At 63.2% G+C, this 56,691-nt stretch carries 52 protein-coding genes (2 of these 52 only partly in view); 30 read left to right on the plus strand and 22 right to left on the minus strand.

Going from position 1 to position 56,691, the window contains the following annotated elements; translation table 11 throughout:
* A protein-coding gene (gene speB / locus DJ563_RS00975) for an agmatinase (RefSeq protein WP_027593127.1) crosses the window boundary here: on the minus strand, positions 1–57 show its beginning. Its footprint begins 894 nt before the window's first position; only the first 57 of its 951 coding nucleotides appear in the window; its start codon is at positions 55–57; its stop codon lies beyond the left edge, outside the window.
* Positions 58–281: 224 nt separating this feature from the next.
* Between speB and DJ563_RS00980 the strand changes: the two genes are divergently transcribed.
* The 3 genes from DJ563_RS00980 (at position 282) to DJ563_RS00990 (ending at position 3,529) form a co-directional block, all read left to right on the plus strand.
* Positions 282–1,175, plus strand: coding sequence for a LysR family transcriptional regulator (locus DJ563_RS00980; RefSeq protein WP_033699632.1), 894 nt, complete (start codon positions 282–284; stop codon positions 1,173–1,175).
* 135 nt (positions 1,176–1,310) lie between these two features.
* A complete protein-coding gene (locus DJ563_RS00985) occupies positions 1,311–2,876 on the plus strand; it encodes a methyl-accepting chemotaxis protein (RefSeq protein WP_274098741.1) in 1,566 nt (521 codons plus the stop codon).
* A gap of 53 nt (positions 2,877–2,929) precedes the next feature.
* Complete coding sequence (locus DJ563_RS00990) at positions 2,930–3,529, plus strand: tRNA-uridine aminocarboxypropyltransferase (RefSeq protein WP_434518672.1); 600 nt, start codon at positions 2,930–2,932, stop codon at positions 3,527–3,529.
* An 18-nt stretch (positions 3,530–3,547) separates the two neighbouring features.
* On the opposite strand, the gene DJ563_RS00995 is transcribed toward DJ563_RS00990, so the two are convergent.
* The 3 genes from DJ563_RS00995 to DJ563_RS01005 all read right to left on the minus strand — a co-directional run bounded on the left by DJ563_RS00995 (position 3,548) and on the right by DJ563_RS01005 (position 6,258).
* Entirely contained in the window at positions 3,548–4,921 is a 1,374-nt protein-coding gene (locus DJ563_RS00995) for a TolC family outer membrane protein (protein ID WP_033699626.1), read from the minus strand.
* A gap of 376 nt (positions 4,922–5,297) precedes the next feature.
* The gene (locus tag DJ563_RS01000; RefSeq protein ID WP_033699624.1) at positions 5,298–5,663 is read right to left on the minus strand and encodes a YbaN family protein; all 366 of its coding nucleotides are present in this window, start codon (positions 5,661–5,663) and stop codon (positions 5,298–5,300) included.
* A 7-nt stretch (positions 5,664–5,670) separates the two neighbouring features.
* A complete protein-coding gene (locus tag DJ563_RS01005) occupies positions 5,671–6,258 on the minus strand; it encodes a YecA family protein (RefSeq protein WP_033699623.1) in 588 nt (195 codons plus the stop codon).
* Positions 6,259–6,504: 246 nt separating this feature from the next.
* On the opposite strand from DJ563_RS01005, the gene recQ reads away from it, so the two are divergent.
* A complete protein-coding gene (gene recQ / locus DJ563_RS01010) occupies positions 6,505–8,649 on the plus strand; it encodes a DNA helicase RecQ (protein ID WP_033699621.1) in 2,145 nt (714 codons plus the stop codon).
* A 150-nt stretch (positions 8,650–8,799) separates the two neighbouring features.
* The gene (locus DJ563_RS01015) at positions 8,800–9,237 is read left to right on the plus strand and encodes a MarR family transcriptional regulator (protein ID WP_033699619.1); all 438 of its coding nucleotides are present in this window, start codon (positions 8,800–8,802) and stop codon (positions 9,235–9,237) included.
* 30 nt (positions 9,238–9,267) lie between these two features.
* Here DJ563_RS01015 and DJ563_RS01020 read toward each other — a convergent pair whose 3' ends face one another.
* Entirely contained in the window at positions 9,268–11,454 is a 2,187-nt protein-coding gene (locus DJ563_RS01020) for a patatin-like phospholipase family protein (protein WP_274098742.1), read from the minus strand.
* A 67-nt stretch (positions 11,455–11,521) separates the two neighbouring features.
* Between DJ563_RS01020 and DJ563_RS01025 the strand changes: the two genes are divergently transcribed.
* Positions 11,522–11,803 carry a SelT/SelW/SelH family protein gene (locus DJ563_RS01025; protein ID WP_156310953.1) on the plus strand — a complete coding sequence of 94 codons (282 nt, stop codon included), beginning with the start codon at positions 11,522–11,524 and terminating at the stop codon, positions 11,801–11,803.
* Here the strand turns inward: DJ563_RS01025 and DJ563_RS01030 are convergent, their stop codons facing one another.
* Positions 11,804–12,694 (minus strand): DMT family transporter, encoded by an 891-nt coding sequence (locus DJ563_RS01030; protein ID WP_434518673.1) that lies wholly within the window; start codon positions 12,692–12,694, stop codon positions 11,804–11,806.
* 96 nt (positions 12,695–12,790) lie between these two features.
* Positions 12,791–13,564: an AraC family transcriptional regulator gene (locus DJ563_RS01035; RefSeq protein WP_434518674.1), complete on the minus strand. Its 774-nt coding sequence runs from the start codon at positions 13,562–13,564 to the stop codon at positions 12,791–12,793.
* Positions 13,565–13,691: 127 nt separating this feature from the next.
* On the opposite strand from DJ563_RS01035, the gene DJ563_RS01040 reads away from it, so the two are divergent.
* The gene (locus DJ563_RS01040) at positions 13,692–14,504 is read left to right on the plus strand and encodes a UDP-2,3-diacylglucosamine diphosphatase (protein ID WP_274098745.1); all 813 of its coding nucleotides are present in this window, start codon (positions 13,692–13,694) and stop codon (positions 14,502–14,504) included.
* Between the two features lie 40 nt (positions 14,505–14,544).
* Here DJ563_RS01040 and DJ563_RS01045 read toward each other — a convergent pair whose 3' ends face one another.
* Complete coding sequence (locus tag DJ563_RS01045) at positions 14,545–14,856, minus strand: DUF962 domain-containing protein (RefSeq protein ID WP_033699608.1); 312 nt, start codon at positions 14,854–14,856, stop codon at positions 14,545–14,547.
* A 153-nt stretch (positions 14,857–15,009) separates the two neighbouring features.
* On the opposite strand from DJ563_RS01045, the gene DJ563_RS01050 reads away from it, so the two are divergent.
* A complete protein-coding gene (locus tag DJ563_RS01050) occupies positions 15,010–16,071 on the plus strand; it encodes an AraC family transcriptional regulator (protein WP_434518675.1) in 1,062 nt (353 codons plus the stop codon).
* Here DJ563_RS01050 and DJ563_RS01055 read toward each other — a convergent pair.
* Positions 16,028–17,482, minus strand: a complete 1,455-nt coding sequence (locus tag DJ563_RS01055) for a TrkH family potassium uptake protein (RefSeq protein WP_274098747.1) — start codon at positions 17,480–17,482, stop codon at positions 16,028–16,030. The genes DJ563_RS01050 and DJ563_RS01055 overlap by 44 nt on opposite strands.
* A gap of 102 nt (positions 17,483–17,584) precedes the next feature.
* On the opposite strand from DJ563_RS01055, the gene DJ563_RS01060 reads away from it, so the two are divergent.
* Positions 17,585–18,142 (plus strand): NAD(P)H nitroreductase, encoded by a 558-nt coding sequence (locus DJ563_RS01060; RefSeq protein WP_274098748.1) that lies wholly within the window; start codon positions 17,585–17,587, stop codon positions 18,140–18,142.
* A gap of 39 nt (positions 18,143–18,181) precedes the next feature.
* Here DJ563_RS01060 and DJ563_RS01065 read toward each other — a convergent pair whose 3' ends face one another.
* The 5 genes from DJ563_RS01065 to DJ563_RS01085 form a co-directional block, all read right to left on the minus strand.
* Positions 18,182–19,519 (minus strand): sensor histidine kinase, encoded by a 1,338-nt coding sequence (locus DJ563_RS01065; protein ID WP_274098749.1) that lies wholly within the window; start codon positions 19,517–19,519, stop codon positions 18,182–18,184.
* Between the two features lie 60 nt (positions 19,520–19,579).
* Entirely contained in the window at positions 19,580–19,996 is a 417-nt protein-coding gene (locus DJ563_RS01070) for a Spy/CpxP family protein refolding chaperone (protein WP_033699600.1), read from the minus strand.
* Positions 19,997–20,137: 141 nt separating this feature from the next.
* A complete protein-coding gene (locus DJ563_RS01075) occupies positions 20,138–20,815 on the minus strand; it encodes a response regulator transcription factor (RefSeq protein ID WP_274098750.1) in 678 nt (225 codons plus the stop codon).
* A 145-nt stretch (positions 20,816–20,960) separates the two neighbouring features.
* Positions 20,961–21,260 carry a YciI family protein gene (locus DJ563_RS01080; protein ID WP_033699597.1) on the minus strand — a complete coding sequence of 100 codons (300 nt, stop codon included), beginning with the start codon at positions 21,258–21,260 and terminating at the stop codon, positions 20,961–20,963.
* A gap of 1 nt (position 21,261) precedes the next feature.
* A complete protein-coding gene (locus DJ563_RS01085; protein ID WP_434518676.1) occupies positions 21,262–21,855 on the minus strand; it encodes a septation protein A in 594 nt (197 codons plus the stop codon).
* A gap of 67 nt (positions 21,856–21,922) precedes the next feature.
* Here DJ563_RS01085 and DJ563_RS01090 point away from each other — a divergent pair, with 67 nt between their 5' ends.
* The 6 genes from DJ563_RS01090 to DJ563_RS01115 all read left to right on the plus strand — a co-directional run bounded on the left by DJ563_RS01090 (position 21,923) and on the right by DJ563_RS01115 (position 28,410).
* Positions 21,923–22,783, plus strand: a complete 861-nt coding sequence (locus DJ563_RS01090) for a PHP domain-containing protein (protein WP_033699594.1) — start codon at positions 21,923–21,925, stop codon at positions 22,781–22,783.
* Positions 22,784–22,796: 13 nt separating this feature from the next.
* Positions 22,797–23,426: an L-threonylcarbamoyladenylate synthase gene (locus DJ563_RS01095; RefSeq protein ID WP_186658025.1), complete on the plus strand. Its 630-nt coding sequence runs from the start codon at positions 22,797–22,799 to the stop codon at positions 23,424–23,426.
* 92 nt (positions 23,427–23,518) lie between these two features.
* Positions 23,519–24,277: a segregation and condensation protein A gene (locus DJ563_RS01100; RefSeq protein WP_434519683.1), complete on the plus strand. Its 759-nt coding sequence runs from the start codon at positions 23,519–23,521 to the stop codon at positions 24,275–24,277.
* Complete coding sequence (gene scpB, locus DJ563_RS01105; RefSeq protein WP_434518677.1) at positions 24,264–25,049, plus strand: SMC-Scp complex subunit ScpB; 786 nt, start codon at positions 24,264–24,266, stop codon at positions 25,047–25,049. Before DJ563_RS01100 ends, scpB begins: the two co-directional genes overlap by 14 nt.
* 165 nt (positions 25,050–25,214) lie before the next feature.
* Positions 25,215–26,345, plus strand: coding sequence for a 23S rRNA pseudouridine(2605) synthase RluB (rluB, locus tag DJ563_RS01110; RefSeq protein WP_434518678.1), 1,131 nt, complete (start codon positions 25,215–25,217; stop codon positions 26,343–26,345).
* 643 nt (positions 26,346–26,988) lie between these two features.
* Positions 26,989–28,410, plus strand: a complete 1,422-nt coding sequence (locus tag DJ563_RS01115) for an amino acid permease (RefSeq protein WP_274098754.1) — start codon at positions 26,989–26,991, stop codon at positions 28,408–28,410.
* A gap of 78 nt (positions 28,411–28,488) precedes the next feature.
* Here the strand turns inward: DJ563_RS01115 and DJ563_RS01120 are convergent, their stop codons facing one another.
* Positions 28,489–29,373 (minus strand): LysR substrate-binding domain-containing protein, encoded by an 885-nt coding sequence (locus DJ563_RS01120; protein WP_186658002.1) that lies wholly within the window; start codon positions 29,371–29,373, stop codon positions 28,489–28,491.
* Between the two features lie 151 nt (positions 29,374–29,524).
* Here DJ563_RS01120 and ydiJ point away from each other — a divergent pair, with 151 nt between their 5' ends.
* Positions 29,525–32,545 (plus strand): D-2-hydroxyglutarate dehydrogenase YdiJ, encoded by a 3,021-nt coding sequence (ydiJ, locus tag DJ563_RS01125; protein ID WP_434518679.1) that lies wholly within the window; start codon positions 29,525–29,527, stop codon positions 32,543–32,545.
* A gap of 58 nt (positions 32,546–32,603) precedes the next feature.
* On the opposite strand, the gene DJ563_RS01130 is transcribed toward ydiJ, so the two are convergent.
* The 5 genes from DJ563_RS01130 to phhA all read right to left on the minus strand — a co-directional run bounded on the left by DJ563_RS01130 (position 32,604) and on the right by phhA (position 39,803).
* Entirely contained in the window at positions 32,604–33,806 is a 1,203-nt protein-coding gene (locus DJ563_RS01130) for an MFS transporter (protein WP_047583456.1), read from the minus strand.
* A 103-nt stretch (positions 33,807–33,909) separates the two neighbouring features.
* Positions 33,910–38,109 carry a deaminase domain-containing protein gene (locus DJ563_RS01135; RefSeq protein WP_434518680.1) on the minus strand — a complete coding sequence of 1,400 codons (4,200 nt, stop codon included), beginning with the start codon at positions 38,107–38,109 and terminating at the stop codon, positions 33,910–33,912.
* Positions 38,110–38,260: 151 nt separating this feature from the next.
* Entirely contained in the window at positions 38,261–38,389 is a 129-nt protein-coding gene (locus tag DJ563_RS01140) for a hypothetical protein (protein WP_077068497.1), read from the minus strand.
* Positions 38,390–38,620: 231 nt separating this feature from the next.
* On the minus strand, positions 38,621–38,977 hold the full coding sequence (locus DJ563_RS01145) for a 4a-hydroxytetrahydrobiopterin dehydratase (RefSeq protein ID WP_274098790.1): 357 nt from the start codon (positions 38,975–38,977) through the stop codon (positions 38,621–38,623).
* A 37-nt stretch (positions 38,978–39,014) separates the two neighbouring features.
* Entirely contained in the window at positions 39,015–39,803 is a 789-nt protein-coding gene (gene phhA / locus DJ563_RS01150) for a phenylalanine 4-monooxygenase (protein WP_274098791.1), read from the minus strand.
* 251 nt (positions 39,804–40,054) lie between these two features.
* Between phhA and DJ563_RS01155 the strand changes: the two genes are divergently transcribed.
* A complete protein-coding gene (locus DJ563_RS01155; RefSeq protein WP_033699577.1) occupies positions 40,055–41,614 on the plus strand; it encodes a sigma-54-dependent phenylalanine hydroxylase transcriptional regulator PhhR in 1,560 nt (519 codons plus the stop codon).
* An 80-nt stretch (positions 41,615–41,694) separates the two neighbouring features.
* Here the strand turns inward: DJ563_RS01155 and DJ563_RS01160 are convergent, their stop codons facing one another.
* Positions 41,695–41,949, minus strand: a complete 255-nt coding sequence (locus DJ563_RS01160; protein WP_033699576.1) for a DUF2790 domain-containing protein — start codon at positions 41,947–41,949, stop codon at positions 41,695–41,697.
* 116 nt (positions 41,950–42,065) lie between these two features.
* On the minus strand, positions 42,066–42,323 hold the full coding sequence (locus DJ563_RS01165) for a hypothetical protein (RefSeq protein WP_434518681.1): 258 nt from the start codon (positions 42,321–42,323) through the stop codon (positions 42,066–42,068).
* A 32-nt stretch (positions 42,324–42,355) separates the two neighbouring features.
* On the opposite strand from DJ563_RS01165, the gene acs reads away from it, so the two are divergent.
* The 13 genes from acs to astE form a co-directional block, all read left to right on the plus strand.
* Complete coding sequence (gene acs / locus DJ563_RS01170; RefSeq protein ID WP_033699574.1) at positions 42,356–44,317, plus strand: acetate--CoA ligase; 1,962 nt, start codon at positions 42,356–42,358, stop codon at positions 44,315–44,317.
* 498 nt (positions 44,318–44,815) lie between these two features.
* Positions 44,816–45,601 (plus strand): ABC transporter substrate-binding protein, encoded by a 786-nt coding sequence (locus DJ563_RS01175; RefSeq protein ID WP_274098792.1) that lies wholly within the window; start codon positions 44,816–44,818, stop codon positions 45,599–45,601.
* Between the two features lie 88 nt (positions 45,602–45,689).
* Entirely contained in the window at positions 45,690–46,379 is a 690-nt protein-coding gene (locus DJ563_RS01180) for an ABC transporter permease (RefSeq protein WP_033699572.1), read from the plus strand.
* Entirely contained in the window at positions 46,376–47,074 is a 699-nt protein-coding gene (locus DJ563_RS01185; RefSeq protein WP_274098793.1) for an ABC transporter permease, read from the plus strand. Before DJ563_RS01180 ends, DJ563_RS01185 begins: the two co-directional genes overlap by 4 nt.
* A 22-nt stretch (positions 47,075–47,096) precedes the next feature.
* Positions 47,097–47,861 (plus strand): arginine/ornithine transport ATP-binding protein AotP, encoded by a 765-nt coding sequence (gene aotP / locus DJ563_RS01190; protein WP_186657974.1) that lies wholly within the window; start codon positions 47,097–47,099, stop codon positions 47,859–47,861.
* Between the two features lie 102 nt (positions 47,862–47,963).
* A complete protein-coding gene (gene argR / locus DJ563_RS01195; protein WP_274098794.1) occupies positions 47,964–48,944 on the plus strand; it encodes a transcriptional regulator ArgR in 981 nt (326 codons plus the stop codon).
* A gap of 264 nt (positions 48,945–49,208) precedes the next feature.
* The gene (locus tag DJ563_RS01200; protein ID WP_274098795.1) at positions 49,209–50,429 is read left to right on the plus strand and encodes an acetylornithine transaminase; all 1,221 of its coding nucleotides are present in this window, start codon (positions 49,209–49,211) and stop codon (positions 50,427–50,429) included.
* A gap of 142 nt (positions 50,430–50,571) precedes the next feature.
* Complete coding sequence (gene aruF / locus DJ563_RS01205) at positions 50,572–51,591, plus strand: arginine/ornithine succinyltransferase subunit alpha (RefSeq protein WP_434518682.1); 1,020 nt, start codon at positions 50,572–50,574, stop codon at positions 51,589–51,591.
* A gap of 86 nt (positions 51,592–51,677) precedes the next feature.
* Positions 51,678–52,706 carry an arginine N-succinyltransferase gene (astA, locus tag DJ563_RS01210; protein WP_033699564.1) on the plus strand — a complete coding sequence of 343 codons (1,029 nt, stop codon included), beginning with the start codon at positions 51,678–51,680 and terminating at the stop codon, positions 52,704–52,706.
* The gene (astD, locus tag DJ563_RS01215) at positions 52,707–54,170 is read left to right on the plus strand and encodes a succinylglutamate-semialdehyde dehydrogenase (protein ID WP_434518683.1); all 1,464 of its coding nucleotides are present in this window, start codon (positions 52,707–52,709) and stop codon (positions 54,168–54,170) included.
* Positions 54,171–54,193: 23 nt separating this feature from the next.
* Positions 54,194–55,543, plus strand: coding sequence for an N-succinylarginine dihydrolase (gene astB / locus DJ563_RS01220; protein WP_434518684.1), 1,350 nt, complete (start codon positions 54,194–54,196; stop codon positions 55,541–55,543).
* A 14-nt stretch (positions 55,544–55,557) separates the two neighbouring features.
* Entirely contained in the window at positions 55,558–55,848 is a 291-nt protein-coding gene (locus DJ563_RS01225) for a topoisomerase II (protein ID WP_033699561.1), read from the plus strand.
* Between the two features lie 10 nt (positions 55,849–55,858).
* Positions 55,859–56,691: the 5' portion of a succinylglutamate desuccinylase gene (gene astE, locus DJ563_RS01230; RefSeq protein ID WP_274098798.1), read on the plus strand. It continues 175 nt past the right edge of the window; only the first 833 of its 1,008 coding nucleotides appear in the window; it begins with the start codon at positions 55,859–55,861; its stop codon lies beyond the right edge, outside the window.

The raw sequence follows: 56,691 nt of genomic DNA on the forward strand, positions 1-56,691 counted from the left end.
GCCGCCGAAACGCGGCATTTCGTTGCCGCCCAGTGGTTGGTGGAGAGTCTTGTCCACGGTGGGCCTCATCAGTCGGTCGATTGTTGTGTTTGTTCGAACCTGTGCCGCGGCGCGCCTGTTTGCTTTGGTTGTGCCGGCGGGCAGGACATTTCGGCCGAGTTTGCGCAAGGTAGTGCCCGGGAAGAATCGCTACCGGCAAATACTTACTTCAGGAATTTCTGAACTAATGCCAGCGCAACCGGTTAGACTTCCCGCCATTAACTTTGCGGAACCGTTGCACCATGGCCTCGACCCTGCCCGATCTGAAACTGCTGCGCATCTTCGTCAGCGTGGTGCGCCACCAGGGCTTCGCCAACGCCCAGCGCGAGCTGAACCTGTCGACGTCGGCCATCAGCACCTACATGAGCCAGCTGGAGGGCGGGCTGGGGATTGTCCTGTGTCACCGTGGGCGCGGCGGTTTCAGCCTGACCAGCAAAGGTGAACTGTTCCACCAGGAGAGCCTGCGCCTGCTGGCCGAGCTGGATGGCTTCGAGCAATATGCCGCGGCGCTCAAGGGCGAGCTGCGGGGCACGCTCAACCTGGGGGTGATCGACTCGACCGTGGGTGACCGCGCGCTGCCGCTGGCCGAAGCCATCGGTGCCTATAGCCAGGAGCACCCGGGGGTTCACCTGCACCTGTCGGTGTCCAGCCCCTACGAGCTGCAATTGGGGGTGCAGGACAACCGCCTCGACCTGGCCATCGGGGCGTTTTCGTCGCGCATGAGTGGCCTGGTCTATCAGCCCCTGTACCGTGAGCAGCACTGGCTGTACTGCAGCAGCCGCCACCCGTTGTTCGCCGAGCGGCGCATCCCCGAGCAGGTGGTGACCCAGCAGCGCATGGTCGGGCGCGGCTACTGGAGCCAGGCAGAACTGGCCCGGCACGGCTTCAAGCACAGCGCGGCGACCGTGGAGAGCATGGAGGCGCAGCTGATTCTGATCCTGTCGGGTGCCTACATCGGCTACCTGCCAGAGCACTACGCCCAGGCATGGGTGGACAAGGGCGACCTGCGCGTCTTGTCGCCGTCTACCTTCGGCTATCAGGCGCCATTTTCGCTGATCGTTCGCCGCGGCCGTAGCCGCGAACCGTTGATTCAGACCTTCCGCGACCTGCTTAAAAGCCAACTCAACGTCGGCTGATGCACAGTGTGTTCATGCATTCCGTCGGGACGGGCTCAATTCCTACAAAACTGGACCGCTAACCTGATAGCGCTCTGCTAAATATCAACTTGCGCTGATGATTTCCCCCTCTTCATCCTGCAAGGATCGCCCGAGATGCGCATGAATTTGCCCGTCACTGAGCACGAAAGAACCTTCTCCAGCGATCAACGCCTGATCTCCACGACGGATCTCAACAGTCGCATCACCTACTGCAATGACGCCTTCGTGGCGATCAGCGGGTTCACCTACGACGAACTGGTCGGCCAGCCCCACAACCTGGTGCGTCACCCCGACATGCCCCCGGCCGTCTTCGGCCACATGTGGGACACCATCAAGCAAGGCAAACCCTGGATGGGCGTGGTCAAGAACCGCGCCAAAAACGGCGATTACTACTGGGTCAGCGCCTACGTCACCCCGGTGTATGAGCAAGGGCGGGTCAGCGGCTACGAGTCGGTACGCTCGGTGCCGACGCGCGAGCAGATTCGCCGTGCCGAAGCGCTTTACGCGCGCCTGCGTGCCGGCCGCTCAGCGGTACCCTGGGCCGCGCGGCTAGGGCATCAGCTGGGCCACGGCTGGCCGCTGATTGGCGCAGGCCTGCTGTCGGCCGCAGGTTATCTGTGGTTGCCGCCGTATGCGGCGCTGGGGGTATTGATGGCCAGCCTGCTGCTGGCCTGGTACCTGATCGAGCACCGGCAGAACCAGGCCATCCGGCGCACCCTGGACGAGCACCCGAAAGCCTTCACCAGCCCGTTGGTGGCGTTGACCTACAGCGACAACCCGGGGCTGCAAGGCCAGCTGGACCTGGCCATCATCAGTGAAGAGGCGCGCTTGCAAACCGCCTTGACCCGCCTGGTGGATGCCGGAGTCGGGGTCAAGTCACGTGCGGCGCAGTCGGCCGACCTGTCAGACGCCCAGGCGCAGATGCTTGACCGCCAGCGCAGCGAAACCGACCAGTCCGCCACGGCGATCGCGCAGATGGCGGCGACCATCCAGGAGGTCACCCACAACGTGCAAAGCACCGCCCATGCCGCAGGCGATGCCGACCAGTTGGCCCAGCATGGCAGCGAGTTGGCCCAGCAGAGCCTGAAGGCGATGGGGAGCATGAGCGATGCGGTGAATGATATCGGCCAGGCAGTCAATGCGCTGGCCGAGCAGACCCAGTCGATTGGCAGCGTGGTCGACACGATCACTTCGATTGCCGACCAGACCAACCTGCTGGCGCTCAATGCCGCCATCGAGGCCGCGCGGGCCGGTGAGCAGGGGCGCGGGTTTGCCGTGGTGGCTGATGAGGTGCGTTCGTTGGCCCAGCGCACCCGTGCCTCGACCGAAGAGATTCATCAGATCATCGCCTCGTTGCGGGTGGGGGCAGAGCGGGCAGTGAGTACCGCCACCCGCGGCGAGCAGATTTCGCGCGACAGCGTGCACAGTGTCGAGGCGGTGCAAGTGGCGTTGGCCGGTATCGCCCAGGCGGTCAGCCGCATTACCGGCATGAGCCAGCAGATGGCGACGGCTTCGGAGCAGCAAAGTCATGTTGCCGAGGATATCAACCAGCAGATCGTGAGGATTGCACACCTGTGTGATCAGAGCGCGGGGCAGGCCAGGCAGGGTGCGCAAATCAGCCAGGACCTGGAGCGTATGGCCGAATACCTGCACAGCCTGGCTGAGCGCTTCAACCGCTGAGGCAGGGGATTTCGAACAAGCTGTGGCACACTGCGCCCGGTAAGGAGAGCCCTATGCCCAGACCCCGCTGCGAGCGCTGCCAGCGCCCGCTTGACCACTGCCTATGCCCACTGATCCCCTCGCTCGCCAGCCGCACCCGTATCGTCCTGCTGCAGCACCCCAGTGAAACCGCCCATGCCCTGAATACCGCGCGCCTGGCGGCCCTGGGGCTGAATAATGCCGAGCTGCGGCTCGGGGAGGTGTTCGATGGCCTGGATGAGCTGCTTGCCACGCCCGGTTACCGTGCCGCGTTGCTGTTCCCGGGCGATCAAGCCCAGGTGCTGACGGCTTATACCGAAGTGGATGACCAGCCGTTGCTGTTGATCGTACCCGACGGTACCTGGCGCAAGGCCCGCAAGCTGCTGTACCTGAACCCAATGCTTGCGGCATTGCCGCGGGTGACGCTGGGCGCGGTTGCGCCTTCGCGCTACCGGCTGCGCAAGGCGCCGGAGGCGGGGGCGTTGTCGACCCTGGAGGCGGTGGTCGAGGCGCTGAACGTGCTGGAGCAGCCAGTCAGCTTTGACGCGCTGCTCAAACCGTTCGACGCGCTGATCGAGGGGCAGATAAAGGCCATGGGCGCCGAGACCTTCCAGCGCAATCACGGCCCTTCATAGGCGCTCTGAGGCTTGCGCTCAGCGCATGTCAGGCAGCCTGGCTTCGGTCTTCACCTCATTGCTGGCAATGGCTTCCGGCGGCAGCGAGATACGTTGCTTGCTCAGCAGCTCACCCATGGTTGCCAGTACCCGGTACATCGAAAACTCCTCGGTGTAGCGCACTTCGGTGTAACGGCGGTCGGCGTTGTACAGCTCGTTCTCACTGTCGAGCACGTCGAGCAGGGTACGCTGGCCAAGGCCGAACTGGTCCTGGTAGGCAGCACGTACACGTTTGGTGGTCTCGGCGTATTCACGCGCGGTCGGGGTCTGCTTGCGCGCGTTGTTCATGGCGTTCCAGGCCAGGCTCAGGTTCTCGGTCAGCTCGCGCAGGGCGTTGTTGCGAATGTCCAGTGCCTGGTTGATCTTGTGGGCATCGGACTGCAGGCGGGCCTTGTCGCTGCCGCCGCGGAACACGTTGTAGTTGAGCTCGACACCGGCCTGCCAGTCGTTGTTGCTGTGGCCTTTCTCGCCGCCGAGGTTGTTGTTGGCGCCGGTGGCCAGTATTGCGTCCAGGCGTGGGTAGAAGGTCGACTTGGCCACTTCGTACTGCTGCTCGGCAGCATTGACGTCGGCCTGGGCAGACTTGATGTACGGGTTGTTCTGGCGCATGCCTTCACGGGCATCGTCGAGGGTGCCGGGGATCTCCACCTTGATCGATTGCGGCCCCTCCAGTTCATCGGGCTGTCGGCCGATGACGCTGAAGAAGTTGGCCTCGGCATCGGCCAGGTCGACTTCGGCGGTGTCCAGGTTGTTTTCTGCCAGTGCACGACGGGCGCGGGACTGATCGAGGTCGGCGGTGCTGCCGACGCCGCGCTCGGTGCGCAGGCCGATCTGATCGTTGACCCGCAGGTGCGCTTGCAGGTTGTTCTTGGCCAGCGTCACCAGCTCACGGCGCTTGAGTACTTCCAGGTACACCTCTACCGCGCGCAGGGCAACATCCTGGGCGACAGCCTGGGTGTAGTAGGCGCGCGAGGTGGCGACCGCCTCGGTGCGGCCTACTTCGTTCGAAGTGTTGAAGCCGTCGAACAGCATCTGGCGCAGGCGCAGTTCCGACTGGGTGTAGCTGAGGGTGGCCTTGTCGTGGCTGCGCGTACCGTCGGCATTGGTGCCGCGGGTGTTGAGGTTGTCCGAACGCTGACGACCATAACCTGCAACCAGGTCCACGGAAGGGTAGTAGCCGCCACGCGCGAATTTCACGTCTTCATCAGCGGACAGCTTGCTGTTGCGGTTGGAGCTGATCTGCGGATGGTAATCCACGGCGCTCTGGACAGCCTCGGTAATCGACATCGCCTGTACGTTGGCACACGCCATGGCCAACAGTAATGCACTGGTGATGGGGTTCAAAACGCGCATGGGTACCTCTCCCTGATCCTAAAATAAGTCCTGCTTGTCGCCAAAAAAATGACGATATAGTTATCCTGCAAATCGTGTCAGGTTTTTAACAACAGAGCTAAGAACATTCAATCAAAGTCGTAAGAAGATTTTCTCATAACCATTACTGTTATTTGACTTATATGGTCTAAGAGGGGCTGGGCGCTGATCCACAGCAGCGAAATTGAAAGCTGCTGAAAGTCTCGTTTTTCAAGGTTTACAGAGAGTTCCAGAACTTTTGTAGCTAAAAAAAAGCCTGGATAGGCGAAATAGATATTTGGCGACAAAAAATTGACTATCTGTGCTTTTCGACAGCCACGGCACGCCCTGCGAGGGTGCCTTTACTGGCGCGCCGCGTTCAGCGTGGTCTGTGCAGGGTCTTCTGCTTGAGGATATACAGGCTCACCAGTACCGCACTGGTGAGCATGAAGGCGCGTGCCCAGAACAGCGGTACCAGGTAGCACGACAGGCCGATGCTGGCCCACATCAGGCCGATGGCGTATACCTTGCCTTTGAGGGGGATGCCTTCGCCACTGAGGTAATCGCGGATCCACGGCCCGAGCTTCGGGTGATGGACCAGCCAGTGATGAAAGCGCGGCGAGCTGCGGGCAAAGCAGGCTGCCGCCAGTAGCAGAAAAGGGGTGGTGGGCAACACCGGCAGGAATATCCCCAGCACCCCCAGCGCGACGCTGAGCCAGCCGATGGCCAGCAGCAGGTAGCGCACAGCCGACTCAGTGGTGGCGTGGCTTGAGCAGCGCCGGCTTCTCGTCAGGGGCGTGCAGCAGCAGGAACAGCGCGCTCAGTGCCTCTGGGATCTGCACGATCATGTCGTCCTGCAGGTTGGCATTGCTGGCGATGTCGGCAAACTCTGGCTGTTCGTCGAACAGGCCCGAACCGACCATGATCGGCAGCAGCATCTCGCTGACTTCTTCCTCGGCGCTCTCGAACCAGGCCTCTTCACGCAGGAACACGCCCTCCATGAAACCGATGCACCAGCCGCGCAGGTCGGAATCGTCCGGCTCGTCGGTCAGGTCCAGGTCGCATGGCAGGTCGAACTCTTCGTCGCTGGCCAGTTGGCGGGCGATGTGAGCTTTGAGCGCCACCAGGGTCGCTTCGATCTCGGTGCGCTGGGCATCGCTGGCGTAGTGCGGCTCTTCGGCGAACAGGGCGTCGATCCACTCGCGCTCGGGAACGTCCTCGGCATTGATTGAAAGTGCCGTGAGGTAGCCGTGGGCGGCGACGTAGTCCAGCGCTTCTTCGTGCAGCTCGTCGGCGTCGAGGAAGGCTTGCAGGCGGGTGAGTTGCTCGGCGAAGGACATTACAGGGCTACCTTGGGGAATAAACGATAACGAATTCTAGCATCTTGCGGCGAAAGCAGGGCAAAGGGAACGTCTGTCACCACAGCCTCCTGCGGGGGTTGGCACTGGGGTATAATCCGCGATTTTTCATCCAGGGGCGGGCTGTTGCGGCCGTCTGGCAAAAACCGCTTACGCATTCGGCGTGTGCGGGGCGGGTTTTTCGTCCAGCCTGTATCCAGGATGGTACGGCGATTTGTGGAGTTGCACATGCTCGAACAGGCTCAGCGCGTTCTCAAGGATATCTTCGGCTACGACAGTTTCCGTGGGCGCCAGGCAGCAATCATCGAATGCGTGGCCAACGGCGGCGATGCGCTGGTACTGATGCCCACCGGCGGCGGCAAGTCGCTGTGTTTCCAGGTGCCTGGGCTGTTGCGCCCCGGCCTCACGGTGGTGGTTTCGCCGCTGATCGCGCTGATGGACGACCAGGTCGCCACGCTCGATGAGCTTGGGGTGGCTGCGGCCGCGCTGAACTCCACCCTGAACGCCGAGCAGCAACGTGAGCTGGCCGGGCGCATGCGCCGCGGTGAGCTGAAGATGCTGTACCTGGCGCCCGAGCGCCTGGTGCAGCCGCGCATGCTCGATTTCTTGCGCGAGCTGGACGTCTCGCTGTTCGCCATCGACGAGGCCCACTGCGTGTCGCAATGGGGCCATGACTTCCGCCCGGAATACCTGCAGCTGGGCCAGTTGGCCGAGCTGTTCCCGCATGTGCCGCGCATCGCCCTGACCGCCACCGCCGACATGCGCACCCGCGAAGAGATCGTCCAGCGCCTGCACCTGCAGGGCGCCGAGCGTTTCCTTTCCAGTTTCGACCGGCCGAACATCTTCTACCGCATCGTGCCCAAGGAAGCGCCGCGCAAGCAGCTGATGGCCTTCCTCGGCGAGCGTCGTGGCAACGCAGGCATCGTCTACTGCCTGTCGCGCAAGAAGGTCGACGAGACCGCTGCTTTTCTCTGCGATCAAGGCTTCCCGGCGCTGCCTTACCACGCCGGCCTGGCGGCCGAGACGCGGTCTGCCAACCAGCACCGCTTCCTCAACGAGGAAGGGCTGATCATGGTCGCCACCATCGCCTTCGGCATGGGCATCGACAAGCCCAACGTGCGCTTTGTCGCCCACCTCGACCTGCCCAAGTCGCTCGAGGCCTACTACCAGGAAACTGGCCGTGCGGGCCGTGACGGCTTGCCGTCCGATGCCTGGATGGCCTACGGCCTGCAGGACATGGTGATGCTCAAGCAGATGTTGCAAAACTCTGAAGGCGACGAGCGCCACAAGCGCATCGAGCAGCACAAGCTCGATGCCATGCTGGCCTTGTGTGAAGAAACCCGCTGCCGGCGCCAGTCGCTGCTGGCCTACTTCGACGAAACCCTGGAGCAGCCCTGCGGGCATTGCGACAACTGCATCGACCAGGTACAGACCTGGGACGCTACGGAGCCGGCTCGCCAGGCGCTGTCGGCGGTGTTTCGTACCGGCCAGCGCTATGGGGTCGGGCACCTGGTCGATGTGTTGCTGGGCAAGGACACCGAGAAGGTGCGCAATTTCGGCCACGAGAAGCTTTCGGTGTTCGGTGTCGGCAAGTCGCTGGCCGAAGCCGAGTGGCGCTCGTTGTTCCGCCAGTTGGTCGCGCGCGGCCTGGTGGATATCGACCTGGAAGGCTACGGCGGCTTGCGCCTCTCCGACAGCTGCCGGCCGCTGCTGCGCGGCGAGGTGAACCTGCAGCTGCGCCGTGACCTCAAGCCGCAGACCGTGGCCAAGAGCGCCTCTGGCGGCGGCAGCCCGGCCAGCCAGTTGGTGCGTGCCGAAGAGCGCGAGCTGTGGGAAGCACTGCGTACCCTGCGGCGCAAGCTGGCCGAGGAGCACAGTGTGCCGCCTTACGTCATCTTCCCTGATTCGACGCTGCTCGAGATGCTGCGCAGCCAACCGGCCAGCCTCAGCGACATGGCCCAGGTCAGCGGTGTGGGCGCGCGCAAGCTTGAGCGCTATGGCCAGGCGTTCCTTGAGGTGCTCAATAACAGTGGTGGCACTGACGAGGCACCGAAAGTGGTGCTGGACCTGCGTCACGAGCTGGTCAGCCTGGCACGCGCGGGGATGACCCCGGCGCAGATCGCCGGGCAACTCAATTGCAGTGAAAAGAACGTCTACAGCCTGCTGGCCGAGGCGCTCGGCCGCCAGGAGCTGAGCCTTGATCAAGCCATCGACCTGCCAGAAGACTTGCTGGCGGAGGTGCAGGACGCCTTCCTTGACGGGGAGGGCGAACTGCCGCCGGTATCGACCATCGCGCCGCTGTTCGGGTCGCGCATACCTGAAGGTGTGCTGTATTGCGTGCGCGCGGCGTTGGCGGCGGAGTTCGAGCTCTGAGCGCGACAAGGTTCGAGGCCAGACCCGCCAACTGCTGACCTTTGTCATGTTTTTTGACGATTATCGGACACTGGCAAGTGCCCGAGCCTTGCCACGTGGTCCGGGTCATGGTTAGCTGCCTAATAATTAGATCTATCCAATGAGTTGCTTATGCCCCTGACCGACAACCAACACCGCTTCGGCATGCAGCTGGCCCAGATGTCCCGGGGTTGGCGTGCCGAGCTGGATCGCCGCCTGGCCGGGCTCAACCTGTCCCAGGCGCGCTGGCTGGTGTTGCTGCACCTGGCCCGTTTCGAGGAGGCCCCCACTCAGCGTGAATTGGCCCAGAGCGTTGGGGTCGAAGGCCCGACCTTGGCACGCTTGCTCGACAGCCTCGAGGCGCAGGGCCTGGTGCGGCGCCAAGCGGTGCTTGAAGATCGGCGGGCGAAGAAAATCCTGCTGTGCCCACCGGCCAAGCCGCTGATCGAACAGATCGAGACCATTGCCAATGCATTGCGGCTTGAGCTGTTCACCGGCGTGGATGAAGCGGACCTGGAGGTGTGCATGCGCGTGCATGCGAAAATCCTCGGCAACCTCGAAAAGCCCTGATTCCTGGGGGCCGCACAGCGGCCCCACGTTTCAGAACGTATGCCCCAGGTTCAGGTACACCGCCTGCTCATGTGCGCTGTTGGCCCCGTAGCTCAGGTTCAGCGGCCCCAGCGGCGTCTCCATCCCCAGGAAGATGCTAGCGGCATTGATATAGCCACTGTCAAATTCGTTGTCGTTGTTCCACGCCCGGCCACGCTCCAGCGACCCGCCGATATACAGCGGGAAGTCCAGTGGCACGTAGGCCCGTGGGGTCAGGCGGCGGTAATAGACCATGCGCAGCAAGCTGACGTTCTGCCCCGACACCGAGTCCTGGCGGAACCCTGACAGCTCCCGTGCGCCGCCCATCACGAAGCTCGACGTCACCACCTCCGTTTCATCCAGCGTGCGCCCGTAGCGCCCGCCCAGCACCCAGGTGTTCGGGCCACTGCTGATGGCCTTGTCCAGGCTGAACAGCCACTGGCGATAGTCCTCGTCGGAATCGAGCGATTTGTCGTACTTGCGCAAGGTCAGGCCGATGTCTTCGCCACTGTGCGGGAAGTACACGTTGTCGAGGGTGTCGAACGAGTACTTGAGCTCGTAGAAGCCTTCATTGAAGCTGACCTTGGGCAGGTCCTGGTCGCCGATGCGTACTTCGGCTTCGCCCCAGGCCTTGCCCGCACCCAGTCGCACCTCGCCGTAGGTGCCGATCTGCCGGCCCACATTCAGGCCGAAACCGTAGCGCTCCAGGCGGTACTCTGCGACCGGGTCGTTGTCCAGGGTCGCCTCGATGTTGCGCGAGCCCACGTCCAGGTAGGGGGCTATGAAGAAGCGCGAGCCTACGTCCAGTGGTTGGTAGAACTCGCTGTAGAGCTCCTGCTGGTCGCCGATCTGCGCGCGGGTCAACCATTCGGCGCCCAGGCTGTTGATGCCGTTGACCCGGTAGCTGGCGCCGAGGTTGAAGGCACTGTCGCCGCGCAGGTCGTCCGACAGGTTAAGCCCCAGGCGCAGGTAGTCGGTGCCGCCGCGTCTGCCACGGGCATTGATCACCAGCGTGTTGTCGGCGCCCTTGTGCACCACGCGGTATTGCACCCGGTCAAAGTAGTCCAGGCCATACAGCGTGCCCATGTCGGTCTGCAGGCGGTCCAGCTCCAGCGGCGCATTGATCGGCTGGCGGATATAGGAGCGGATCACGTCGTCGCTGACCTTGGAGTCGTTCTCTACCCTGATGGCGGTAATCACCGGGGTGCGTTGGTGCGGCGAGCGGGCAATGGCCAGGCTGCTGTCACCTTCGGGCTGGCGCAACGCCGCCAGACGCGGGTCGAGCAAGCGCGTGGCACGGTAGCCGGCTTCGATCATGTCGTGGGCCCGGCCGAAGTCGGTCACGCCAAACGCGGCCAGCGGTGGTTGGACCAGGATGTCATCACGGTGCAGGCTGGCCAGCTGCTCTTCGGAGTTGCGCCGGGTCATCAGGGTGATCGACTGGTTCAGCACATCGACCACCGTGGCCAGTTGCTTGCGGTCACGCAGTGGCGTGCCGATGTCGACCACGATGGCCAGGTCCACCCCCATGTCGCGGGCCACGTCCAGCGGAATGTTGTCGACCATGCCGCCATCCACCAACAGCCGGCCATCCAGCTCGACCGGGGCGAACACGGCAGGGATCGACATGCTGGCGCGGATTACCTGGGGCAGGTGGCCGCGGCGGAACACCACCTTTTCGCCACTGGCGATGTCGGTGGCCACCGCACGGAAAGGGATCGGCAGCTTGTCGAAGTCGCGGGTGTCGGCGGTGTGGGCCAATTTGCTTTCAAGCAGCAGTGACAGGTTCTGGCCCTGAATCACGCCCAGGGGCAAGCCCAGGCTGCCGTCGTCGCGAAAGCTCAGCTTCTGCTTGACCAGAAAGTCGCGGTCGTCCTGCTTACGGCGGAAGGGGATGTCCTTGCGCGGGGGCGCGTCGGACAGCGCTTGCTGCCAATCCAGGGTGGTGGCCAGCTTTTCCAGTTCTTCGACACTGTAGCCGGAGGCGTACAGCCCGCCGATCACCGCGCCCATGCTGGTGCCGGCGATGGCGTCGATGCGCACGCCCTGTTCCTCCAGGGCCTTGAGCACGCCGATATGGGCCAGGCCACGGGCCGCGCCGCCAGACAGCACCAAGCCGACCTTGGGCCGAGCCTGTTCGGCGGCATGTGCCGTGACAGCAACGAATATCGACAACAAACAGAACAGCAAACGGCGCATCGTGAGTCTCAAACCGTGGGCGAAAGACCGCTAGTATAAGCGGCCCCTTACCTGGAGATGCTTCACCATGGCCATCAGCAAGCCGGAAATCGTCATCATTTATTGCACCCAGTGCCAGTGGTTGCTGCGCGCCGCCTGGTTGGCTCAGGAGCTGCTCAGTACCTTTGCCGACGACCTCGGCCGGGTGGCGTTGGAGCCTGGCACCGGTGGCATCTTCCGCATCACCTGCAATGGCGTGCAGATCTGGGAGCGCAAGGCCGACGGTGGGTTCCCGGAGGCCAAGGTGCTCAAACAGCGGGTACGCGACCAGATCGACCCGCAGCGCGACCTGGGCCACAACGACCGCTGACTACGTACCCTCTGCCAAAGGCCGGGGCTTGGCGGGTTGTTCGGCAGCCAGGCGGCTGGACAGCACGATGGCGAAAATGATCAGCGCGCCCCCCAGCAGCATGCGCACGGTAGGGGTCTCGGCGAACACCGCCCAGGCCACGGCGATGCCATACACCGGCTCCATACCGAACACCACGGCGGCGGTACGCGCCTTGATCACGGCCAGGCTGGCGACGAACAAGCTGTGGGCCACGCCGGTGCAGAAGATGCCGAGCAGGGCGATCCACACCCAGTCCATCGGCGTCACCGCTGCCAGCCCCGACGCCGCGAACGGCAACAGGCAGAGGCTGACCACCAGGTTTTGCCACAGCGCGGCCTGCACCGCTGGCAAGCGCCCGGAGCCGGCGCGGTTGGTCAGCGACAGCAGCGAGAACAACAGCCCCGACAGCAGCGCCCAGAGCAGGCCCCCAGTAGCTTGGCTGGCCAGGTCGAATGCCGGGGTGACCAGCACCAGGCCGATGCACACCAGCACGACCAGCACGGCTTCGTTGCGGCGGATGCGTTCGCGGAACAGCACCCCTTCGAGGATCACGGTAAAGGCCGGGAAGCTGGCAAAGCCCAGGGTGGCGATGGCCACACCGCCGACCTTGACGGCAATGAAGAAGCTGACCCAGTGACCCGCCAGCAGTACCCCGCCCAGCAGCAAGCGGCGCACATCCGGGCCCGTCAGCCGGTGCCAGCCCTTGCTGGCAAACTGGGCGAACAGCGCCAGGGCGATGACGGCGAAGGCCGCGCGGCCGAAGACGATGATCGCCGGGCTGGCGCTGGCGGCGAGTTTGCCAAACACCCCGGTGAGGCCGAAAAACAGCGCGCCGATGTGCAGGGCGCCTAGGGCAGTGCGGTGGTTCATGGTGGGTCCTTGAGCAAGAGCATGTCAGCACTGGCCCTTCGCGGGGCAAGTGCAGGCACAGTGTAAGTCCTCAGGCCAATACGATCTGTCGCGCGCCTAGCGTCCGTTGTCGCCAGACGCTCGCCGCAAGGCCAACGGTGTACAGCCAAACGCCCGCAGCATCGCCGCCGAAAACGCACTCTGCGAGCTGTACCCCACCTGCGCCGCAATCTCGCCCAACGGCAGCAAGGTCCGCTCCACCAGCTGCCGCGCCTTGAGCAGGCGCCGCTGGCGAATGTAGTCCATCGGCGTCATCGCGCATTCGGCGATAAAACGTGCATGCAGCCGCGCAGTGGACAAGCCGGCCAGGCGCGCCAGGTCGGCCACCTGCAAGGGGTGGGCGGCATGTTGCTCGATATGCGCATCGAAGGCGGCATAAGGCAGGCGCTGGCTGGGCCGGATGCTTGCAGCTGCCGAAGGGTTGAGGCTGGCCAACAGCAGCGCCGCGCCTTGCCGAGCAATCAGCGGGTCGTCGATGGGGCTGGTCGCCAGCCAGTCGACCAGCTGCTGCTGGCGGCTATCCAGGCCCAAGGCAGCGGGGCGATCGAGCAGGCGACGGCTGGCATCGGCATGCTCGCCCAGCTGTTCACGCAACCAGTGCTCGCCGGGCACATCCAGCACCAGGCAGTCGCTGCCAGCATCGCTGGCGCAGGTGTGATGTGCGCCTGCCGGCACCACCATCAGGCCCTGGCGATCAACCCGTGCCCCGTGGCCCTGGACCTCGAAGTGCAAGCGTCCAGCCAAGCCGAACACCAGTTGCGGATGTTCGTGGCTGTGGGTAATCAGGCTGTTCCGGTAATGGCGCAGCGAGAGAATCGGGCCGGTGGTCATGGGGGCGTCCTCGCAGGGCAGGTGCGCATTGTGCCTCATTCAAGGCAGGCCATCACGGGTAACCGTTTTGCCACCGCACTGTCATCTGCACCTGCCAGTCTCCAGCAAACTGCGCCGGAGCCCGCCCATGACCCATGCCGAACTCTCCCGTCCCTCGCGCAAGCAGCGCGTGCGCACCTTATGGATATCCGATGTACATCTGGGCACCCGTGACTGCCAGGCCGAGCATCTGTCGCGGTTTCTCAAGGGCTACCAGGCCGACCGCATCTACCTGGTGGGCGATATCATCGATGGCTGGAAGCTGCGCGGCGGCATCTATTGGCCGCAGGCCCACACCAACGTGATCCGACGCCTGTTGACCATGAGCAAGCGGGGCACCGAGGTGATTTATGTCACCGGCAACCATGACGAATTCCTGCGCCGCTATTCCAAGCTGATGCTGGGCAATATCCAGTTGGTGGACGAGGCCGAGCACCTGACTGTCGATGGCCGACGCCTGCTGGTGATCCATGGCGACCAGTTCGATGTGATTACCCGCTACCACCGCTGGCTGGCGTTTCTGGGGGACCGCGCGTATGAGTTCACCCTGGTGCTCAACCGTTGGCTCAACCATTGGCGTGCCCGTTACGGCTATGGCTACTGGTCGTTGTCGGCCTACCTCAAGCACAAGGTCAAGGGCGCGGTGAACTTCATCAGTGACTTCGAGGCTGCCATTGCCCATGAGTGCACCCGCAGAGGCTTTCATGGGGTTGTTTGCGGGCATATTCATCATGCCGAAATGCGCAAGGTGGGGGAGGTCGAGTACCTCAATTGCGGGGATTGGGTGGAGTCGTGCACGGCGTTGATCGAGCACTGGGATGGCAGTATCCACTTGTATCGGCTGGCGGATGTGCACGCGCAGGGCGCGCAGAAGGTGGCGACGGTGCGCGAATCGGCGTGAGGCTTGAGCGGCATGGGGCGCGCAATGCGGCCCCGGCGATTTACAGGCTGATCTTGCCCAGCAGAATATCGCGGAACATGGCGAAATCACCCATCAGGCTATAGAACGGGTAGGTAAACGTCGCCGGCCGGTTCTTCTCGAAAAAGAAATGCCCGACCCAGGCAAACCCATAGCCGAACAGCGGCACGGCCAGCAACAGCAACCATTTGCCACTGCCGATGGTGTACGCCAGCAGGGCAATTACCAGGCTCGTCCCGACAAAGTGCAGGCGGCGGCACGTGGGGTTGCTGTGCTCGCCCAGGTAGTAGGGGTAGAACTCGGCAAAACTGCGAAACTGCGCTGTGCGGGTCATGGCAGTGCTCCGGGATTAATACTTGTGGATAAGATGCACGGCGTGGAGCCTGAATCGAGTCTAGAGTCATTGGCGGGGCCTACCAGTGACAATAGGCGCCAATTGAGTATCCTTGGGGTTCACCGCAGGAGCGGTCAGCATAAGAAGCCTGTCATGAGTGAAAGAACCACGTCAGCCAGCTGGGCATCAGGGATCGTCAAGGCACTTGAGCTGGAAGGGCTCGACTGCCCGGCCATGTTCAAGCAGCTAGGGCTGGACTTCGCTGCCCTCGATGACCCCGACGCGCGTTTCCCCCAGGACGCCATGACCCGGCTCTGGCAGCTGGCGGTAGAGCTGTCGGGCAACGAAGCCATCGGCCTGAACATGGCGCGGGTGGTGCGCCCGGCGTCGTTCCATGTGGTGGGCTATGCGTTGATGTCCAGCCGCACCCTGGCCGAAGGTTTCGAGCGGCTGGTGCGGTACCAGCGCATCATTGCCGAAAGTTCCGACCTCAGCTTTCGCCTGGGCCCGGAGGGCTATTCGCTGGTTCTGACCGTGCATGGCGACCATCTGCCGCCAACCCGGCACAGCGCCGAAGCGTCGTTGGCGTGTGCGCTGGCGTTGTGCACCTGGCTCAGCGGGCGTGATATTCAGCCACGACGTGTGCTGGTTCAGGGGCCGCAGCCCAGGAACGTCGAACCTTACAAGGTGGCGTTCCACTCACCGCTGGTGTTCGACGCACCGCACGATGCGCTGGTGTTCGAGCGTGCCGACATGGAGGCGCCGCTGCCGACTGCCAACGAGGCGATGGCGGTGCTGCATGACCGGTTTGCCGGCGAGTACCTGGCGCGCTTCTCGGAAAGCAGGGTGACCCACAGGGTCCGCCAGGTGCTGTGCCGCATACTGCCCCAGGGCGAGCCCAAGCGCGAAACCTTGGCCCAGGCCCTGCACCTGTCTCAACGTACCTTGCAGCGGCGCCTGCAAGAAGAAGGCACCAGCTTCCAGACCTTGCTCGACGATACCCGTCGTGAACTCGCCGAGCAGTACCTCGCCCAGCCGGGTATGACCTTGCTGGAAACCGCCTACCTGTTGGGCTTTGCCGACCCGAGCAATTTCTACCGGGCGTTCCGTCGCTGGTTCGATGCCACACCCAGCGAGTACCGCGCCCGTCTGGGCGCGGAGCCTGAGGGGCTCAGTGACGCCAGAACGCCGGCATGCACAACACTAGCACCGTGATGATCTCCAGGCGGCCCAGCAGCATGCCGCCGGCGAGGATCCACTTGGCGGCGTCCGGCAACGTGGCATAGTTGCCGGCCGGGCCGATCACTTCGCCCAGCCCCGGGCCTACGCCCGACACCGTGCCGGCAGCACCGGTCAGCGCGGTCATCCAGTCCACGCCCAGCAGCGACAGCAGCAACGCCATCACGCAGATGGTGATCGCGAAGAAGAACGAGAAGGTCAGAATCGAACGCACGATTTCTTCGTCGAGGCGGTGCCCGTTGTACTTCTGCTTGATCACCGCACGCGGGTGGATCAACTGGTTGAGGCTGGCCTTGAGCAGGATGTAGGCGACCTGGAAGCGGAAAATCTTGATACCGCCTGCAGTCGAGCCAGAGCAGCCGCCGATGAAGCCCAGGTAAAAGAACAGCATCAGCGAGAAATTGCCCCACAGGCTGTAGTCGCCCAGGGCGAAGCCGGTGGTGGTCACCACCGAGGTCACGTTCAGCGCTACGTGGCGCAAGGCATCCAGCCAGTGCAGGTTGGTGGTGGCCCAGTACCAGGTGCCCAGCACCAGCCAGGTGACCACCAGCATGCCGAGCAACCCCTGAACCTGCTGGTCGCGGAGCAACGCCCTGCGGTTGCCGCGCAGGGTTGCCACGTACAGGGTGAAGGGCAGGCTGCCGAGGATCATGACCACCACCGCGACCCAGTGCACGGCAGGGATATCCCATTTTGCCAGCGACTGGTCGGAGGTCGAGAACCCGCCGGTGGAAATTGCCGACATGGCATGGTTGATGGCATCGAACGGCCGCATGCCGGCCCACCAGAAGGCCAGCGCGCCGAGTACGGAGAAGCCGACGTACACGCCGACGATCGACTTGGCCACCATGTGCGAACGGGGCATGACCTTTTCGGAACGGTCCGAAGATTCGGTCTGGAACAGGCGCATGCCACCAATGCGCAGCAGCGGCAAAATCGCGACCGCCATGGCGATGAAGCCGATGCCGCCGAGCCAGTGCAGCATCGAGCGCCACATCAAGATCCCCGGCGACATGCTGTCCAGGCCGCTGAGCACCGTTGCGCCGGTGGCGGTGATGCCGGACATGCTCTCGAAGAAGGCGTCGGTGTAGCTGATGTGCTGGGTCAGCAGGAACGGCAGGGCGGCGAACACGCACACCACCAGCCAGCTGCTGACGGTCAGCAGGTACATGTCGCGCGGGCGCAGGTGCACATGCTCGGGGCGGCCCTGGACGACCATGAGCAGGCCGGCGATGAACGTGATCAGGCTGGACCAGAGGAACGACGGCATGTCGCCGGTGCGCTCGAAGATCACCAGGGTGGCCATGGGCACGACCATGCTGACGGCCAGGGTGATCAGAAAGATGCCGATGATGAAACCAATGATCCTTAAGGTCGGCAACGCCATGTGATCTGCTCTGACTCGAAACGGAAGGGCGCCATTCTACCTATGGGTCTGGTGATGTAAACGCTAGAATGGCCGCACATTCACCTGCCAGGAGGGTAGCCGATGGAGGCTCTCGACGCATTGCTCAACCGTGTTTCCGTGCCACGTCTGACCGACCCCGCGCCCAATGATGCCCAGCGCGAGGCGTTGTTCCAGGCCGCACTGCGTGCACCGGACCACGGCCAGCTGCGCCCGTGGCGGTTTCTGACCATCGAAGGCCAGGGCCGCGAGAAGCTCGGCGAGTTGTTCGCCGAAGCGGTGCAGAACAAGGGCGATGCCAGCCAGGCAGCGCTGGACAAGGCTCGCGCCATGCCGCTGCGTGCGCCGTTGCTGATCGTGGTGATCGCCAAGCTGCAGGACCACTTCAAGGTGCCCAAGTCCGAGCAGCGCCTGGCGGCGGGATGTGCGGCCCATGGCATTCTGATCGCGGCGCATGCCCAGGGGGTTGGCGCGGTGTGGCGTACCGGTGACATGGCCTTTGACGCGCATGTGCACAAGGGGCTGGGGTTGGCCGAGAACGAGGAGTTGATTGGTTACCTGTATGTCGGCACGCCGGTGAACGAGCCGCGTACGGCGCCGGTACTGGAGACTGCTGATTTCGTCAGTGCCTGGGGTGAGTAACCGCTGAGAATGCTGGGGCGCGTAGCGGCCCCGGCAATTTCAAACCATAACCGCCGTTACAGGCAACTCCAGCCTGGCCACAAACCCGCCCTGCGGATGATTCGCCAGTACCAGGCTGCCGCCATGGCGCTCCGCCGCCTTGCGCGCAATCGCCAGCCCCAGCCCATGCCCAGCTGCTTGCTGCCCCGGCGCACGGAAGAACGGCTCACCCAGCTGCGCGAGGTACTCTGCCGCCACCCCAGGCCCATGGTCGCGTACTGTCAACACGATACGGTCCTGCTCACGTTCGGCGCTGATTTCGATCGGCTGCCCGGCCGGGTTGAAGCGCAAGGCGTTGCGTAGCAGGTTGTCCACGGCGCGCTCAATCAGCGTTGGCCAACCCTGCAAGGTCAGCCCTGCTTGCGCCTGCAGCCGCACCTCCTGCTCCGGTGCGCTGAGCAACGCATCCTTGCGCACGCCGCCCAGCAAGGCGTTGAGGTCGACCGGTTCGGCGTGGGCCTGCTCGGCATCGACGCGGGCCAGGGCGAGGATTTCGCTGATCAGGTCTTCGAGCCGGTCGCATTCACGGGTCAGCCGAGGCCACAGCGCCTGGCGCTGCTCGGGCTCGGCACGCTCGGCCAATGCCAGGGCAATGCGCAGCCGTGCCAGCGGTGAGCGCAGTTCATGAGACACATCGCGCAGCAACTGGCGCTGGCTGCCGATGGTGCTTTGCAGGCGGGCGCCCATCTTGTTGAAGTCGTTGGCCAGTACCCCGAACTCATCGCGGCGGGCGGCTAGGCGGGCCAGGCTGTTTTGCTGGTAGCTGGTCTGGCCGAGGTCGTGCACGGCGCTGCGCAGGCGGCTCAAAGGGCGGGTGATGGACAGGGTCACCAGCAGGCTGAACAGGGTCAGCACCACCAAGGCGATGCCCAGCGCACTGAGCGGCCAGAGCAGGCTCTCGCGGTGCCAGGCGTCCAGCTCAGGGTGGGGGATGCGGTAGATCAGCAGGTAGGTCTCACCGCTGTAGGGGCTGGTGTATTCCTCGGTCAGACGGCGCCACGGCAGGCGCCGCTCGTCATTGTGCTGGCGTGCCTCGAACGCGGCGGCGCGGCGCGGGAAGGTACCAGGCACGACGGCGTCGCCGCTGTCGTCGAGCACCTGCACGTCGATCTTGAAGCGTTGCTTGCGGCGTTCGAGGAAGTGCTGCGCCGAGTCCAGGCCTTCCTGTTCATAGTGCTTGGCCCAGTGGCTGGCCAGGGTGTTGAGGCCCGGGTGGCGGCTGAGGATCCAGGCGTCCTGGTTGAGCATGTGGCCCAGCAGGATCGACAAGCCCGCAACCAGGGTGATGGCCAGCCAGAAGCTGGCCAGGATGCGCCAGAACAGTGAACGCAAGTGCACCTCCTGCAAACGGGAAAAGCCCGGCCCGCAGGGGTGCGGGCCGGGCGTGGGGCGGACAGCTTACTGGGCCTTGCCGCCTTTTTCAGCTTTCCAGGCCTGGAACTCTTGCCATTCGGCTTTCTTCGCGGCGCGTTCTTTCTGCAGCTCGTCGAACTGCTTCTGTTGCTCAGGCTTGAGCAGGCCGCGGACCTGGCTGTCGGTCTTGTCGCGGCTGGCCTTGAGTTCGTCCTTCATGGCCTTCTGGTCGGCCGCCGGCAGCTTGGACAGGTAGCGCTCGGTGATGTCGCGGCGTTGCTTCATCTGCTCGCCCATCAGCTTGCCGATCTGCTGGCGCTGGTCGCGGCTCAGGTCCAGTTGGGCGAAAGGCGCATCACCGCGATGATGCGGGCCGTCGTGACGCGGGCCGCCTTCAGGCATGGCCATGGCCACGGTCGGCAGGGCGGCGGCGAACATCAGGGCGATAAGGGTCTTGCGCATGGTGTCTCTCCTTTCATAGGCCGGTGGTTACCGGATGAGCACAGTCTACGCAGCTGACCGTCAAGGGCGGTCAGGGGAGGGTAAAGGCTGGGTAAAGATGAGTTGCCGAGCGTGTTGGGGCTGCGAGGCGGCCCCGGCACGTCACAGGCTGTAGTAATAGCCGCGGCTGCGCAGCGCAACGATGCGCGGGCGCCCATCGGCATGCGGCCCGATCTTCTTGCGCAGGTTGCTGACGTGCATGTCCAGGCTGCGGTCGTACAGGGTCAGCTTGCGGCCCAGGCCGATCTGCGCCAGTTCCTGCTTGTCCAGCGGCTCGCCCGGCTGGCGCAGCAGGGCTTCGAGGATGCGGCTTTCGGACAGGGTCAGGGTCATCTCGCGGCCATCGATGCTGGCCACGCCACGTGCCGGGCTGTAGATCAGGTCGCCGATCTCAACCTGGGTGGTGGTGGCTGCCGGGTGGCTGCGGCGCAACACGGCGCGCAGGCGGGCTGTGAGCTCGCGCGGGTCGCAGGGTTTGGCCAGGTAATCGTCGGCGCCGAGCTCAAGGCCGAGGATGCGGTCCAGCGGTTCGCCCCGTGCCGAGAGCATCAGCACAGGCAGTTCGGCATGTTCGCTGCGCAATTGCTTGAGCAGTTCCAGGCCGCTGCCGTCTGGGAGCATCACATCCAGCACCACGGCGGCCGGGGCATGTTCGGCCAGGGCCTGGCGTGCGCTCAGGCCATCGTGGCAGGCGCGGACGGTAAACCCTTCCTGGGTCAGCCAGCTGCCGAGCAGCTCGCACAGCTCCTGGTCATCATCAATCAGTAACAGCTCGCTCATGACTCACTCAATTCAACCATTGACGGCGAGTATTCGGCCCGCCAGTGGCAAAGATACCGCAGACTGATGGCAAGCGTATAACCGCCAGCACCGCGCGGCCCTGTGGGTGCGGGTTTACCCGCGAAAAGGGCCGCGCGGTGTCGGGTCAAGGCAGGACTTGCTTGAAGGGTTTGACGATGACGTTGTCGTACACGCCCGCAGCAATATACGGGTCGGCATCGGCCCAGGCCTGCGCCGCAGCCAGGGAGTCGAACTCGGCCACGATCAGGCTGCCGCTGAAACCGGCTTCACCCGGGTCGTTGCTGTCGATGGCCGGGTGTGGACCGGCCAGCACCACGCGGCCTTCGGCCTTGAGCTGCTGCAGGCGCTCGATGTGCGCCGGGCGGGCAGCCAGGCGCTTTTCCAGGGAGTTTGCGACGTCGCTGGCGATGATGGCGTAGAGCATGTCAATCCTTGGGTTTGGAGGTAGAGGGGTCGTCGTGCAGGTGGCGCGACAGGTACACACCTTGGGCCACCAGGAATATCACGGTCATGCCCAGGCTGCCGAACACCTTGAAGTCGACCCAGAAGGCCTGGAAGGTAAAGGCGACGAACAGGTTGGCCGCACCGCAGACCAGGAAGAAGCAGATCCAGGCCAGGTTCAGGCGGGCCCAGATGGCATCGGGCAGGGTCAGCGCGTGGCCCATGATGCGCTTGATCAGCACCCGGTCGCCGATGAACTGGCTGCCGGCGAAGGCCAGGGCGAACAGCCAGTTGACCACCGGCGCTTTCCATTTGAGGAAGGTTTTGCTGTGGAAGGTCAGGGTCAGGCCGCCGAACACCAGGCAGGCGATCAGGGTCAGCCATTGGCCCTTTTCCAGCTTGCGCTGGCGCAGGAACAGGGCACCGTAGACCACCAGGGAGCTGACGATGAGCATGGCCGTGGCACTGTAGATACCGCCGAATTCGAAGCTGTGGCCGGCAACCTCCAGGGGCCGCGGGTCGAGCTTGTAAACGATGAAGAACAGTAGCAACGGGATGAAATCGATGAATTGTTTCACAATGGCAGCCAGAATCGGGATGTGACGGCATAATAACAAACATCGATTCCAGCGAAAGCGCTCCTCCATGAATGTTGATCTGCACTGTCACAGCACGGCCTCCGACGGCGCCCTGTCGCCCACGGTCCTGGTCGCCCGGGCCCATGAGCACGGGGTGCAAACGCTGGCACTCACCGACCACGACACCCTCGAAGGGCTGGCCGAAGCGCGCCAGGCCTGCCGCGAGCGCGGCATGCACTGGGTCAGCGGGGTAGAGCTGTCGTGCACCTGGGGTGGGGCGACCATCCATGTGCTGGGGTATGACTTCCCCCTCGACGCACCGCCGTTGCTCGAAGCCATCGAAGCCCTGCACCGTGGCCGCTGGCTGCGTGCCGAGGAAATCGACAAACGGCTGGCGGCCAAGGGCATGCCCGGCGCGCTTGAGGGGGCCAGGGCCGTGCAGCAAGCACTGGGCGACAGCGGCAACGCCCCGGCGCGCCCGCACTTTGCCGAGTTTCTGGTGCGTGCCGGCCACGTCAAGGACCGCGGCGAAGCGTTCCGCAAGTGGCTGGGCGCCGGCAAGCTGGGTGACGTCAAGCAGCACTGGCCGACCCTGGATGAAACCGTTGCTACGCTGCGCCAGTCCAACGCTTGGGTAAGCCTGGCGCATCCGATGCATTACGATCTGACCCGCAGCAAGCGCAGACGGCTGATTGCCGACTATATTCAGGCAGGCGGGCAGGCGCTTGAGGTGGTCAACGGGATGATGCCGGCCGAGCAGGTGGGCACGATGTCCATCCTCACCCGTGAGTTCGGCCTGCTGGCAAGCGCTGGCAGTGACTTCCACGGCCCCGGCACCTGGGGCGAAATCGGTGCCTACCGGCCTTTGCCCGAGGACCTGCCACCTCTGTGGCGCCGATTCAGCCATGAACAGCCTTTGGCGGTATGAACAGGAAGACTACGTGAGCCAATTTTTCCAGATACATCCGGAGAATCCGCAGCAGCGGCTGATCCGCCAGGCGGTGGAGATCATCCGCAAGGGCGGGGTGGTGGTCTATCCGACCGACTCGGCCTATGCGCTGGGTTGCCAGATTGGCGACAAGGGCGCGGTGGAGCGCGTACGGCGCCTGCGTGGCCTGGACAAGACCCACAACTTCACCCTGATGTGCTGCGACATGTCGCAACTGGGGCTGTATGCCAAGGTCGACACCGGTACTTTCCGCCTGCTCAAGGCGCATGTGCCGGGGCCGTATACCTTCATTCTCAACGGCACCCGTGAAGTGCCGCGCCTGCTGCTGCACGAGAAACGCCGCACCATCGGCCTGCGCGTGCCGGACCATGCCATCACCCTGGCGCTGCTGGCCGAACTGGGCGAGCCACTGATGAGTGTCAGCCTCATCCTGCCGGGTGACGATCAGCCGATGACCGACCCCTACGAGATCCGTGAGCGGTTGGAGCATCATGTGGACCTGGTGATCGACGGCGGTTTTGGTGATCTCAAGGCATCGACCATCATCGACCTGTCCGGCGACGAGCCCGAGCTGATCCGCGAAGGTTGTGGCGACCCCACGCCATTCATGGTCAACGCTTGAGCCAGGTTGAAGCGCCCGAGGCGCCGGCCGAGGAGGCCGAGTCGCCTCAACAGTTGCAACTGGCCTTGGTCTATGGCGAAGCCCTGACCGAGATGCCGTTAGACCTGTACATCCCGCCGGATGCGCTTGAAGTCATTCTCGAGGCGTTCGAAGGCCCGCTGGACTTGCTGCTGTACCTGATCCGCAAGCAGAACATCGATATCCTCGACATCCCGGTGGCGGAGATCACCCGCCAGTACATGGGCTATGTCGAGCTGATGAAGAGCGTGCGCCTGGAGCTGGCAGCCGAGTACCTGGTCATGGCGGCCATGCTGGCCGAGATCAAGTCGCGCATGTTGCTGCCCCGTTCGGCCGAGATCGAGGAGGAAGAGGGCGACCCGCGCGCCGAGCTGATCCGCCGCTTGCAGGAGTACGAGCGCTTCAAGGCCGCTGCAGAAGGGATCGATACGCTGCCACGGGTGGGCCGCGACATTGTCGTGCCGCGCCTGGAAGCACCGCAGGCCAAAGTGCGCAAGCTGCTGCCCCAGGTCAGCCTGGAGGAGCTGCTGGTATCGATGGCCGAGGTGATGCGCCGCAATGACCTGTTCGAAAGCCACCAGATCACCCGCGAAACGCTGTCTACCCGTGAGCGCATGAGCCAAGTGCTCGAACGCCTCAAGGGCGGGGCCTTCGTGCCCTTCGTCGAGCTGTTCGGCGCAGAAGAGGGCAAGTTGGGCGTGGTGGTGACGTTCATGGCGATTCTTGAGCTGGTGAAGGAATCGCTGGTCGAGCTGGTGCAGAATGAGCCTTTCGCCGCGATCCACGTCCGGCTTCGCGCCGAGTTTGTTGAAGAACCTGATGAACCTGAATGAACCCCGCGACCTGGCGTCGCTGATCGAAGCTTTTTTGCTCGCTTCGGGCAAGCCGCAATCCCTTGAGCGCTTGTACGAGCTGTTCGAGGAGGCCGAGCGCCCGGAGCCCAAAGTGTTCAAGAAGGCCCTGGAAGTGCTCGGCAAGTCCTGCAGCGGGCGTGCCTTCGAACTCAAGGAAGTTGCCACCGGCTATCGCCTGCAGATCCGCGAAACCTTTGCTCCGTGGGTTGGGCGCCTGTGGGAGGAGCGGCCGCAGCGCTATTCCCGTGCGCTGCTCGAAACCATGGCGCTGATTGCCTACCGCCAGCCCATCACCCGTGGCGAGATCGAGGACGTGCGCGGCGTGGCGGTGAACAGCAATATCATCAAGACCTTGATGGAGCGCGAGTGGATTCGCATCGTGGGTTATCGCGAAGTGCCGGGGCGGCCGGCGATGTTCGCCACCACCAAGGCATTTCTCGACCACTTCAACCTCAAGAGCCTTGAGGAGCTGCCGGCATTGGCCGAACTGCGCGAGATGGAGCCGGAGCCGTTGCTCGACCCGGATGACGCGCCGGTGCCTGCGCACCTGCAGGCGCTGGCCGATGCCAGCCTTGGCGAGGGCGAAGCCGAGGCAGAGGCGCCGAAGGATGAGACCAGCTTCCGCAGCCTGCTGGTGGAGCTGGATGCGATGGAAGAGGGGCTGAAGACCGATTTCGATGATTTGCGTGAAGCAGAGGACGTGGTTGAACCCGAGGCTTCACTAGAGGACGAGGGCAAGTTGCAGACCTGAGCCCCGCACTAACAGCGCAAAACCACTGGGCAGAAAACCCTGCCGGCCCCCGCAAAACCCACTACGCTCGAGTGCGTTCCTGATACGAACCGCGTATGATGCGCGGCCCTTTGGCGCGTTCGTCGCCAAGACCCCTTTTTCATTCCTACACCGGGAGGTGCCCAGATGAGTGAGCAAGACCTGCAAAATACCGAAATTACCCCTCCATCCGGCGAGAAGCTGCAGAAAGTACTGGCGCGCATTGGCGTCGGTTCGCGCCGTGACGTCGAGGCCTGGATCAGCCAGGGCCGCATCAAGGTCAATGGCGTGGCCGCCACCCTCGGCCAGCGCGTCGACCTGCACGACGCCATCGCTGTCGATGGCAAGCTGATCAAGCGCGAAGAAGCCGCCGAGGCCACCCGCCGGGTGATCATGTACAACAAGCCCGACGGCGAGATCTGCACCCGTGACGACCCGGAAGGCCGCCCGACGGTGTTCGACCGCCTGCCGCGGCCGAAAGAAGGGCGCTGGATCAACATCGGCCGCCTGGACATCAACACCACCGGCCTGTTGCTGTTCACCACCGACGGTGAGTTGGCCAACCGCCTGATGCACCCTTCCTACGAGATGGACCGTGAGTACGCGGTACGTGTGCGTGGCGAGGTCGACGACGAGATGCTCGATCGCCTCAAGGCTGGCGTGATGCTCGAAGACGGCCCGGCCAAGTTCACCGACATCCAGAAGGCACCGGGCGGCGAAGGCTTCAACCACTGGTACCACTGCGTGGTGATGGAAGGCCGTAACCGTGAAGTGCGTCGCCTGTGGGAGTCGCAGGGCATGGTGGTCAGCCGCCTGAAGCGCGTGCGCTTCGGCCCGGTGTTCCTCAACTCCGACCTGCCGATGGGCCGCTGGCGCGAAATGACCCAGGGTGAAATCGACATCCTGGCCGCTGAAGTGGGCCTGCAGCCAGTTGCGCTGCCGACCTTGAACCTCAAGGCCAAGGACAAGATGGAGCGCATGCAGCGCAAGTCGAGCCGTCCGATGGGCCGTGGCGAGCGCGTGCGCAACCTGCGCCCTGCCAGCGAAGGGGCTGCCGAGCGCCCTGCGCGCCAACCGCGTGACAGCGCTGCCGAGCGCCCAGCCCGCCAACCGCGTGACACCACCGGTGAGCGCCCTGCGCGCCAGTCGCGTGACGACGCGCGTAAAGGCAACCGTGGCAGCGCGGTGGCCGAGCGCCCGAGCGAGATGCGCAAGCGTACCGCCAAGCCAGACGGCGACAAGCCGGCAGGCCGTGGTCGCGGCAAGCCGCGCGGTTGATCTGCAGCGCTAGATAAGAACCAGCCTCCGGGCTGGTTTTTTTTGCTTTGGATTCAGCGGTGGCACCTTAGGCTGTTACCAAGATATTGAACAAAAAGAATTTTTCTGACGACTGGCAAGTTTTCAAACCGCTCCGTAAAGAAATTTATACGGATGAAGGCAAAATACACACTGAATTCAGATTTCGCCTACCTGTGTAAACATAACTTGCCGCGCCCCACGTGCCGAGGCACCCCTGTCGCTCGCTCCCCCTATTGCCCAAACCCCCGCCGCACGCTGATATAGCGGCCATTGCCGTGTGCAAAAGCCCGCCCAGAGAGGCGTGCTGACAAAACAACAAATGGAGGCGCCATGTACGCCGATCACTTCGCCTTTCAAGGCTTTCACCACAGGAACGCTGCGTTTTTCCCCGGGGAAATGACGCAACGCGTTGACGCCTGCGCGCTTGCAGGGGTATACAGTGCGCCGCGTTTTACCTGTGACCCTCTTGCGTACCGCGCACTCTTGATCACACCCGGCTGACCCGCCCTGGCGGCGCCCGCGTTCAAGAAACCCAAGGTAACCACCTTGCCCATTCCGCTGCGCCACGAGCGCGGTGGGTCCGATTTCGTCACAGATAAAAACAATGCAGGTGACTTCGTTCATGAGTGGACAAAACATGCATTCAGGCGAGCTAAAGCGGGGCCTGAAGAACCGCCATATCCAGTTGATCGCCCTCGGCGGAGCGATTGGTACCGGCCTGTTCCTGGGTTCGGCAGGCGTGATGAAATCCGCCGGCCCGTCGATGATTCTTGGCTATGCCATCTGCGGCTTCATCGCCTTCATGATCATGCGCCAGCTGGGCGAGATGATCGTTGAAGAGCCGGTGGCCGGTTCGTTCAGCCACTTTGCCCACAAGTACTGGGGCGGTTTCGCCGGCTTCATGTCGGGCTGGAACTGCTGGGTGCTGTACATCCTGGTGGGCATGTCGGAGCTGACGGCGGTCGGCAAGTACATTCACTACTGGTGGCCGGAGATCCCGACCTGGGTCACGGCGGCGGGCTTCTTCCTGCTGATCAACTTCATCAACCTGATGAACGTGAAGGTCTTCGGCGAGGCAGAATTCTGGTTCGCCATCATCAAGGTCGTGGCCATCGTCGGCATGATCGGCCTGGGCGCGTACCTGCTGACCAGCGGTAGCGGTGGCCCCGAGGCTTCGGTCACCAACCTGTGGGCGCACGGCGGCTTCTTCCCGCATGGCGTCAGCGGCCTGGTGATGGCGTTGGCATTCATCATGTTCTCCTTCGGTGGCCTGGAAATGCTCGGCTTCACCGCAGCCGAGGCCGACAAGCCGAGGACCGTGATTCCCAAGGCCATCAACCAGGTCATCTACCGCATCCTGATCTTCTACATCGGTGCGCTGGTCGTGCTGCTGTCGCTGACCCCGTGGGACAACCTGGTCGCCAGCATCGACGCCTCTGGCGGCAGCTACGGCAGCAGCCCGTTCGTTCAGGTGTTCTCCCTGCTGGGTAGCGATGTGGCCGCACACCTGCTGAACTTCGTGGTCCTGACCGCTGCGCTGTCGGTGTACAACAGCGGTACCTACTGCAACGCCCGCATGCTGCTGGGCATGGCCGAGCAAGGTGACGCCCCGGCGGCCCTGGCGAAGGTCGACAAGCGCGGTGTGCCGGTGCGGTCGATCCTGGTGTCGGCTGCGGTGACCCTGATTGCAGTGCTGCTCAACTACTTCATTCCGCAGAATGCGCTGGAGCTGTTGATGTCGCTGGTCGTGGCGACCTTGGTGATCAACTGGGCGATGATCAGCTACTCGCACCTCAAATTCCGCCAGCACCTCGACCGCACTGGCCAGAAGCCGCTGTTCAAGGCGCTGTGGTACCCCTACGGCAACTACATCTGCCTGGCGTTCGTGGTGCTGATCCTCGGCATCATGCTGCAGATTCCGGGTATCAATATTTCGGTGTATGCGATTCCGGTGTGGTTGCTGGTGATGTTCATCTTCTACATCCTCAAGCCCAAGCGTGATGCACAGGCCAATGGCACCGCTGCCGGTACTGTTGCCAAGTAAGCGCTGCAGGCAATAACGCAAACCCGATGTCAGGTCACTGGCATCGGGTTTTTTGTTGCCACTAAAGCAGTCAAAAACTCAGATCTGCTCAAGCAACCAGCTGCGAAACGCCCGCAGCGACGGCAGCGCTTCATTGCGCGGCGGGTAGATCAGGTAATAGCTGCGCTGGCTGGCAAATGCTGCGCCGGGGCTGAACAGCTCGCCCTTGGCCAGCTCCTCTTGCACCAGAATCCGCGGCACCAGGCCGATGCCGATGCCGGCCCGCACCGCCTGGATCAAGTGTGAGGTCAGCTCGAAACTCGGCCCCAGGCGCATCGCCCGGTGCGGCAGCTGGTGATGCGAGAACCACTCGCCCCAGGCATGCGGGTTGTTGGCGACATTGAGCAGCACTTCCTCGCTGACCCGGGCGGGGCTCCAGCCATGCGGGTCGGCGGCTGCCTCTGGCGGCAGGATCACCAGCAGCTCCTCGGCATGCAGGCGGTGGCAGATCAGCCCCGGCAGGTCGTGGCTCGCCACCCCGATGGCCGCGTCGATCTCGCTGGTGTCGAAGTTGATCGCTTCGATCCGTGAATGAATATGCACCAGCATGCCTGGGTGGGCGCTGTAGAACGCATGCAGCCGCGGCAGCAACCATTTCGAGCCGAAGGTGGGCAGGGTGGCCAGGCGCAGCGTGCCGACGCCCGACTGGTAGGCCAGCGCCTGCAGCGTGGCGCTGCGGATGCGCCCCAATGCTTCGCTCAGCTCGCGCTGGTACAGCCGGCCGACGTCAGTCAACTGCACCTGGCGGCCCTCGCGGCGAAACAGCGTCAGCCCCAATTGCTGCTCCAGCGCCTGCACCTGGCGGCTGACGGCGCTCTGGGTCAGTGACAGTTCGGCGGCGGCGCGGGTGTAGCTTTCATGCCGCGCGGCGGCTTCGAATGCCAGCAGCAGTGACATGGACGGTGTCAGGTGGCGGTAATTCATTCATAAAAGTCATCGATAGCGGCAGGATTATCCGTTTGCCCCTGGCGCGAAAGTACAGGAACATTGGCCTATTCGTCATCAGGTGTGAAACGACTCATGCCGGCGTGACAGGATTTCCGTGAATTAGCCCATATCAAGAGGCCATCCTTCGATGATCGCCCAGCTGCCGACCAGTGCACCGTCCGCGAACTACCCAGAATTCCTCGAAGCCCTGCGCAACAGTGGCTTCCGTGGCCAGATCAGTGCCGATTACGCTACCCGAACGGTGCTGGCCACCGACAACTCGATTTACCAGCGCCTGCCCCAGGCGGCGGTGTTCCCGCGTGACGCCGATGACGTGGCGCGGGTCGCCGCGCTGATGGGCGACGCGCGCTTTGCGCAGGTCAAGCTGACCCCGCGTGGCGGCGGTACCGGCACCAACGGCCAGTCGCTGACCGACGGCATCGTCGTCGACCTGTCGCGGCACATGAACAGCATCCTCGAAATCAACGTCGAGCAGCGCTGGGTGCGGGTTCAGGCCGGTGTGGTCAAGGACCAGCTCAACGCCGCGCTCAAGCCGCACGGGCTGTTCTTCGCGCCTGAACTGTCCACCTCCAACCGCGCCACCGTCGGCGGCATGATCAACACCGACGCCAGCGGCCAGGGCAGCTGCACCTACGGCAAGACCCGCGATCACGTGCTCGAATTGCACAGCGTACTGCTCGGCGGCGAACGCCTGCACAGCCTGTCCATCGATGACGCCGCGCTGGACCAGGCCTGCGCCGCGCCGGGGCGGGTTGGCGAAGTCTATCGGGTGGCCCGCGAAATCCAGGAAACCCAGGCCGAGCTGATCGAAAGCACCTTCCCCAAGCTCAACCGCTGCCTGACCGGTTACGACCTGGCGCACCTGCGCGACGAGCAGGGGCGCTTCAACCTCAACAGCGTGCTGTGCGGTGCCGAAGGGTCGCTGGGTTACGTGGTCGAAGCCAAGCTCAATGTGCTGCCGATCCCGAAATACGCGGTACTGGTCAACGTCCGCTACACCAGCTTCATGGATGCCCTGCGTGACGCCAATGCCTTGATGGCGCACAAACCCTTGTCGATCGAAACCGTCGACTCCAAGGTGCTGATGCTGGCGATGAAGGACATCGTCTGGCACAGCGTCGCCGAATATTTCCCGGCCGACCCCGAGCGCCCGACCCTGGGTATCAACCTGGTGGAGTTCTGTGGCGATCAGCCTGACGAGGTCAATGCCCGGGTACAGGCGTTCATCCAGCACCTGCAAAGCGACACCAGCGTCGAGCGCCTTGGGCACACCCTGGCCGAAGGCGCCGAGGCGGTCACCCGCGTCTACACCATGCGCAAACGCTCGGTGGGCCTGCTTGGCAACGTCGAGGGTGAGGTGCGCCCGCAGCCGTTCGTCGAAGACACGGCAGTACCGCCAGAGCAACTGGCCGACTACATTGCCGACTTCCGCGCGCTGCTCGATGGCCATGGCCTGGCCTATGGCATGTTCGGCCACGTGGATGCCGGTGTGCTGCACGTGCGTCCGGCGCTTGACATGAAAGACCCGGCCCAGGCCGCACTGGTCAAGCCGATTTCCGATGCCGTGGCGGCGCTGACCCAGCGCTATGGCGGGCTGCTTTGGGGTGAGCACGGCAAGGGCCTGCGCTCGGAATACGTGCCCGATTACTTTGGCGAACTGTACCCGGCGTTGCAGCGCCTCAAAGGGGCGTTCGACCCACGCAACCAGCTCAACCCCGGCAAGATCTGCACGCCGCCAGACAGCGCCGAAGGCCTGACCAAGGTCGATGGCGTGACGTTGCGCGGTGACCTCGACCGCACCATCGACGAGCGCGTCTGGCAGAACTTCAGCAGCGCCGTGCACTGCAACGGCAACGGCGCCTGCTACAACTACGACCCCAACGACGCCATGTGCCCGTCGTGGAAGGCCACCCGTGAGCGTCAGCACTCACCCAAGGGCCGTGCCTCGTTGATGCGTGAATGGTTGCGCTTGCAGGGCGCAGCGGATATCGATGTGCTGGCGGCAGCGCGCAACAAGGTGTCCTGGCTCAAGGGCCTGCCGGCGCGGCTGCGCAACAACCGCGGGCGCGACCAGGGGCAGGCAGACTTCTCCCACGAAGTCTACGACGCCATGGCCGGTTGCCTGGCGTGCAAGTCGTGCGCGGGGCAATGCCCGATCAAGGTCAACGTGCCGGACTTCCGCTCGCGTTTCCTCGAGCTCTACCACGGCCGCTACCAGCGCCCGCTGCGTGATTACCTGATCGGCTCGCTGGAGTTCACCATCCCGTACCTGGCGCATGCGCCGGGGCTGTACAACGCGGTAATGGGCTCGAAGTGGGTCAGCAAGCTGCTGGCCGACAAGGTCGGCATGGTCGACAGCCCGTTGATCAGCCGTTTCAACTTCCAGGCCACCTTGACCCGCTGCCGCGTCGGCGTGGCCAGCGTGCCTGCCCTGCGCGAGCTGACGCCGGCCCAGCGTGAGCGCAGCATCGTGCTGGTGCAGGATGCCTTCACCCGTTACTTCGAGACGCCGCTGCTGGCTGCCTTCATCGACCTGGCTCACCGCCTGGGCCACCGGGTATTCCTGGCGCCATACAGTGCCAACGGCAAGCCCTTGCATGTGCAGGGCTTCCTTGGGGCCTTCGCCAAGGCGGCGATCCGCAACGGTACCCAGCTCAAGGCCCTGGCCGATTGCGGCGTGCCGCTGGTGGGGCTGGACCCGGCCATGACCCTGGTGTACCGCCAGGAGTACCAGAAGGTGCCGGGCCTGGAAGGCTGCCCGAACGTGCTGTTGCCGCAGGAGTGGCTGATGGATGTGCTGCCGGAGCAGGCGCCGACCGCACCCGGCAATTTCCGCTTGATGGCCCACTGCACCGAGAAAACCAACGTACCGGCCAGTACTCGGCAGTGGGAGCAGGTGTTCGCACGCCTGGGCCTGAAGCTGGTGACCGAGGCTACCGGTTGCTGCGGCATGTCCGGCACCTACGGGCATGAAGCGCGTAACCAGGAGACTTCGCGGACCATCTTCGAGCAGTCCTGGGCGACCAAGCTGGACAAGGAAGGCGAGGCGCTGGCGACAGGTTACTCGTGCCGCAGCCAGGTCAAGCGCATGACCGAGCGGCAGATGCGTCATCCGCTGGAAGTGGTGTTGCAGTACGCGCAGCGGTAAGCCTGTTACCCCCTCTTCGCGGGGTCACCGCGAAGAGGGCAGTCCAGGCCTTGCAAGCTCAAGCATCCTGGGCCTGTTTGCGGCCATGTCGCGCCTGCCGATACAGGTACAGGCTCAACACCAGCCCGCACCCCGAAGCCCCCGCCGCAAACAGGAACATCGAAGCAAACCCGAACCCCGCCGCCACCGCGCCCACCAACGGCCCGGTAATCCCCAGCGACAAATCGATGAACAGCGAATACGCACCTACTGCCGCCCCGCGGTTGGCCGCCGACACCTGGTTCACCGCCTCGACCCCCAGCGCCGGAAACACCAGCGAGAAGCCAAAGCCACTGAGCGCCGCCCCGGCCAATGCCAGCTCGGCGCTGGGCGCCAGCCACAGCATCAGCAGGCCAAGCGTCTCCACCGCCAGGCAGGCGATCGCCACCCTGAAGCCGCCCAGCCGATTGATCAGGTTGCCGAACAGCAGCCGCGCACAGATGAAGCTGGCCCCGAACAGGCTCAGGGTCAGTGCCGCATTCGCCCAGCCACGGCTGGCGTAGTACAGGGTGATGAAAGTGGCGATGGTGCCAAAGCCGATCGAGCCCAGAGCCAGCCCCGAACCATGCGGGAACACTTTTCCCAGCACCCGCAGGAATGGCAGGCGCACCCCGCTGACCACTGGCGCGGCGCGCTTCGGCCAGGCCAGCAGCAGGCCGAGCACGCACAACAGGATGATGCTTGCACCCATGCTCCACAGCCCCAGGCTCTTGACCATCAGCACGCCCAGTGGGGCGCCGATGGCCAGCGCGCCGTAGCTGGCGATGCCGTTCCAGGAAATCACTTTGGCCGTGTTTTCGGCGCCAACTCGGCCGATCCCCCAACCAATCGCGCCAGAACCCACCAGGCTTTCGGCGCTGCCCAGCACCAGGCGGCCCACCAGCAGGCAGGTCAAACTCAGCCAGGGCAAGTGGGTGAGGAAGGCGCAGGCCAGCATGAAGACGCCGCTGAGCCCGCACCCGGCCAGGCCATACATCACTGCCTTCTTGCTGCCGAGGTTATCGATGATGCGGCTGGCCGTAGGGCGGCTGAGCAACGTGGCCAGGTACTGCACACTGATCACCAGGCCGGCGATCACGGTGCTGAAGCCCAGGTCGTTATGCACATAACCCGGCAGGACGGCCAGGGGGATGCCGATGTTCAGGTAGCCGATGAACGTGAAAAGGACGATGGACACCACCTGCGCGGTGATCGCAAGGTGTGACGTGGATTTGGCGGGCATGGCAGATCCATTGGGCTAGACGGGCGAGAACGGTGTAATCATATCCACCCTGGCCCGGCCTGTGGGCAGGTCTTTGATGAACAAGCCTGCCCACGGCGTGCGGTCACTCCTTGTAGTCCACCAGCCAGCTGACACTGAAGGATGCCCTGCCGTAGTCCAGGCGCAGGCGTGGCATCACATAGCCCCCACACGAGCGGCAGGCACTGAACAGGGTGAACACTTCGATGCTGCGCACGCTGTCGGGCGCGGCGAGCAGGTCGTCGTTGAGCACTGTGGCGATCAAGCGTTCGGAGTCCAGGTGCCTATGATGCTCGACGATATTGAAGTGGTCGGGGCGACGCAATGTGGGCAGCTCAGTAAAGCGGGGGGACGGTAGCTGGCCCTCCATGCGCGCGCGTGCATCGATGTAGGTCACGCGTGTGTGCGGTTCGGCTGGCGGTGTTGGTATGCCTACCTTGCGGTTTTTCCAGCCACCGGACAGCGAAAAGTAGACCCGGCGGCTGCCATCTTCCAGTGTCGCGGTGGCGAAAGCCAGGTTAGCACCAGGCAAGTGTCGGCGAAGTTGCAGCGCGCCAGCTTCGCTGAGTAGTTCGGCCACGCTCATCGGCATGAAGGGCGCGTCGGTGCCGGTAGCGGGCAGCAAGGTGTTGAGCACGAGGGCTACGTGATCCTGCTCAGTCAGCGCGGCTTGGCGCAGTGGCCGCCAGGCGGGAATGATTTCCCGGTTCAGACCTGCCAGGTTGAGCTTGGCGACGCCGGTAAGGGCATCCTGGGCAGCGGGAGCCGTCAGAATGTTCTTGGCGTACTCAGGCAGCATGCGCGCCTCCGCCGCGTCGAGTAGCTCCTGGAACAAGCTGGATGCGGGCGGGTGGCTGGCGCGGCTGTGTTCAAGCCAGTCGCGCAGGAGGGCGGTCAGGTTGTCGATGTCACGCTGCAGATTGGGGCGAGTCGCGACGATCCGGTAGGTTTCGCTGACCTGCAGATAACGTTCGATCATCTTTTCGTCGCGCACCCGCGACAGGGTTTGTCGCGTGCTGGAGGGTGGCGTGGGCAGGTCACCTGGCCGCAATGTACCGGCTGCAAGCGCGTTCAACTGGCGCGCTTGCCAGGGCGATATCACCCACTGCGCTGCATAGAAGACGCCGACATCGGCCTCGACGATCATCCAGTCGCGGCCTTGCCACTCGATGATTGCCGCCCTCAACGTGCGGCGGTCGGGCACGGTTCTGGCCAGCCCGCCCAGGCGCACCGGTGGGCAGACGCGGGCGATCAGTTGCACTTGGGCGGCTGAAAACGTTTCGGGCAAGCCAAACCAGAATTCCGCCAAAGGGTCGGCAGTGATGCGTCGGTGGTAAACCGGGGGGGTGATGATGCCCAGGCGAACCCGAGCCTCCAGTGCCTTTATCGGGGCGAGCGGTTTGGACGGCTGGCCGGTGTAGTTCACCACCTTGCCCTCATGCACCATGGCCTGTGTCCAGGCGTCAAACCGGCTGTCGCCTCCGTGCATGCGTATGGGCGCAGGCTCGATACGCACATGCTGGAAAGCATGGCTTACCTGCTGGCCGAACAGGGGGGTATGCGCTTCGTTGGCGGCCGGGGAGAAGCTCAAGGCGATATGCCTGTCGCCTTCGTTGCGGTATGGCGCGTTCTGCAGGGTCGGCGCCGGGGCGAGCGACAGCGGTTGGTTGTCGATCCGGCGCAGTGTATTGCTGAGTCCGCCGGGGTGATGGCGGTATACGGCGCCGTTGATCAGCGTATCCACCTGGCCATCGCTCCTGGCAATCGACAGTGGGCGGGGATGGCCTTGCCACGCCAAAGGTGCATCCGCCGGTGTCAGGCGGTCGCGCCTGAACTGGCCAGGGGTCAGGCCGGGCGGGGGCGGCTGATCGAGCCTGAAGTTGTTCGGCCAGGCTGCATGAGTGGGCAGTTCAGGCTGGCTGTGCCAGCGCCTTGGCCCCACGGTTCGGGCATAGACCGCAGGCGGCAATTCGGATAACTCGGACCAGCGTCGGGCTGATTTGACCAGCCCTAGGCGCATTGCCCGAGCGGCTTGGCTGTTGGCAGCGGACAGGCGCGCCAGTGGGTTTGCTGCGCGGCGGAGCGCACTGGTTGCCGTACCTGCGCCTGCCACTACGTCCAGTATGCAACTCGCTGCATCCTGCCCGTTCTGTACGTCGAAGCAGGTTGCCCCTGGCACGGTGCGTTTGATCAGGTTCCAGAAGTAACCCCAGTTGCTGACTTTGCGCCTCTCGGCAAGGAATGCCTCGTGAAGCGTGGCGCCTTTGCTGACGGCATGCAACGCTGCGCTGTTACCTAGCCCGACGTATTGGACGTAGGCTTTGGTCAGAGCCTCCAGTCTGTGCTGCGCCGGCGCTTGGATGATGGTGCTCAGGCTGGAATGGAACGTGGCGACATCCCAGGTAGGGGGCGCTTCGTTATAGGCCTGATAGGGCAGTGTCACAATGTCCGAGAGGCGGTGGGCGGCAGCCAAGGGGATGGCGCGCTCGTGCCATGTCAAGCGCTGCGGGAACAGTTCCAGTAACGTGTGGTCGTGTTCACCTTGCAACAAAACCAGCATGCCCAGTGTGCCTACCTCTTGCTGCCAGTGTTCCTCGGGGCTGTCACCATAGGGCGGGACCGGGCCAGGTTGCCGATAACGTGGCCAGGTCGCGGCGTAACAGGTCCAGGGGCCTTCGCGCAGTGCCTGCAGATAAGCTTCCGGCAGATGCCTGAGGAGCCGTTGCATCAGGCCTTCATGGAGTACTTGGGCCGATGCCAGCCAGTGGTCGAATGCCTCTTCGAACCATTGGGTGACGTCTGGCAGGCCTTTCGCGCTGTAGCGGGTTTGTTGATCGACATACGCCTCGAGGTGAAGCTGGCCATCGACGTTGCGCCCGGCCGGGTCGATGCTGGCTGCCTCCAGCAACCTGCACGCTTCGGCCATGCGGTCTGGGCGCTGCTGCAATTGCGCCACATCCCAGGCAATCAGGTAGTGATCGTAGACCGTGCGCCATTGCTGGGCCGACCAGGGCGGCATGTACTCGATGTGGCCCTGCAGCGGCCCCCACTGGGCGAGCGTGTCGCGCAGGGCTTCACTGCTGCCAGCGGAGTCTTCGACGGTCTGGCTGAGTATCTGCTCTGCCTGTTCATGACTCAGCGGGCGCTGCAGGTCGCGCAGCAGCATGACCCCTTGGCGCAGAATGGCCCAGTTCAGGTCGGGTCGATAAGGTATCGCTGTGGGGGTGTCGTCGAGCAGCAGTTCGGGGGCGAAGTGGCGCAGCAGTAACTCGGCAGCCAGTTCGGCAACGGCGGGGCGGCAGCCGAGGCTGGCCTGTACGCTGTTGGTCAGGTCCAGGCGTATGTCGGCATACGGTAGCCACTGGTTCAGTGGGTTGAACAGTTCGAAGTCCAATACATAGCCGGCACGTCGTTCATGCGGTGGGTAAAGCCAATCGATCAGGGCCTGTTCGGCAAGGTCACGGCTGTTGATGTCCTCTGGCAACTGCAGGGCTTGTGTCAGGCGAGCGGCCCAGTTACGGAAAGCCTGGGCGTGCAACAACGCATCCAGTACCTGGGCGACGGGGGCACTCAGCGCTGCGCCCGGCAAGGCGACTTTGCCGTACTGATTGGGCTCATGGCCGGCTTCGCGTTCGCGCAGGGTCGGGGGGCGATAGCGCAGCCCCTGGTAGTAGACGTCTGCCTCAAGTGTCGCGAACAGGTGCTCGGCTGGGTTGCTGCCTGTCGGTACGGCCAGCAGGTGGTGTGACAGGGCATCGAGGTCCAGGGCGTGCGCAAGTTCCACTGCCGTTGCTGGCACCAGGGGCGGCGGGGCTTCGTCGGGCAGGTCGTGGTGAAGCAGCAGGGCCGCCATGATGAAGGCGTCACGGCGCTTGTGACACAGGTGCCTGGCCCACAGCGTCTGGGCCAGGCTGCAGGCGTGATAGGCAGCGGCTCCCGATGGGCCAGTAAGGTCGTCGGGAAGTGCCCTTGCCACCAAGGTTCTGAAGAAATAGGCACACTCGCCGGTGGCCAAGGGTGTCGCCGGCGGGCGCTTGAAAAAGGCGTTGAGGTGGCTCGTGGCTGCCGGGCTGGCAAATGCCTGGTTCAGGGCCTCGCGCAACTCATGGTCCTGGAGCTGACGCGGAAACAGGTCGTCGAAGTCGAATGCCCGGTCAAAGTGCAGGCTCAGCGAAGTCTTCAGGTCGAGGGGGCCGGACGTATCATTCGCCAGCAGGATGTCCTGGGCTGTGATCGCATCGATGCGGCGGCGGTACTCGTCGGGAGCGGAGGAGGGTGAATGCATGGTGCAATCTCCGGTAAGGGAGCCGCAACGATGCATAGCCTGGCAGGTGAGCGGGGGGTAGCAGGCTACTGCCTGAGGCTGAACGGTGTGAAAACGTGTTGACGGCGGTGGCCCGCAGGTCAGCCGTTTTCACACAGTTGTGATGCGCGGTTTATTCCTGATCAGCGCTGGATTGATCGTCACCATCCTGGTCGACGGCAGGCGTCGGCTCGGCGTGGACGGAAACGGTTTGCTCTTCTGGGTTCAGGCTTGGGAAGGGAAGATTCGGGATTTCATGCATCTCGTCGTTCCTCGCAAGTGTGAGTGAAAAGGCTGCGCCAGGCGCGTTTGGGGCTTCGGAAAGCTGGGGCAGGATACAGCAGTCTGGATGACAGTTTGAACTTTTTCCCGTTCGCTTGTCGGGTTTACGGGCGAATAACGGACATTTGTCTTACAAAAAAACGGGGCCGCTGTGCCCCCCTTCGCGCCGGAACGCCGTATAGGGGGGGCACAGCGGCCCCGTCTTCAGGTGTTACTTGCGGCCTTCAGCCGACTCGGCAACCTTGTCGGTACGCGCGCACATGATGAAGTCGTTGCGGTGCAGGCCCTTGATCGAGTGGCTCCACCAGGTCACGGTGACCTTGCCCCACTCGGTCAGCAGGCCAGGGTGATGGCCTTCTGCTTCAGCGATTTCACCCACGGCATTGGTGAAGTCCAGGGCATGCTTGAAGTTCTTGAACTTGAACACGCGCTCCAGCTCCATGTGGCCGTCGCGCACTTCGATGTTCCAGTCCGGGATTTCGCGAATCAGCTCCGCCAGTTCCTCGTCGCTGACTTTCGGTGCATCGGCGCGGCAGGCTTCGCAATGGGCTTGGTTCAAGGCATTCATGATTACTTTTCCAGTTCGAGTTGTTATCAGGGTGGTTTCAGGCAGCAACCTTGGGTGGAAACTTGGGGGCGTGCAGGCCAAGCTGCATGGCCTGCTGAACCATGCCCATGATGTCTTCATGGGCCAGGTCGAACAGCCGCTTGAGGTTGGGCAAGACGAAATACAGCGGCTGCAGGATGTCGATGCGGTACGGCGTGCGCATCGCTTCGATCGGGTCGAACGCCTGGTGTTCCGGTTCGTTCGACAGGCTGTAGACCGTTTCTTTCGGCGAGGAAAGGATGCCGCCGCCATAGATCTTCTGACCTTGCGGGGTCTCCATCAGGCCGAACTCGATGGTCATCCAGTACAGGCGCGCCAGGTACACGCGCTGCTCTTTGGTTGCGGCCAGGCCGAGTTTGCCATAGGTGTGGGTGAACTCGGCGAACCAAGGGTTGGTCAGCAGCGGGCAGTGGCCGAAGATCTCGTGGAAGATGTCCGGTTCCTGCAGGTAGTCCAGTTCTTGCGGGGTGCGGATGAACGTGGCAACCGGGAAGCGCTTGCTGGCCAGCAATTCGAAGAAGGTCTGGAAGGGGATCAGTGCCGGTACGCGGGCGACCTGCCAGCCGGTGGTGGCGCCCAGCACCTTGTTGACCTCGCCCAGTTGCGGGATGCGGTCGTGGGGCAGCTTGAGCTGGTCGATGCCGTCCAGGTATTCCTGGCACGCACGGCCTTCGATGACTTTCAGCTGACGGGTGATCAGCGTATTCCACACCGCATGCTCTTGCTGCGGGTAGTCGATAAAACCATGCGCATCGGGCTCGCGTGCCACGTATTGCGTCTGTTTCATGTGGCTCTCCTGGTGAGGGCTTTTCTTGTTATGTGCTTACCCTAGGAATATCCCCTCATCCGGCAATTTGCACGGGGGCAGGTGCTTCTGTCAGGTGATGGGTTGGCGGCTATTCGTAACGAAAATTTTACAAAAACACGCGGGTGACGGAAAATCCGGGGCATAGCGCTGATGGTTTGCCTGTTTTTGTCAGCTTATCTTTACGAATTTTCCGCGCCCAGGTGAAAAACATCGGCGCTTAGAGAGCTCTCATGCGTATCAAAGTGCATTGCCAGAACCGCATCGGCATCCTTCGCGACATCCTCAACCTGTTGGTGGAGTACGGCATCAACGTGCTGCGCGGCGAGGTGGGGGGCGATCATGGCAATGCCATCTACCTGCACTGCCCGAACCTGATCAACCTGCAGTTCCAGGCCCTGCGGCCGAAATTCGAGGCCATTGCCGGAGTGTTCGGCGTCAAGCGCGTGGGTTTGATGCCCAGTGAGCGTCGGCACATGGAGCTGAATGCATTATTGGGCGCATTGGACTTCCCTGTGCTGTCGATCGACATGGGCGGCAGCATCGTTGCCGCCAACCGCACGGCGGCGCAGTTGCTCGGGGTGCGGGTCGACGAGGTGCCGGGTATGCCGCTGGCGCGTTATGTCGAAGACTTCGACCTGCCCGAACTGGTGCGGGCCAACAAGTCGCGCATCAACGGCTTGCGGGTCAAGGTCAAGGGCGACGTGTTTCTCGCCGATATCGCGCCGTTGCAATCCGAGCATGACGACAGCGAGGCGCTGGCCGGCGCGGTGCTGACTTTGCACCGCGCCGACCGTATCGGTGAGCGCATCTATAACGTGCGCAAGCAGGAGTTGCGCGGCTTTGACAGTATCTTCCAGAGCTCGCGGGTGATGGCGGCGGTGGTGCGTGAGGCGCGGCGCATGGCGCCACTGGATGCACCCTTGCTGATCGAAGGCGAGACGGGCACCGGCAAAGAGCTGCTGGCGCGCGCCTGCCATCTGGCCAGCCCGCGTGGGCAGTCGCCGCTGATGGCGCTCAATTGCGCGGGGTTGCCCGAGTCGATGGCCGAGACCGAGCTGTTCGGCTACGGCCCGGGTGCCTTCGAAGGGGCGCGGGCCGAAGGCAAGCTGGGGCTGCTGGAGCTGACGGCGGGCGGTACGCTGTTTCTCGATGGGGTCGGGGAGATGAGCCCGCGGCTGCAGGTGAAGCTGCTGCGTTTTCTGCAGGACGGTTGCTTTCGCCGGGTAGGCAGTGATGAAGAGGTGTACCTGGATGTGCGGGTCATCTGCGCGACCCAGGTGGACTTGTCCGAGTTGTGCGCACGCGGCGAGTTCCGCCAGGACCTGTATCACCGCCTCAATGTGTTGTCTTTGCACATCCCGCCCTTGCGTGAGTGCATGGATGGGCTGGAGGGGCTGGTGCAGCACTTTCTCGATCAGGCCAGCCGACAAATTGGCTGCGCGTTGCCGCGCCTGCTGCCGGCAGCAATGGATAAACTCAGCCAGTACCACTGGCCCGGTAATGTGCGGCAACTGGAAAACGTATTGTTCCAGGCGGTTTCGTTATGTGAAGGCGGCGTGGTTAAAAGCGAGCATATTCGTTTGCCCGACTATGGCGTGCGTCAACCGCTGGGGGAATTTTCCCTGGAAGGGGATCTTTCGCAGATTGTCGGGCGCTTTGAAAAGGCCGTACTGGAAAGTTTGATGGGGGAATTTACAAGTAGCCGCGCATTGGGCAAACGATTGGGTGTTTCGCACACGACCATTGCCAACAAGTTGCGCGATTATTCGCTGGGCAAGACGCCAGAATAATAGTCGTCGATGTAAGTTTGAATGGCGTGTGGCAGCGGGTTTGCCCGCGAAGGGCCCCAGCGGGGCCCTGATCTCAAGGGTTAGCCGTTAGAGCAGCCATTCCCCATCACGCGGTATTCAAGAATGTGCGTCTGGCCCTTGGAGTCCTCATAGGTCATGCGGGCGGGCACGACTTCACAGACGTTGGGCACTTCGCTCATGGAGATGACGCGGGCAATGTCCAGGTGCTGCGAATAACTGTACTGTTCAACCGGAATCTGCTCGGCATCGTTTGCTTCGCCGGCCATTGCCGCGCCGCAAAGACTGCCAAGTACCAATACCAGTAAAGCTTTCATTTTCTATTTACCTGTCTAAGGTCGTGAGGGGGTGCGCGGCGTTTGTAACGCCGCACGTGCTGCGGGTTTTAACTATCGAAGTAGAGGGGGATTAACGCTTGCCTTCGTGGGGGCTGTTACCAGAAGTTAATCGCCTTGCCGTTGTTGGCGAGATGAATTTTAGGGGGGCGGCTTGCGCTGAAACAGTAGGCCTTTTGATAAAGTGTTTTGACAGAATCTGTAACAATCACCCAAAAAACACCCTGATTTTTTCGGGCCAGGGCTGCGAGCCGCGAGCTAGAGCGCTCTGCTCGTACGTCAGTACCAAATTCGGCCGCTTTACTACCAACGTCGAATGGCTTTTGTTGCTCTGGTACAGTTACAAACGGTTCCATACAAAAACAACTATTACACCGAGGTAACACAGATGAGTGCGGCTCCACTGTATCCCGTTCGTCCCGAGGTTGCGGCCACTACCCTGACCGACGAGGCCACCTACAAGGCCATGTACCAGCAATCGGTGATCAACCCGGACGGCTTCTGGCGTGAGCAGGCCCAGCGTCTGGACTGGATCAAGCCGTTTACCAAGGTCAAGCAGACCTCCTTCGATGACCACCATGTCGATATCAAGTGGTTTGCCGATGGCACTCTGAACGTTTCCTCCAACTGCCTGGACCGTCACCTTGAAGAGCGTGGCGACCAGTTGGCGATCATCTGGGAGGGCGACGACCCTTCCGAGCACCGCAACATCACCTACCGCGAGCTCCACGAGCAGGTCTGCAAGTTTGCCAACGCCTTGCGTGGCCAGGATGTGCACCGCGGCGACGTGGTGACCATCTACATGCCGATGATCCCCGAGGCCGTGGTCGCCATGCTGGCCTGTGCCCGCATCGGTGCAATCCACTCGGTGGTATTCGGCGGCTTCTCCCCCGAGGCGCTGGCCGGCCGAATCATCGACTGCAAGTCCAAGGTGGTGATCACTGCCGACGAAGGCTTGCGCGGCGGCCGTCGTACCCCGCTCAAGGGCAACGTCGACCTGGCCCTGACCAACCCTGAAACCAACAGCGTGCAGAAGATCATCGTGTGCAAGCGCACCGGTGGCGAGATTGCCTGGCACCAGCACCGCGACATCTGGTACGAAGACCTGATGAAAGTGGCTTCCAGCCATTGCGCGCCGAAAGAAATGGGTGCCGAGGAAGCACTGTTCATCCTTTATACCTCCGGCTCCACCGGCAAGCCCAAGGGCGTGCTGCACACCACGGGGGGTTACCTGGTGTACGCGGCGCTGACCCATGAACGCGTGTTCGACTACCGCCCGGGTGAGGTCTACTGGTGCACCGCAGACGTGGGCTGGGTCACCGGCCACAGTTACATCGTCTACGGCCCGCTGGCCAACGGCGCCACCACCTTGCTGTTCGAGGGCGTGCCGAACTACCCGGACATCACCCGGGTGTCGAAAATCATCGACAAGCACAAGGTCAACATCCTCTACACCGCGCCTACCGCGATTCGCGCCATGATGGCCGAAGGGCAGGCGGCCGTTGACGGCGCCGATGGTTCCAGCCTGCGCCTGCTGGGTTCGGTCGGCGAGCCGATCAACCCTGAGGCATGGAACTGGTACTACAAGGCCGTCGGCAAAGAGCGTTGCCCAATCGTCGATACCTGGTGGCAGACCGAAACCGGCGGCATCCTGATCAGCCCGTTGCCAGGCGCCACCGGCCTCAAGCCGGGTTCGGCTACCCGTCCGTTCTTTGGGGTGGTGCCGGCGCTGGTGGACAACCTGGGCAACCTGATCGATGGCGCCGCCGAAGGCAACCTGGTGATCCTCGACTCCTGGCCGGGCCAGTCGCGTTCGCTGTATGGCGATCACGACCGTTTCGTCGACACCTACTTCAAGACTTTCCGTGGCATGTACTTCACCGGTGACGGCGCACGCCGCGACGAGGATGGTTACTACTGGATCACCGGCCGTGTGGATGACGTGCTCAACGTGTCCGGCCACCGCATGGGCACTGCCGAAATCGAAAGTGCCATGGTTGCCCACGCCAAGGTTGCCGAGGCGGCCGTGGTGGGTGTGCCGCACGACATCAAGGGGCAGGGCATCTATGTCTATGTCACCCTCAATGCCGGCGTGGAACCCAGCGAGCAACTGCGCCTGGAGCTGAAAAACTGGGTGCGCAAAGAGATCGGGCCGATTGCTTCGCCGGACGTTATCCAGTGGGCGCCTGGGCTGCCGAAGACCCGCTCGGGCAAGATCATGCGGCGTATCCTGCGCAAGATCGCCACGGCGGAGTACGGCTCATTGGGGGATATCTCGACCCTCGCCGACCCGGGTGTGGTGCAGCACCTGATCGACACGCACAAAGCGATGAACCTGGCTTCGGCGTGATGCGCAGGGGGTTGTAGCACGCCCCTCCCAGGCTCTGATAAAAACCCCGCTCGGGCAACCGGCGGGGTTTTTGCTTTACTGTTACCCGACATTCATCGGTAACTCTTCTGTCACCGTGGGTGTTCGCAAACGGGGCACGAGGAAACAACTTGGCCCACTTTCGGTGCGTTTTTGCAGGCATTTTTGCCTGGGTGGCACGCTGCGCTTGCCGTGACACAAGGCTTTGCCAATAATAGGCCCAGTATTTGCTAGTTCAATGGGTTCTAATTCTTGCGCTCTTGCATATCTTGCAATGGCTGTCAACATCGCCCGCAGCGGTTTCAAGCGCTTCTGTAAGTAGTTGTCGCTTTGAAGAAATATCGACTACCGGGCTGTCGTTAAAATGCCACTCACTCGCTCGTGGTCTCCGACCGACCCTGCGCGGCTCGCGTTGTACCCATTCGCATATCGGGCAGCCGTTACCTGCCTTGTATTGCCCCGTACCGATGGAGTTACCTGATGAAGAAGCTCGCACTGCTTGGCGCCCTGGCGCTGTCCGTGTTTTCCCTGGTGTCGCAGGCCGATGAAAAACCATTGAAAATCGGTATCGAAGCCGCCTACCCACCCTTTGCCTTCAAGCAGCCCGACGGCAGCATTGCCGGTTTCGACTACGACATCGGCAATGCCCTGTGTGAAGAGATGAAAGCCAAGTGCACCTGGGTCGAGCAAGAGTTCGACGGCCTGATCCCGGCACTGAAGGTGCGCAAGATCGACGCGATTCTGTCGTCCATGTCGATTACCGAAGACCGCAAGAAGTCGGTCGACTTCACCAACCGCTACTACCTGACCCCAGCACGCCTGGTGATGAAGGAAGGCACCACCGTCAGCGACAGCCTGGGCGAACTGCAGGGCAAGAAGATCGGCGTGCAGCGCGGCTCGATCCATGACCGCTTCGCCAAGGAAGTGCTGGGCGCCAAAGGTGCCACTGTGGTTCCTTACGGCACCCAGAACGAAATCTACCTGGATGTGGCTGCCGGCCGCCTCGATGGCACCGTGGCTGACGCCACCCTGCTGGAAGACGGCTTCCTCAAGACCGACGCCGGCAAGGGCTTCGCCTTCGTAGGCCCGGCCTTCACCGACGCCAAGTACTTCGGTGACGGCATCGGCATTGCCGTGCGTAAGGGTGACAAGGCCAACGTCGACCGCATCAATGCGGCCATCGACGCGATCCGCGCCAACGGCAAGTACAAACAAATCGAAGCCAAGTACTTCAATTTCGACATCTACGGTCCAGACTCGAAGTAAGACGTCGGGTTTCACCTGTGCAATGGTGCAAACAGCAGAGGCTCTGAGGTTTGCACCATTTTTCATTCTTTAGGTCGAGGACCTCATCATGTTGAAAGGCTACGGGGCAGTCATCCTCGACGGGGCGTGGCTGACGCTGCAGCTCGCCCTATCGTCGATGGCCCTGGCCATCGTGCTCGGCCTGATTGGCGTGGCGCTGCGCTTGTCGCCGGTGCGCTGGCTGGCCTGGTTGGGCGATATGTATGCCACGGTGATCCGTGGTATTCCGGATTTGGTACTGATCCTGCTGATCTTCTACGGCGGGCAGGACATCATCAACCGGGTAGCGCCGCTGTTTGGCTACGAAGACTACATCGACCTGAACCCGCTGGCTGCGGGCATCGGCACCTTGGGCTTCATTTTTGGCGCGTACCTGTCGGAAACCTTCCGCGGTGCCTTCCTCGGCATCCCCAAGGGCCAGGCCGAAGCCGGCGTGGCCTATGGCATGAGCAACCTTCAGGTGTTCTTCCGCATCCAGGTGCCACAGATGATCCGCCTGGCCATTCCGGGCTTCACCAACAATTGGCTGGTGCTGACCAAGGCCACGGCGCTGATCTCGGTGGTCGGCCTGCAGGACATGATGTTCAAAGCCAAGCAGGCGGCTGACGCCACCCGCGAACCCTTCACTTTCTTTCTGGCGGTGGCGGCCATGTACCTGGTATTGACCAGTGTCTCGCTGCTGGCCTTGAAGTATCTTGAAAAACGCTACTCGGTGGGCGTCAAGGTGGTTGAACTATGATCTTCGACTACAACGTGGTGTGGGAGGCCATGCCGCTGTACCTCGGCGGGCTGCTGACCACCCTCAAGCTGCTGGCGCTGTCACTGTTCTTCGGCCTGCTCGCAGCAGTTCCGCTGGGCTTGATGCGGGTGTCCAAGCAGCCGCTGGTCAACCTCAGTGCCTGGCTGTACACCTATGTGATTCGCGGCACGCCGATGCTGGTGCAGCTGTTTCTGATCTACTACGGCCTGGCCCAGTTCGAAGCGGTGCGCGCGAGTATCTTCTGGCCAATGCTGTCCAGTGCCACCTTCTGCGCCTGCCTGGCCTTTGCCGTCAACACCAGTGCCTACACCGCGGAGATCATCGCCGGCAGCCTCAAGGCCACGCCCCATGGCGAGATCGAGGCGGCCAAGGCCATGGGCATGTCGCGCATGAAGATGTACCGGCGCATCCTGCTGCCGTCGGCCTTGCGTCGGGCGCTGCCGCAGTACAGCAACGAAGTGATCATGATGCTGCAGACCACCAGCCTTGCCTCGATCGTTACCCTGATCGACATCACTGGCGCGGCGCGCACGGTCAATGCCCAGTACTACCTGCCTTTCGAGGCCTACATCACGGCGGGCGTGTTCTACCTGTGCCTGACCTTCATCCTGGTGCGCCTGTTCAAGATGGCCGAACGCCGCTGGCTCGGCTACCTGGCGCCGCGCAAGCACTGACCGCTCTGTGAGAATCGACAGCATGTACAAACTCGAAGTCCAAGACCTGCACAAGCGCTACGGCAGCCATGAAGTGCTCAAGGGCGTGTCCCTGGCGGCCAAGGCCGGCGATGTGATCAGCATCATCGGCTCCAGCGGTTCGGGCAAGTCGACCTTCCTGCGCTGCATCAACCTGCTGGAGCAGCCCCACGCCGGCAAGATCCTGCTCAACAACGAAGAGTTGAAGCTGGTCGCCGGCAAGGATGGTGCGCTCAAGGCGGCCGACCCGCGTCAGTTGCAGCGCATGCGCTCGCGCCTGTCGATGGTGTTTCAGCATTTCAACCTGTGGTCGCACATGACCGCGCTGGAAAACGTCATCGAGGCCCCCGTGCACGTGCTCGGGATGAACAAGAAAGAGGCCCTGGAAAAGGCCGAGCACTACCTGGCCAAGGTCGGTGTCGCCCACCGCAAGGATGCCTTCCCGGGGCACATGTCCGGTGGCGAGCAGCAGCGCGTGGCGATTGCCCGTGCCCTGGCCGTGGAGCCTGAGGTGATGCTGTTCGACGAACCGACCTCGGCGCTCGACCCCGAGCTGGTGGGTGATGTGCTCAAGGTCATGCAGGCGCTGGCCCAGGAAGGCCGGACCATGGTGGTGGTGACCCACGAGATGGGCTTTGCCCGCGAGGTGTCGAACCAGTTGGTGTTCCTGCACAAGGGCCTGGTGGAAGAGACCGGTTGCCCGCGCGAGGTGCTGGCCAACCCGCAATCGGAGCGGCTCAAGCAGTTCCTCTCCGGCAGCCTCAAGTAAAGAACGCTGCATCTTTGCACCAGAATAGGGCATGCTGCGCAGCGAGCGCAGCCTGACCCTGCGCCACAGACTCGAACGACCCCAGGTTTCGGACCGCACCCTATGACCACCCAGCGAATCGGTTTTCTCATCTGGCCCAGCACCAAGCCCTTGACCCTGGCGCTGGCCGAGGAAGTGTTGCAGGTGGCCCAACGCGTGCATCCGGATGTGGTCTACGAATTAGCCTTTCTTCAGGCCGAGCCTGCTGTCGAAGGTGCCTGGCGCCTGCCGGGCGAGCCGTGGAATGGCCGCCTGGAGGGCTGTCAGAAGCTCTTGTTGCTGGCCGACGAGCCACCGCAGGCCGTCGGATCGGTGCTGTCGACCGCGCTCAAGCAGCTGGCGCGAAGTGGTTGCATGATCGGTGGCTTGTCTGCCGGTGTGTATCCGCTGGCCCAGCTTGGCCTGCTCGACGGGTATCGTGCGGCGGTGCACTGGCGCTGGCAGGACGATTTTGCCGAGCGCTTCCCCAAGGTCATCGCCACCAGCCACCTGTTCGACTGGGACCGTGACCGCCTGACCGCCTGTGGTGGCATGGCGGTGACTGACCTGTTGCTGGCCGTGCTGGCCCGTGATCATGGTGCGGAGCTGGCCGGGGCGGTGTCTGAAGAGCTGGTGGTCGAGCGTATCCGCGAGGGGGGCGAGCGTCAGCGTATTCCGTTGCAGAACCGCCTGGGCTCCAGCCACCCCAAGCTGACCCAGGCCGTATTGCTGATGGAAGCCAACATCGAAGAGCCGCTGACCACCGACGAGATCGCCCAGCATGTGTGCGTGTCGCGTCGGCAGTTGGAGCGCATCTTCAAGCAGTACCTGAACCGGGTGCCCAGCCAATATTACCTCGAGCTGCGGCTTAACAAGGCGCGGCAAATGCTGATGCAGACCAGCAAGTCGATCATCCAGATCGGCTTGTCGTGCGGGTTCTCCTCGGGGCCGCATTTTTCCAGTGCGTACCGCAATTTCTTTGGTGCGACGCCGCGCGAAGACCGCAATCAGCGGCGTAACAGCAGCCCGTTCGAGTTGAGTTCGGCGCCTGCCGAGAAGGGTTGACGCTTGTCTGACGGTGCAGGCCCCACGAATGGGTCGGTGCCGGCAGCATCCAATCCCGGTGTGAACACCCGTTCACCCAGCCACCCACTCCCGTTACACTGCGCGATTGCGACAGTGTTTGTCGCATTGCCGAAAGCCTGGGTAAAACAGGGTTTTGCGCTGTAACAAGTTGTCGCTTGGCCGCAAGGACAGGCGCCCATCAGTCCTTACAATCCCCCCATCGCTCGCCACTTCCAGGCCAGCGTTCCTCTTCAGGAGACTCAGATGTCCGTTGAGCAAGCCCCGGTGCAACGTGCCGATTTCGACCAGGTCATGGTCCCCAACTATTCGCCGGCGGCCTTCATTCCTGTGCGAGGCGAGGGTTCCCGAGTCTGGGACCAGTCGGGTCGCGAGCTGATCGACTTCGCTGGCGGTATCGCCGTCAACGCCCTGGGTCACTGCCATCCGGCCCTGGTCAAGGCGCTGACCGAGCAGGCCAACACCCTCTGGCACGTATCCAACGTCTTCACCAACGAGCCGGCGCTGCGCCTGGCCCACAAACTGGTGGACGCGACCTTTGCCGACCGAGCCTTCTTCTGCAACTCCGGTGCCGAAGCCAACGAGGCCGCCTTCAAGCTGGCCCGTCGCGTTGCCCATGACCGTTTCGGCCCTGAAAAGCACGAAATCATCGCCACCGTGAACAGCTTCCACGGCCGCACCCTGTTCACCGTCAGCGTTGGCGGCCAGCCAAAGTATTCCGACGGCTTCGGGCCGAAGATCACCGGCATCAGCCATGTGCCGTACAACGACCTGGAAGCGCTCAAGGCACAGATTTCCGACAAGACCTGCGCCGTGGTGATCGAGCCGATCCAGGGCGAGAGCGGTGTGGTCCCGGCCGACAAGGCTTACCTGGAAGGCGCACGCACGCTGTGCGATGAGCACAATGCACTGCTGATCTTCGACGAAGTGCAGACCGGCGTCGGCCGTACTGGTTCGCTATATGCCTATCAACACTACGGTGTGACCCCCGACATCCTGACCAGCGCCAAGAGCCTGGGCGGCGGTTTCCCGATCGGCGCCATGCTGACCACCACCGAGTTGGCCAAGCACCTGGCTGTCGGCACCCACGGCACCACTTATGGTGGCAACCCGCTGGGCTGCGCCGTTGCCTGCGCCGTGCTGGACGTGATCAACACCCCGCAAACCCTGGCCGGCATCAAGGCCAAGCATGAGCGCTTCAAGGCTCGTCTGGAGCAGATCGGGCAGAAGTACAGCCTGTTCACCCAGGTGCGTGGCGTTGGCCTGCTGATCGGTTGCGTGTTGACCGACGCCTGGCAGGGCAAGGCCAAGGACGTGCTCAACGCCGCCGAGAAAGAAGGGGTGATGGTGCTGCAAGCCGGCCCGGACGTGGTGCGTTTCGCGCCTAGCCTGGTGGTTGAAGATGCCGACATCGATGAAGGCCTGGACCGCTTCGAGCGCGCCGTGGCCACACTGACCCAGGGCTGATTCGCCTGCGGTCCTGTCGTCGGCCCTGAAGGGGCCGGCGATACCTGAATTCCAGCGCGGGCGCGTGCTTGCAGTGTCAATCGCGCGCCCGCCGTTTTTTCGTGCCGCCGTAAGCGGCCCGCTTTACCAAAGGAGTGACACCATGCTGGTGATGCGCCCCGCGCAAATGGCTGATCTGAACGAAGTGCAGCGCATGGCTGCCGACAGCCCCATTGGTGTCACCTCGCTGCCGGACGATTCTGCCCGTCTGGGCGACAAGATCGCCGCGTCGGAAACCTCCTTCGCCGCCGAGGTCAGCTTCAATGGCGAAGAAAGCTACTTCTTCGTGCTCGAAGACAGCGTCACCGGCAAGCTTGCCGGCTGTTCGGCCATCGTCGCCTCGGCCGGCTACTCCGAGCCGTTCTACAGTTTCCGTAACGAGACCTTCGTGCACGCCTCGCGCGAGCTGAAGATCCACAACAAGATCCATGTCCTGTCGCTGTGCCATGACTTGACCGGCAACAGCCTGCTGACCAGCTTCTACGTCTTGCCTGAACTGGTCGGCAGTGGCTGGGCCGAGCTCAACTCGCGTGGCCGCCTGCTGTTCATGGCCGCGCACCCGGAGCGCTTCGCCGACTCGGTGGTAACCGAGATCGTTGGCTACAGCGATGATCAGGGCGAATCGCCATTCTGGGATGCCATAGGCCGCAATTTCTTCGACCTCAACTACGCCGACGCCGAGCGCCTGTGCGGGTTGAAGAGCCGCACGTTCCTGGCCGAGCTGATGCCGCACTACCCGATCTATGTGCCGCTGCTGCCCGACGAAGCCCAGGAAGCCATGGGCCAGGTTCATCCGCGGGCGCAGATCACCTTCGACATCCTGATGCGTGAAGGTTTCGAGACCGAGCACTACATCGACATCTTCGACGGCGGGCCGACCTTGCATGCGCGGGCTTCGGGCATTCGCTCGATTGCCCAGAGCCGTGTGGTGCCGGTCAAGCTTGAAGATGCCCCGGTCAAGGGCGGGCGCCCGTACCTGGTATGCAACGGCCAGTTGCAGGACTACCGCGCAGTGTTGCTGGAGCTCGACTGGGTGCCCGGCAAACCGGTCAGCCTGGGGAGCGATGCGGCCGACGCCCTGGGCATTGGTGAGGGTGGCAGTGTGCGTCTGGTTGCCGTCTGAGGCGCGAGCTTGCGCACACAGTTCGAAACAGCAAGCTCGAAACGAAGCGTTTCGCGGTGGCAGAGGTCGCCGCTCAAGGAGATAGCATGATCGTTCGTCCCGTACGCAGCAGCGATTTACCCGCGCTGATCGAACTGGCTCGCAGCACCGGTACCACCGGGCTGACCACGCTGCCGGCCAACGAAGAACGCCTCGGGCATCGCGTGGGTTGGGCCGAGAAGAGCTTCCGTGGTGAAGCCGAACGTGGCGATACCGACTACCTGTTCGTGCTGGAGAATGACGAAGGCATGGTGGTGGGCATCAGCGCCATCGCCGGTGCCGTCGGCCTGCGTGAGCCCTGGTACAACTACCGGGTCGGCCTGACCGTCAGCGCCTCGCAGGAGCTGAACATCTACCGCGAAATCCCCACCCTGTTCCTGGCCAACGACCTGACCGGCAACTCCGAACTGTGCTCGCTGTTCCTGCGTAGCGACTACCGCTCTGGCCTCAACGGCCGCTTGCTGTCACGCGCACGCATGCTGTTCATCGCCGAATTCCCGGAGCTGTTCGGCAAGAAGATCATCGCCGAGATGCGCGGCATGTCCGACGAGCAGGGGCGTTCGCCGTTCTGGGAAAGCCTGGGCCGGCACTTCTTCAAGATGGAGTTCAGCCAGGCCGACTACCTGACCGGGGTGGGCAACAAGTCGTTCATCGCCGAGCTGATGCCCAAGTTCCCGCTGTACACCTGCTTCCTGTCCGAGGCGGCGCGCAATGTGATCGGCCGTGTGCACACCGACACCGAGCCTGCGCTGGCCATGCTCAAGCAAGAAGGGTTCAGCTACCAAGGCTATGTCGACATCTTCGACGCCGGCCCTGCCATCGAATGCGAGACCGCGAAAATTCGCGCCGTGCGCGAAAGCCAGACCCTGGTGCTGGCGGTCGGTACCCCCGGCGATGACGCGACGCCTTACATCATCCACAACCGCAAACGCGACGACTGCCGCATCACGGCCGCGCCCGCACGCCTGGCGGCAGGCACTCTGGTGGTCGACCCGCTGACCGCCAAGCGCCTGCGCATGGGGGCTGGCGACAACGTGCGTGCCGTGCCGCTGTCGGCTAGCCGGGAGGCCCAGTAAATGACCACGCATTACATCGCCGGCAACTGGCAGGCCGGCCAGGGCGCCGCCCTGCAATCGCTCAACCCGGTGAGCCAGGCCGTGGTCTGGGAAGGGCAGGGTGCCGATGCCAGCCAGGTTGATGCCGCCGTGCGGGCCGCTCGCCAGACCTTTCCGGCCTGGGCACAGCTGAGCCTGGAAGCGCGTATCGACGTGCTGGAAAAATTCGCCGAACAGCTGAAGCAGCATGCCGAGGCGCTGGCGCATTGCATCGGTGAAGAAACCGGCAAGCCGCTATGGGAGTCGGCGACCGAAGTCACCAGCATGGTCAACAAGGTGGCGATTTCGGTGCAGAGCTACCGCGAGCGGACCGGCGAAAAAAGCGGCCCGCTGGCCGATGCCACCGCCGTGTTGCGGCACAAGCCACATGGTGTGGTGGCGGTGTTCGGGCCTTACAACTTCCCGGGCCACTTGCCCAATGGGCATATCGTGCCGGCACTGCTGGCGGGCAACTGCGTGGTGTTCAAGCCCAGCGAGCTGACGCCCAAGGTTGCCGAGCTGACCGTCAACTGCTGGATCGCTGCCGGGCTGCCCGCCGGTGTGCTCAACCTGGTGCAGGGCGGGCGCGAAACCGGTGTGGCGCTGGCGGCCAACCCAGGGATCGACGGGCTGTTCTTCACCGGCTCCAGCCGCACCGGCAACCTGCTGCACCAGCAGTTCGCCGGGCGCCCGGACAAGATCCTTGCGCTGGAGATGGGCGGTAACAACCCGCTGGTGGTGGACGAGGTCAAGGACCTCGACGCTGCGGTGTACACCATCATCCAGTCGGCATTCATTTCCGCTGGCCAGCGCTGCACCTGCGCGCGTCGCCTGCTGGTGCCGCAAGGGGTCTGGGGCGATACGCTGATCGCGCGGCTGGTCGAGGTGTGCAGAAGCATCACGGTGGGCGCCTTCGATCAGCAGCCAGCGCCGTTCATGGGCTCCGTGATTTCGCTGCAGGCGGCCCAGGCGCTGATTGCAGCCCAGGCCGACCTGGTGGGCAAGGGCGCTGTGAAGTTGCTGGAGATGACCCAGCCGCAGGTCGACGCCGCACTGCTGACGCCTGGCATCCTCGATGTCAGCGCCGTTGCCGGGCGCCCTGACGAAGAGTTCTTCGGCCCGTTGCTGCAGGTGATTCGCTACACCGACTTCGATGCCGCCATCGATGAGGCCAACAACACCCAGTACGGCTTGGCCGCCGGGTTGCTCTCCGACTCCCGCGCGCGCTACCAGTATTTCTGGCTGCGCAGCCGGGCGGGCATCGTCAACTGGAACAAGCAGTTGACCGGTGCCGCCAGCAGCGCGCCGTTCGGTGGCGTCGGCAACAGCGGCAACCACCGCGCCAGTGCCTACTACGCAGCCGATTACTGCGCTTACCCCGTGGCCTCGCTGGAGACCGCCAGCCTCGCCTTGCCGGCAACCCTGACGCCGGGCGTCACCCTATAACAAACGGTCTCGGAGCCTAGCCGATGAAATCCTACGAAGTGAATTTTGATGGCCTGGTGGGGCCAACCCACAACTATGGCGGCTTGTCCTACGGCAATGTGGCTTCGCAGAGCAACAGCCAGCAGTCGTCCAACCCGCGCGAAGCCGCGCGCCAGGGCCTGGCAAAAATGAAAGCCCTGGCCGACATGGGCTTCAAGCAGGGCGTGCTGGCCCCGCAGGAACGGCCAGACGTGACCGCGCTGCGCCGCCTGGGCTTCTCTGGCAGCGATGCCGAGGTGATCCAGCGCGCAGCCAGAGAAGCCATGCCCTTGCTGGTCGCCAGTTGCTCGGCGTCGAGCATGTGGGTGGCCAATGCCGCCACGGTAAGCCCCAGTGCCGATACGGCCGATGGCCGCGTGCATTTCACGGCCGCCAACCTCAACTGCAAGTACCACCGCAGCATCGAGCACCCGACCACCAGCCGTGTGCTGGGTGCGATGTTCGCCGATGACAGGCACTTCGCTCACCACCCGGCGTTGCCGGCGGTGGCGCAGTTCGGCGACGAGGGGGCGGCCAACCACACACGCTTCTGCCGTCGCTACGGCGAAGCGGGCGTCGAATTCTTCGTCTACGGCCGCAGCGCGTTCGACAGCCGCTACCCCGCGCCGCAGAAGTACCCGGCGCGCCAGACCCTGGAAGCGTCCCAGGCCGTGGCCCGGCTGCATGGCCTGAGCGACGACGGCGTGGTCTACGCTCAACAGAACCCGGCCGTGATCGACCAGGGCGTGTTCCACAATGACGTGATTTCGGTGGGTAACGGCGAGGTGCTGTTCTACCACGAAGACGCCTTCCTCGAGACCGATGCGGTGCTTGGCCAGCTGCAAGCTAAACTGGCCAGTAAGGGTGGCAACTTCCAGGCCATCCGTGTGCCGCGTGCGGCAGTGGCGGTGGAGGACGCGGTGCGTTCCTACCTGTTCAACAGCCAGCTGCTCAGCCGTGATGACGGCTCCATGCTGTTGGTGGTGCCGGAGGAATGCCGTAGCAACGAGCGGGTCTGGGCTTATCTTGGCCAGTTGACCCAGCAGGGCGGCCCGGTCAGCGAGGTCAAGGTGTTCGACCTCAAGCAAAGCATGCAGAACGGCGGAGGCCCTGCTTGCCTGCGTCTTCGCGTAGCGTTGAAGGAATCGGAACTGGCGGCGGTCAATCCAGGCGTTATCATGACCGCGCCGCTGTACGACACGCTGCTGCAGTGGGTAGACAAGCATTACCGCGACCGCATGGGCGAAGCGGACCTTGCCGACCCACAATTGTTGGTCGAATGCCGTACGGCACTGGATGAGTTGACTCAGATTCTGCAATTGGGTTCGGTCTATCCGTTCCAACGCCAACCTTGAAGAGAGACTAAGTAATGACCGATGCCCTGCGCCTGATCCTCGAAGACGAAGACGGCACCCAGCTGGAAACTTCCTGCACCCGTTTTGCCGTTGTCTGGCAAGGCAAGGAAGTGTGGATTCAGCAGGACGGCCGCGGCCAGTTGCTGATTGGCGTGGACGTCGAGGAAGACGACACCGAGTACGCCAACCTGCTGCTGCGCCCGATGGCCACCAACCTGGTCAGCCTGCAGCTGGAAATGGAGCCGGCTGAAGTCGCTGACGGCGACGATCACGTCCATGGCCCCGACTGCGGCCACCAACACTAAGGAAGTGCCTATGCTCGCCCTCGGCAAATTGCTTGAGCTGACCTTGACCGATCACGAACCGGCCGAGAAGACCCAAGTTACACCCAAGGGCGTGCGTTTGCGCTGGCTGGGGGAGGGCGCACTCGAAGTGCGCCCGACCGAGGCTGAAGATTGCGGGCTCGACCTGCTGTTGTCGGCCGGCATACATGGCAACGAAACAGCGCCGATCGAATTGCTCGAACGGCTGCTGCATGGCGTGGCCAATGGCAAGATCAAACCACGCGCGCGGGTTTTGTTCCTGTTCGGCAACCCGGCGGCCATCCGCAAGGGCGAGCGCTTCATCGAGCAGGACATCAACCGCCTGTTCAATGGCCGTCACGAGCTTTCCAGTGGTTTCGAGGCGCTGCGCGCCGCGGAGCTTGAGCAGTTTGCCCGGGTGTTCTTCAGCAAACCCGAGCGCATGCGCTTGCATTACGACCTGCATACCGCCATCCGTGGCTCGAAGATCGAGCAGTTCGCCCTGTACCCCTACAAGGAGGGGCGCAAGCATTCCCGTCGAGAGCTGGCGCGCCTGGCAGCAGCTGGCATGGAGGCGGTGCTGCTGCAGAGCAAGTCGTCCATCACCTTCAGTGCATTCACCTATGAGCAGCTCGATGCCGAGGCGTTTACCCTGGAGCTGGGCAGGGCGCGGCCGTTCGGGCAGAACGAAGAGGTCAACCTGGACAAGCTGGAAGAGCGCCTGATCCAGATCATCGAAGGCACCGAACCCGAGGCGCAAGACTCGCTCGATGGCCTGAAACTGTTCAGCGTCGCCCGCGAGATCATCAAGCACAGCGAGGGCTTTCGCCTGCACTTGCCGGCGGA

This window comes from Pseudomonas sp. NFX1, assembly GCF_051123555.1.
In the GTDB taxonomy this organism is placed as follows: Bacteria; Pseudomonadota; Gammaproteobacteria; order Pseudomonadales; family Pseudomonadaceae; genus Aquipseudomonas; species Aquipseudomonas capeferrum.

Bases quoted from the DNA above. Each gene is read 5' to 3' on its own strand.
- DJ563_RS00980 (WP_033699632.1), top strand. From the start codon at position 282: ATGGCCTCGACCCTGCCCGATCTGAAACTGCTGCGCATCTTCGTCAGC.
- DJ563_RS00985 (WP_274098741.1), top strand. From the start codon at position 1,311: ATGCGCATGAATTTGCCCGTCACTGAGCACGAAAGAACCTTCTCCAGC.
- DJ563_RS00990 (WP_434518672.1), top strand. From the start codon at position 2,930: ATGCCCAGACCCCGCTGCGAGCGCTGCCAGCGCCCGCTTGACCACTGC.
- DJ563_RS00995 (WP_033699626.1), bottom strand. From the start codon at position 4,921: ATGCGCGTTTTGAACCCCATCACCAGTGCATTACTGTTGGCCATGGCG.
- DJ563_RS01005 (WP_033699623.1), bottom strand. From the start codon at position 6,258: ATGTCCTTCGCCGAGCAACTCACCCGCCTGCAAGCCTTCCTCGACGCC.
- recQ (WP_033699621.1), top strand. From the start codon at position 6,505: ATGCTCGAACAGGCTCAGCGCGTTCTCAAGGATATCTTCGGCTACGAC.
- DJ563_RS01015 (WP_033699619.1), top strand. From the start codon at position 8,800: ATGCCCCTGACCGACAACCAACACCGCTTCGGCATGCAGCTGGCCCAG.
- DJ563_RS01020 (WP_274098742.1), bottom strand. From the start codon at position 11,454: ATGCGCCGTTTGCTGTTCTGTTTGTTGTCGATATTCGTTGCTGTCACG.
- DJ563_RS01025 (WP_156310953.1), top strand. From the start codon at position 11,522: ATGGCCATCAGCAAGCCGGAAATCGTCATCATTTATTGCACCCAGTGC.
- DJ563_RS01030 (WP_434518673.1), bottom strand. From the start codon at position 12,694: ATGAACCACCGCACTGCCCTAGGCGCCCTGCACATCGGCGCGCTGTTT.
- DJ563_RS01035 (WP_434518674.1), bottom strand. From the start codon at position 13,564: ATGACCACCGGCCCGATTCTCTCGCTGCGCCATTACCGGAACAGCCTG.
- DJ563_RS01040 (WP_274098745.1), top strand. From the start codon at position 13,692: ATGACCCATGCCGAACTCTCCCGTCCCTCGCGCAAGCAGCGCGTGCGC.
- DJ563_RS01045 (WP_033699608.1), bottom strand. From the start codon at position 14,856: ATGACCCGCACAGCGCAGTTTCGCAGTTTTGCCGAGTTCTACCCCTAC.
- DJ563_RS01050 (WP_434518675.1), top strand. From the start codon at position 15,010: ATGAGTGAAAGAACCACGTCAGCCAGCTGGGCATCAGGGATCGTCAAG.
- DJ563_RS01055 (WP_274098747.1), bottom strand. From the start codon at position 17,482: ATGGCGTTGCCGACCTTAAGGATCATTGGTTTCATCATCGGCATCTTT.
- DJ563_RS01060 (WP_274098748.1), top strand. From the start codon at position 17,585: ATGGAGGCTCTCGACGCATTGCTCAACCGTGTTTCCGTGCCACGTCTG.
- DJ563_RS01070 (WP_033699600.1), bottom strand. From the start codon at position 19,996: ATGCGCAAGACCCTTATCGCCCTGATGTTCGCCGCCGCCCTGCCGACC.
- DJ563_RS01075 (WP_274098750.1), bottom strand. From the start codon at position 20,815: ATGAGCGAGCTGTTACTGATTGATGATGACCAGGAGCTGTGCGAGCTG.
- DJ563_RS01080 (WP_033699597.1), bottom strand. From the start codon at position 21,260: ATGCTCTACGCCATCATCGCCAGCGACGTCGCAAACTCCCTGGAAAAG.
- DJ563_RS01090 (WP_033699594.1), top strand. From the start codon at position 21,923: ATGAATGTTGATCTGCACTGTCACAGCACGGCCTCCGACGGCGCCCTG.
- DJ563_RS01100 (WP_434519683.1), top strand. From the start codon at position 23,519: ATGCCGTTAGACCTGTACATCCCGCCGGATGCGCTTGAAGTCATTCTC.
- scpB (WP_434518677.1), top strand. From the start codon at position 24,264: ATGAACCTGAATGAACCCCGCGACCTGGCGTCGCTGATCGAAGCTTTT.
- rluB (WP_434518678.1), top strand. From the start codon at position 25,215: ATGAGTGAGCAAGACCTGCAAAATACCGAAATTACCCCTCCATCCGGC.
- DJ563_RS01115 (WP_274098754.1), top strand. From the start codon at position 26,989: ATGAGTGGACAAAACATGCATTCAGGCGAGCTAAAGCGGGGCCTGAAG.
- DJ563_RS01120 (WP_186658002.1), bottom strand. From the start codon at position 29,373: ATGAATTACCGCCACCTGACACCGTCCATGTCACTGCTGCTGGCATTC.
- ydiJ (WP_434518679.1), top strand. From the start codon at position 29,525: ATGATCGCCCAGCTGCCGACCAGTGCACCGTCCGCGAACTACCCAGAA.
- DJ563_RS01130 (WP_047583456.1), bottom strand. From the start codon at position 33,806: ATGCCCGCCAAATCCACGTCACACCTTGCGATCACCGCGCAGGTGGTG.
- DJ563_RS01135 (WP_434518680.1), bottom strand. From the start codon at position 38,109: ATGCATTCACCCTCCTCCGCTCCCGACGAGTACCGCCGCCGCATCGAT.
- DJ563_RS01140 (WP_077068497.1), bottom strand. From the start codon at position 38,389: ATGCATGAAATCCCGAATCTTCCCTTCCCAAGCCTGAACCCAGAAGAG.
- DJ563_RS01145 (WP_274098790.1), bottom strand. From the start codon at position 38,977: ATGAATGCCTTGAACCAAGCCCATTGCGAAGCCTGCCGCGCCGATGCA.
- phhA (WP_274098791.1), bottom strand. From the start codon at position 39,803: ATGAAACAGACGCAATACGTGGCACGCGAGCCCGATGCGCATGGTTTT.
- DJ563_RS01155 (WP_033699577.1), top strand. From the start codon at position 40,055: ATGCGTATCAAAGTGCATTGCCAGAACCGCATCGGCATCCTTCGCGAC.
- DJ563_RS01160 (WP_033699576.1), bottom strand. From the start codon at position 41,949: ATGAAAGCTTTACTGGTATTGGTACTTGGCAGTCTTTGCGGCGCGGCA.
- DJ563_RS01165 (WP_434518681.1), bottom strand. From the start codon at position 42,323: ATGGAACCGTTTGTAACTGTACCAGAGCAACAAAAGCCATTCGACGTT.
- acs (WP_033699574.1), top strand. From the start codon at position 42,356: ATGAGTGCGGCTCCACTGTATCCCGTTCGTCCCGAGGTTGCGGCCACT.
- DJ563_RS01175 (WP_274098792.1), top strand. From the start codon at position 44,816: ATGAAGAAGCTCGCACTGCTTGGCGCCCTGGCGCTGTCCGTGTTTTCC.
- DJ563_RS01180 (WP_033699572.1), top strand. From the start codon at position 45,690: ATGTTGAAAGGCTACGGGGCAGTCATCCTCGACGGGGCGTGGCTGACG.
- DJ563_RS01185 (WP_274098793.1), top strand. From the start codon at position 46,376: ATGATCTTCGACTACAACGTGGTGTGGGAGGCCATGCCGCTGTACCTC.
- aotP (WP_186657974.1), top strand. From the start codon at position 47,097: ATGTACAAACTCGAAGTCCAAGACCTGCACAAGCGCTACGGCAGCCAT.
- argR (WP_274098794.1), top strand. From the start codon at position 47,964: ATGACCACCCAGCGAATCGGTTTTCTCATCTGGCCCAGCACCAAGCCC.
- DJ563_RS01200 (WP_274098795.1), top strand. From the start codon at position 49,209: ATGTCCGTTGAGCAAGCCCCGGTGCAACGTGCCGATTTCGACCAGGTC.
- aruF (WP_434518682.1), top strand. From the start codon at position 50,572: ATGCTGGTGATGCGCCCCGCGCAAATGGCTGATCTGAACGAAGTGCAG.
- astA (WP_033699564.1), top strand. From the start codon at position 51,678: ATGATCGTTCGTCCCGTACGCAGCAGCGATTTACCCGCGCTGATCGAA.
- astD (WP_434518683.1), top strand. From the start codon at position 52,707: ATGACCACGCATTACATCGCCGGCAACTGGCAGGCCGGCCAGGGCGCC.
- astB (WP_434518684.1), top strand. From the start codon at position 54,194: ATGAAATCCTACGAAGTGAATTTTGATGGCCTGGTGGGGCCAACCCAC.
- DJ563_RS01225 (WP_033699561.1), top strand. From the start codon at position 55,558: ATGACCGATGCCCTGCGCCTGATCCTCGAAGACGAAGACGGCACCCAG.